Annotated in this window: 57 protein-coding genes (2 of these 57 only partly in view); 25 read left to right on the top strand and 32 right to left on the bottom strand. The window is 64.6% G+C overall.

The window, feature by feature from the left end:
* Positions 1–838 carry the 3' portion of a methyl-accepting chemotaxis protein gene (locus ACNJYD_RS06340; RefSeq protein WP_439365686.1) on the top strand. 1,256 nt of this gene lie to the left of the window's left edge, so only the last 838 of its 2,094 coding nucleotides appear in the window; its start codon lies off the left edge, out of view; it ends in the stop codon at positions 836–838.
* Between the two features lie 31 nt (positions 839–869).
* Here ACNJYD_RS06340 and ACNJYD_RS06335 read toward each other — a convergent pair whose 3' ends face one another.
* Positions 870–1,520, bottom strand: a complete 651-nt coding sequence (locus ACNJYD_RS06335; RefSeq protein WP_439365685.1) for a DUF2865 domain-containing protein — start codon at positions 1,518–1,520, stop codon at positions 870–872.
* Between the two features lie 16 nt (positions 1,521–1,536).
* Entirely contained in the window at positions 1,537–2,331 is a 795-nt protein-coding gene (locus tag ACNJYD_RS06330) for a L,D-transpeptidase (RefSeq protein WP_439365684.1), read from the bottom strand.
* A 206-nt stretch (positions 2,332–2,537) separates the two neighbouring features.
* Between ACNJYD_RS06330 and ACNJYD_RS06325 the strand changes: the two genes are divergently transcribed.
* From ACNJYD_RS06325 to ACNJYD_RS06305, 5 genes are all read left to right on the top strand, one after another.
* Entirely contained in the window at positions 2,538–3,650 is a 1,113-nt protein-coding gene (locus tag ACNJYD_RS06325) for an AI-2E family transporter (RefSeq protein WP_172784889.1), read from the top strand.
* Positions 3,651–3,728: 78 nt separating this feature from the next.
* Complete coding sequence (locus ACNJYD_RS06320; protein WP_172784890.1) at positions 3,729–4,100, top strand: DUF883 family protein; 372 nt, start codon at positions 3,729–3,731, stop codon at positions 4,098–4,100.
* Between the two features lie 88 nt (positions 4,101–4,188).
* Positions 4,189–4,644, top strand: coding sequence for a hypothetical protein (locus ACNJYD_RS06315; RefSeq protein WP_172784891.1), 456 nt, complete (start codon positions 4,189–4,191; stop codon positions 4,642–4,644).
* 182 nt (positions 4,645–4,826) lie between these two features.
* A complete protein-coding gene (locus ACNJYD_RS06310; protein WP_212254176.1) occupies positions 4,827–5,969 on the top strand; it encodes an OpgC domain-containing protein in 1,143 nt (380 codons plus the stop codon).
* Between the two features lie 84 nt (positions 5,970–6,053).
* Positions 6,054–6,662, top strand: a complete 609-nt coding sequence (locus ACNJYD_RS06305; RefSeq protein ID WP_271510076.1) for a TetR/AcrR family transcriptional regulator — start codon at positions 6,054–6,056, stop codon at positions 6,660–6,662.
* On the opposite strand, the gene ACNJYD_RS06300 is transcribed toward ACNJYD_RS06305, so the two are convergent.
* From ACNJYD_RS06300 to urtA, 16 genes are all read right to left on the bottom strand, one after another.
* Positions 6,659–8,320 (bottom strand): CHASE domain-containing protein, encoded by a 1,662-nt coding sequence (locus ACNJYD_RS06300; RefSeq protein WP_172784893.1) that lies wholly within the window; start codon positions 8,318–8,320, stop codon positions 6,659–6,661. The two genes, ACNJYD_RS06305 and ACNJYD_RS06300, sit on opposite strands and share 4 nt — an antisense overlap.
* A 300-nt stretch (positions 8,321–8,620) precedes the next feature.
* On the bottom strand, positions 8,621–9,244 hold the full coding sequence (ureG, locus tag ACNJYD_RS06295; RefSeq protein WP_439365683.1) for an urease accessory protein UreG: 624 nt from the start codon (positions 9,242–9,244) through the stop codon (positions 8,621–8,623).
* Between the two features lie 39 nt (positions 9,245–9,283).
* Positions 9,284–10,012 (bottom strand): urease accessory protein UreF, encoded by a 729-nt coding sequence (locus ACNJYD_RS06290; protein ID WP_439367417.1) that lies wholly within the window; start codon positions 10,010–10,012, stop codon positions 9,284–9,286.
* Positions 9,993–10,604 (bottom strand): urease accessory protein UreE, encoded by a 612-nt coding sequence (locus ACNJYD_RS06285; protein ID WP_172784895.1) that lies wholly within the window; start codon positions 10,602–10,604, stop codon positions 9,993–9,995. Before ACNJYD_RS06285 ends, ACNJYD_RS06290 begins: the two co-directional genes overlap by 20 nt.
* A gap of 13 nt (positions 10,605–10,617) precedes the next feature.
* Positions 10,618–10,917: a putative quinol monooxygenase gene (locus ACNJYD_RS06280; protein WP_035998129.1), complete on the bottom strand. Its 300-nt coding sequence runs from the start codon at positions 10,915–10,917 to the stop codon at positions 10,618–10,620.
* A 130-nt stretch (positions 10,918–11,047) separates the two neighbouring features.
* Positions 11,048–12,763, bottom strand: coding sequence for an urease subunit alpha (ureC, locus tag ACNJYD_RS06275; protein WP_212254174.1), 1,716 nt, complete (start codon positions 12,761–12,763; stop codon positions 11,048–11,050).
* A 34-nt stretch (positions 12,764–12,797) separates the two neighbouring features.
* Positions 12,798–13,337, bottom strand: a complete 540-nt coding sequence (locus tag ACNJYD_RS06270) for an HD domain-containing protein (protein WP_439365682.1) — start codon at positions 13,335–13,337, stop codon at positions 12,798–12,800.
* Positions 13,338–13,350: 13 nt separating this feature from the next.
* On the bottom strand, positions 13,351–14,478 hold the full coding sequence (locus tag ACNJYD_RS06265) for a patatin-like phospholipase family protein (protein ID WP_439365681.1): 1,128 nt from the start codon (positions 14,476–14,478) through the stop codon (positions 13,351–13,353).
* 12 nt (positions 14,479–14,490) lie between these two features.
* Entirely contained in the window at positions 14,491–14,796 is a 306-nt protein-coding gene (locus tag ACNJYD_RS06260; protein ID WP_026202067.1) for an urease subunit beta, read from the bottom strand.
* A gap of 108 nt (positions 14,797–14,904) precedes the next feature.
* The gene (locus ACNJYD_RS06255) at positions 14,905–15,207 is read right to left on the bottom strand and encodes an urease subunit gamma (protein WP_007605424.1); all 303 of its coding nucleotides are present in this window, start codon (positions 15,205–15,207) and stop codon (positions 14,905–14,907) included.
* A 38-nt stretch (positions 15,208–15,245) separates the two neighbouring features.
* Positions 15,246–16,076, bottom strand: a complete 831-nt coding sequence (locus ACNJYD_RS06250; protein WP_439365680.1) for an urease accessory protein UreD — start codon at positions 16,074–16,076, stop codon at positions 15,246–15,248.
* 38 nt (positions 16,077–16,114) lie between these two features.
* A complete protein-coding gene (urtE, locus tag ACNJYD_RS06245) occupies positions 16,115–16,810 on the bottom strand; it encodes an urea ABC transporter ATP-binding subunit UrtE (RefSeq protein WP_035998115.1) in 696 nt (231 codons plus the stop codon).
* A 3-nt stretch (positions 16,811–16,813) separates the two neighbouring features.
* A complete protein-coding gene (gene urtD, locus ACNJYD_RS06240; RefSeq protein ID WP_212254171.1) occupies positions 16,814–17,575 on the bottom strand; it encodes an urea ABC transporter ATP-binding protein UrtD in 762 nt (253 codons plus the stop codon).
* A 6-nt stretch (positions 17,576–17,581) separates the two neighbouring features.
* A complete protein-coding gene (urtC, locus tag ACNJYD_RS06235) occupies positions 17,582–18,751 on the bottom strand; it encodes an urea ABC transporter permease subunit UrtC (RefSeq protein ID WP_439365679.1) in 1,170 nt (389 codons plus the stop codon).
* Positions 18,748–20,355, bottom strand: coding sequence for an urea ABC transporter permease subunit UrtB (gene urtB, locus ACNJYD_RS06230; protein WP_260382041.1), 1,608 nt, complete (start codon positions 20,353–20,355; stop codon positions 18,748–18,750). Before urtB ends, urtC begins: the two co-directional genes overlap by 4 nt.
* An 84-nt stretch (positions 20,356–20,439) precedes the next feature.
* Positions 20,440–21,762: an urea ABC transporter substrate-binding protein gene (gene urtA, locus ACNJYD_RS06225; RefSeq protein WP_439365678.1), complete on the bottom strand. Its 1,323-nt coding sequence runs from the start codon at positions 21,760–21,762 to the stop codon at positions 20,440–20,442.
* A 479-nt stretch (positions 21,763–22,241) separates the two neighbouring features.
* Here urtA and ACNJYD_RS06220 point away from each other — a divergent pair, with 479 nt between their 5' ends.
* The 3 genes from ACNJYD_RS06220 to ACNJYD_RS06210 all read left to right on the top strand — a co-directional run bounded on the left by ACNJYD_RS06220 (position 22,242) and on the right by ACNJYD_RS06210 (position 24,604).
* Positions 22,242–23,825: a DEAD/DEAH box helicase gene (locus ACNJYD_RS06220; protein ID WP_212254169.1), complete on the top strand. Its 1,584-nt coding sequence runs from the start codon at positions 22,242–22,244 to the stop codon at positions 23,823–23,825.
* A 23-nt stretch (positions 23,826–23,848) separates the two neighbouring features.
* A complete protein-coding gene (infA, locus tag ACNJYD_RS06215; protein WP_439365677.1) occupies positions 23,849–24,136 on the top strand; it encodes a translation initiation factor IF-1 in 288 nt (95 codons plus the stop codon).
* A 255-nt stretch (positions 24,137–24,391) separates the two neighbouring features.
* Positions 24,392–24,604: a cold-shock protein gene (locus tag ACNJYD_RS06210; RefSeq protein WP_014439634.1), complete on the top strand. Its 213-nt coding sequence runs from the start codon at positions 24,392–24,394 to the stop codon at positions 24,602–24,604.
* Positions 24,605–24,693: 89 nt separating this feature from the next.
* Here the strand turns inward: ACNJYD_RS06210 and ACNJYD_RS06205 are convergent, their stop codons facing one another.
* The 4 genes from ACNJYD_RS06205 to ACNJYD_RS06190 all read right to left on the bottom strand — a co-directional run bounded on the left by ACNJYD_RS06205 (position 24,694) and on the right by ACNJYD_RS06190 (position 27,603).
* Complete coding sequence (locus tag ACNJYD_RS06205; protein ID WP_246570574.1) at positions 24,694–25,308, bottom strand: TadE/TadG family type IV pilus assembly protein; 615 nt, start codon at positions 25,306–25,308, stop codon at positions 24,694–24,696.
* Positions 25,309–25,331: 23 nt separating this feature from the next.
* Positions 25,332–25,913 (bottom strand): TadE/TadG family type IV pilus assembly protein, encoded by a 582-nt coding sequence (locus ACNJYD_RS06200; protein WP_439365676.1) that lies wholly within the window; start codon positions 25,911–25,913, stop codon positions 25,332–25,334.
* Between the two features lie 208 nt (positions 25,914–26,121).
* On the bottom strand, positions 26,122–26,625 hold the full coding sequence (locus tag ACNJYD_RS06195) for a pilus assembly protein N-terminal domain-containing protein (protein ID WP_172784908.1): 504 nt from the start codon (positions 26,623–26,625) through the stop codon (positions 26,122–26,124).
* A gap of 150 nt (positions 26,626–26,775) precedes the next feature.
* On the bottom strand, positions 26,776–27,603 hold the full coding sequence (locus tag ACNJYD_RS06190) for a sterol desaturase family protein (protein ID WP_212254167.1): 828 nt from the start codon (positions 27,601–27,603) through the stop codon (positions 26,776–26,778).
* 271 nt (positions 27,604–27,874) lie between these two features.
* Here ACNJYD_RS06190 and ACNJYD_RS06185 point away from each other — a divergent pair, with 271 nt between their 5' ends.
* The 10 genes from ACNJYD_RS06185 to ACNJYD_RS06140 all read left to right on the top strand — a co-directional run bounded on the left by ACNJYD_RS06185 (position 27,875) and on the right by ACNJYD_RS06140 (position 36,806).
* Complete coding sequence (locus ACNJYD_RS06185; RefSeq protein WP_106941836.1) at positions 27,875–28,039, top strand: Flp family type IVb pilin; 165 nt, start codon at positions 27,875–27,877, stop codon at positions 28,037–28,039.
* A gap of 77 nt (positions 28,040–28,116) precedes the next feature.
* The gene (locus ACNJYD_RS06180) at positions 28,117–28,257 is read left to right on the top strand and encodes a hypothetical protein (RefSeq protein WP_172784654.1); all 141 of its coding nucleotides are present in this window, start codon (positions 28,117–28,119) and stop codon (positions 28,255–28,257) included.
* 121 nt (positions 28,258–28,378) lie between these two features.
* On the top strand, positions 28,379–28,903 hold the full coding sequence (locus ACNJYD_RS06175; protein ID WP_439365675.1) for an A24 family peptidase: 525 nt from the start codon (positions 28,379–28,381) through the stop codon (positions 28,901–28,903).
* A gap of 129 nt (positions 28,904–29,032) precedes the next feature.
* Entirely contained in the window at positions 29,033–29,830 is a 798-nt protein-coding gene (cpaB, locus tag ACNJYD_RS06170) for a Flp pilus assembly protein CpaB (protein WP_212254165.1), read from the top strand.
* Complete coding sequence (locus tag ACNJYD_RS06165; RefSeq protein ID WP_212254164.1) at positions 29,827–31,317, top strand: type II and III secretion system protein family protein; 1,491 nt, start codon at positions 29,827–29,829, stop codon at positions 31,315–31,317. The genes cpaB and ACNJYD_RS06165 overlap by 4 nt, the downstream gene beginning before the upstream one ends.
* 20 nt (positions 31,318–31,337) lie before the next feature.
* Positions 31,338–32,072: a CpaD family pilus assembly protein gene (locus tag ACNJYD_RS06160; protein ID WP_439365674.1), complete on the top strand. Its 735-nt coding sequence runs from the start codon at positions 31,338–31,340 to the stop codon at positions 32,070–32,072.
* The gene (locus ACNJYD_RS06155) at positions 32,069–33,337 is read left to right on the top strand and encodes an AAA family ATPase (RefSeq protein ID WP_172784914.1); all 1,269 of its coding nucleotides are present in this window, start codon (positions 32,069–32,071) and stop codon (positions 33,335–33,337) included. The genes ACNJYD_RS06160 and ACNJYD_RS06155 overlap by 4 nt, the downstream gene beginning before the upstream one ends.
* A gap of 21 nt (positions 33,338–33,358) precedes the next feature.
* Positions 33,359–34,828, top strand: coding sequence for a CpaF family protein (locus tag ACNJYD_RS06150; protein ID WP_172784915.1), 1,470 nt, complete (start codon positions 33,359–33,361; stop codon positions 34,826–34,828).
* 16 nt (positions 34,829–34,844) lie between these two features.
* The gene (locus tag ACNJYD_RS06145) at positions 34,845–35,822 is read left to right on the top strand and encodes a type II secretion system F family protein (protein WP_260382039.1); all 978 of its coding nucleotides are present in this window, start codon (positions 34,845–34,847) and stop codon (positions 35,820–35,822) included.
* Between the two features lie 9 nt (positions 35,823–35,831).
* Positions 35,832–36,806: a type II secretion system F family protein gene (locus ACNJYD_RS06140; RefSeq protein ID WP_172784917.1), complete on the top strand. Its 975-nt coding sequence runs from the start codon at positions 35,832–35,834 to the stop codon at positions 36,804–36,806.
* 49 nt (positions 36,807–36,855) lie between these two features.
* On the opposite strand, the gene ACNJYD_RS06135 is transcribed toward ACNJYD_RS06140, so the two are convergent.
* The 3 genes from ACNJYD_RS06135 to ACNJYD_RS06125 form a co-directional block, all read right to left on the bottom strand.
* Positions 36,856–37,683 carry a tetratricopeptide repeat protein gene (locus tag ACNJYD_RS06135; protein ID WP_172784918.1) on the bottom strand — a complete coding sequence of 276 codons (828 nt, stop codon included), beginning with the start codon at positions 37,681–37,683 and terminating at the stop codon, positions 36,856–36,858.
* Between the two features lie 80 nt (positions 37,684–37,763).
* Entirely contained in the window at positions 37,764–39,287 is a 1,524-nt protein-coding gene (locus tag ACNJYD_RS06130) for a metallophosphoesterase family protein (RefSeq protein WP_439365673.1), read from the bottom strand.
* Positions 39,288–39,555: 268 nt separating this feature from the next.
* A complete protein-coding gene (locus ACNJYD_RS06125) occupies positions 39,556–39,759 on the bottom strand; it encodes a hypothetical protein (protein WP_172784920.1) in 204 nt (67 codons plus the stop codon).
* A gap of 199 nt (positions 39,760–39,958) precedes the next feature.
* Between ACNJYD_RS06125 and ACNJYD_RS06120 the strand changes: the two genes are divergently transcribed.
* Together ACNJYD_RS06120 and ACNJYD_RS06115 are read left to right on the top strand one after the other, a co-directional pair.
* Complete coding sequence (locus ACNJYD_RS06120) at positions 39,959–41,332, top strand: leucyl aminopeptidase family protein (RefSeq protein ID WP_439365672.1); 1,374 nt, start codon at positions 39,959–39,961, stop codon at positions 41,330–41,332.
* Positions 41,325–42,167: a C40 family peptidase gene (locus ACNJYD_RS06115; RefSeq protein WP_439365671.1), complete on the top strand. Its 843-nt coding sequence runs from the start codon at positions 41,325–41,327 to the stop codon at positions 42,165–42,167. The genes ACNJYD_RS06120 and ACNJYD_RS06115 overlap by 8 nt, the downstream gene beginning before the upstream one ends.
* Positions 42,168–42,197: 30 nt before the next feature.
* Here the strand turns inward: ACNJYD_RS06115 and ACNJYD_RS06110 are convergent, their stop codons facing one another.
* The 6 genes from ACNJYD_RS06110 to ACNJYD_RS06085 form a co-directional block, all read right to left on the bottom strand.
* Complete coding sequence (locus tag ACNJYD_RS06110; protein WP_172784923.1) at positions 42,198–43,835, bottom strand: ABC transporter ATP-binding protein; 1,638 nt, start codon at positions 43,833–43,835, stop codon at positions 42,198–42,200.
* Between the two features lie 5 nt (positions 43,836–43,840).
* Complete coding sequence (locus ACNJYD_RS06105; protein ID WP_172784924.1) at positions 43,841–45,019, bottom strand: ABC transporter permease; 1,179 nt, start codon at positions 45,017–45,019, stop codon at positions 43,841–43,843.
* Positions 45,019–46,128 carry a microcin C ABC transporter permease YejB gene (locus ACNJYD_RS06100; RefSeq protein WP_172784925.1) on the bottom strand — a complete coding sequence of 370 codons (1,110 nt, stop codon included), beginning with the start codon at positions 46,126–46,128 and terminating at the stop codon, positions 45,019–45,021. The genes ACNJYD_RS06105 and ACNJYD_RS06100 overlap by 1 nt, the downstream gene beginning before the upstream one ends.
* Positions 46,129–46,130: 2 nt before the next feature.
* Positions 46,131–48,017 (bottom strand): extracellular solute-binding protein, encoded by a 1,887-nt coding sequence (locus ACNJYD_RS06095; RefSeq protein WP_439365670.1) that lies wholly within the window; start codon positions 48,015–48,017, stop codon positions 46,131–46,133.
* 14 nt (positions 48,018–48,031) lie between these two features.
* On the bottom strand, positions 48,032–49,948 hold the full coding sequence (locus ACNJYD_RS06090; protein ID WP_439365669.1) for an extracellular solute-binding protein: 1,917 nt from the start codon (positions 49,946–49,948) through the stop codon (positions 48,032–48,034).
* Positions 49,949–50,157: 209 nt separating this feature from the next.
* On the bottom strand, positions 50,158–50,712 hold the full coding sequence (locus ACNJYD_RS06085; RefSeq protein ID WP_439365668.1) for a c-type cytochrome: 555 nt from the start codon (positions 50,710–50,712) through the stop codon (positions 50,158–50,160).
* A gap of 233 nt (positions 50,713–50,945) precedes the next feature.
* On the opposite strand from ACNJYD_RS06085, the gene ACNJYD_RS06080 reads away from it, so the two are divergent.
* Together ACNJYD_RS06080 and ACNJYD_RS06075 are read left to right on the top strand one after the other, a co-directional pair.
* Complete coding sequence (locus ACNJYD_RS06080) at positions 50,946–51,686, top strand: 3-deoxy-manno-octulosonate cytidylyltransferase (protein WP_172784929.1); 741 nt, start codon at positions 50,946–50,948, stop codon at positions 51,684–51,686.
* Positions 51,687–51,707: 21 nt separating this feature from the next.
* On the top strand, positions 51,708–52,565 hold the full coding sequence (locus ACNJYD_RS06075; RefSeq protein ID WP_212254156.1) for a prephenate dehydratase: 858 nt from the start codon (positions 51,708–51,710) through the stop codon (positions 52,563–52,565).
* A gap of 154 nt (positions 52,566–52,719) precedes the next feature.
* On the opposite strand, the gene ACNJYD_RS06070 is transcribed toward ACNJYD_RS06075, so the two are convergent.
* Entirely contained in the window at positions 52,720–53,739 is a 1,020-nt protein-coding gene (locus ACNJYD_RS06070) for an LLM class flavin-dependent oxidoreductase (RefSeq protein WP_260382030.1), read from the bottom strand.
* A 373-nt stretch (positions 53,740–54,112) separates the two neighbouring features.
* Between ACNJYD_RS06070 and metF the strand changes: the two genes are divergently transcribed.
* Entirely contained in the window at positions 54,113–55,033 is a 921-nt protein-coding gene (gene metF / locus ACNJYD_RS06065; RefSeq protein ID WP_439365667.1) for a methylenetetrahydrofolate reductase [NAD(P)H], read from the top strand.
* Between the two features lie 6 nt (positions 55,034–55,039).
* Positions 55,040–55,792: the beginning of a methionine synthase gene (metH, locus tag ACNJYD_RS06060; protein WP_439365666.1), read on the top strand. It continues 3,090 nt past the right edge of the window; 753 of the gene's 3,843 nt are visible here — the first part of the coding sequence; its start codon is at positions 55,040–55,042; its stop codon lies off the right edge, out of view.

The following is a 55,792-nucleotide window of genomic DNA, read 5'->3' as shown; positions in this document are numbered from 1 at the left end:
GGTCGAGGCCCATGTCGGCGAGTTCGAGAGCGCCGTGCGCAAGTCGTTGGGCGAGCTGAGCGAGGCCTCCGGCGAGATGCGCAAGACCTCGGGCGACCTGTCGGCCGTCTCGCGCCAGAGCAATGAACGCGTCGAGATTGCCGGCAAGGCCTCGAACGAGGCCTCCACGAGTGTCGAGAGCGTCGCGGCAGCGGCCGAGGAGCTCTCGGCCTCCATCAACGACATCAGCCAGCAGGCCGCGCATGCCGCGGGCATCGCCAGCCGCGCCGTCACCCAGGCGCGCGAAACCGACGGCACCGTGCAGGGCTTGGCGCAGTCGGCGGGGCGCATCGGCGAGGTCGTCGGCCTCATCAACACCATCGCGGCGCAGACCAACCTGCTCGCGCTCAACGCCACGATCGAGGCGGCGCGCGCCGGTGATGCCGGCCGCGGCTTTGCCGTGGTCGCCTCCGAGGTGAAGTCACTCGCGAGTCAGACCGCGAAGGCGACCGAGGAGATTTCCGAGCAGATCGCCGACATCCAGAAGGTTGCGGGTGATGCCATCAACGCGATCCAGGCGATCGGCGGCATCATCAGCGAGGTCAACGAAGTCGCTACCGCCATCGCGGCCGCAGTGCAGGAGCAAGGCGCCGCTACGCAGGAGATCACCCGCAGCACGCAATACGCGGCGCAGGGAACCAAGAACGTTTCGGACAACATCACCGGCGTGAAGGCCGATGCCGACACCGCAGCCGGTGCCGCGGAGAACGTGAAGCAGGCCTCCGAGATGCTGGAGACGCAAAGCCGCCAGCTCGGTCAGCAAGTCAGCGATTTCCTGGGCAAGATCCGCGCGGCGTAGGGCTGGCGAGGACGGCGTTCGGAAGCCGAAGCTACTCCTTCGCCACCACGGGGACCTGGCGGAATCTGGCGCGCACCGATTCCGGCAGCGGCGAGAAATTCATCGCGACACCGCGGCGGTCATTGGCGTTGCGGCTGGCGACCACGAGGCCGCCGGCTCCGGCGACGATGTCGCCCTTGCGCAGGGTCGGATCGTCCTCGACCTTGACCGATGCGAGCCCGACCGGGTCCTTGCCGTTGCAGGTACAGCCCGCGACGATCTCGTTGCGAAAGCGGAACGCGTTCGGCAGGTCGGAATAGGACTTTCCGTTCTCCGTAGAGGCGTCGTCGATATTGCTGCCATAGACCAGCGAGGTTTCCGAGGCTGGGCAGAAGCTCTTGCAGGATTGCGCCTTGCTCTCGGAATCGCTGCCCTGCGCCGGGAAATAGCGGCCGTCACAGCCGCGCACGCAATAGGCCGCGCCGCCGCCATAGGAGGCCCGCTGACGCGGCCCATCGTAGCGCGGCCCATCGTCATTGGGGAACGGCATGCGGATTTCCGGCGGCGGCCGCATCCGGAAGCCGCCGAACAATGCCGAGAAGAAATCCTCCGCATGCGCCGACGGCGCCGATGCAAGACCGGCGGAGATCGCGATCAGGATCACCGTTCCGCCAGTCCATTTGCCAATCAGGCGTCTGCTCATATGACCTCGCTCACGCTTAATTCACGGCCGACGACGTGACGTTCAACGCCTGCCGACCCGAGGGCAGCGTCGTCACGGCCGGCCGCCTGCGCACGGGCTCGCCGGCCTTGTCGCCTCCTCTGGCCATCAAGGGCGCGTTCTTCGGCAGCACCACGACCTTGGCGCCGACATTAACGCGATTGAACAGGTCAATGACGTCCTCGTTGGTCATGCGGATGCAGCCGGAGGAGACGAACTTTCCGATGGTGGAGGGATCATTGGTACCGTGGATGCGGTATTGGCTCGAGCCGAGATACATCGCACGCGCACCGAGCGGGTTGCCGGGGCCGCCGGCGACGAAGCGCGGCAGATAGGGCTGGCGCGCGATCATCTCGGCCGGCGGATGCCAGTCCGGCCACTCGGCCTTGCGACTGACGCTCTGCACGCCCGACCAGGTAAAGCCCTCGCGGCCGACGCCGACGCCGTAGCGGATCGCGCGGCCGCCTCCGAGCACGTAGTAGAGATAGGTGCTGTTGGTATCGATGACGATGGTACCAGCCGCCTCGCTCCTGTCGAAGCTGACGATCTGCCTGCGCAGCCGGTCGGGCAACTGAGCATCCTCGTCGGCGACCTGCGGCGCCTCGTTGAGGTCATCCTGCGAGTATTGGCCCTGCGAGTACAGGTCCTGCGGGTACACCCGCTGCATCGGCGCATAGCCGAAGGTTTGCGCGCTCGCGGTGCCCATGGGCGCCATGAGCAGAGCGCTTGCGAAAGCGAATGCGCCGACGGCGCGCGGCGAGAAGCTGCGACGGACTGCAAACAACTTTGTCATGAGCTGCCCCGTTGGATGTGCATCAGGTAATGCGCTGCCCAACAAACTCCGCCGGCTGGATCGAAGTTCCGTTGCCGCGTGCGGCAGCGACGTCACAGTCAAGCGAGCCATCGTTCACGAAGCCGCGATGGAACCGGCATACCGCCCACGCGTTGTGAGGTCATCAATGGGCGCGCGGATCGCGGATTCCGTGCGGGAGAGATATTGTGCGCGTCCTACCCAGTGACCGTTTGATTTCCGGCAACGGCGAAGGCGAACCGCTCCCCGAGAGCCATGTCGAGCTGCCGCCGGTGATCCGCCGCACTGAATTCGTCGCGTTCGCGCTGGCCGGCCTGTTGCTGATTGCCATCGTCGCCGTGCTTTATGTCGGCAAGGCGTTCTTCCTGCCGGTCGTGATGGCGTTCGTCACCGGGACCATGCTGTCTCCGGCGGCCACCTTCCTGGAGCGAAGCAAGGTCCCACGCAGCCTCGGCGCCGTTCTGATCGTGGTCGCGGTGACCGCGGTGGTCGCCTTCGTCGTGGCGCTGATCGCTTCGCCGGTCATGGCATGGAGCACGCGCCTGCCGGAGCTCGGCGCGCAACTGCGGGACAAGCTGCACGTGTTCGATCGGCCGCTTGCGCTCTGGCGGGAGATGCAAGCCATGCTCGGCGGCTCGGAGGGATTGCCGAGCATCCACATGCCCAAGGTGGAGTGGGTGCAGCCGACGCTGGAATTCCTGTCACCGACCTTTACCGAATTTCTGCTGTTCTTCGTCACCCTGATCCTGTTCATCGCAAGCTGGCGCGACCTGCGGCGAGCCATGATCATGACCTTCAGCGATCGCGACGCGCGGCTGCGCACGCTCCGGATCCTCAACGAGATCGAGGTCCATCTCGGCAATTATCTGCTGACCGTCACCCTCATCAATGTCGGCGTCGGCGTCGCCACCGGCCTGATCTGCGCGCTCACCGGAATGCCCAATCCGGCCGGGCTCGGCGCGCTGGCGGCCACGCTCAACTTCATCCCCATCATCGGGCCCGTGGCGATGTTCGCCGTGCTGGTCGTGGTGGGGCTGATCGCCTTTCCGACCATCGGCGGCGGCCTGATGGCCGCGCTCGCCTTCGGCGGCCTCACCTTTCTGGAGGGGCACTTCATCACACCGACGATCATCGGCCGGCGGCTCGCCCTGAACGCGCTCGCCGTGCTGCTCGCGCTCGCGTTCTGGACCTGGCTGTGGGGGCCGATGGGCGCGTTCCTGTCGTCGCCGCTCCTGATCGTCGCGCTGATCCTGAAGGACCACCTGTTGCCGGAGAATTCGCCGCAGCTTCCGCAAGCCTGACCGGTTTCAGCGAACGGAACTTACCCGGCGACGAAACGTTCTCCGCCCATCTCAGCCGTCAACAGTTCGGAGCTCCCGATGTCCACGCCCAATGCCGAAACCGGGATGAGAGACTGGACCGACAAAGCCACCCGAGACCGCCTCGAAAAGGATGTAGCAGCCGTGAAAAGCGATATCGCCGCCCTCACCGACCAGATCACCGACGCGCTCAATACTTTCGCCAACTCCACCAGCAAGCAGGCTCGCCGCGGCTATCGCCAGGCGCGCGAGAACATGGATTCCGCGATGGACGACATGTCCGAGCGCGGCAGCGCGATGATGGAAGCCGCACAAGATGCCTACGGCTCGATCGAAGAGACGCTGGAAGATGCGATCACACAGCGGCCGCTGGCGACCGTCGGGCTGGCGCTCGGCATCGGCTTCCTGATCGGCGCCGCCTGGCGTCGCTAAGGATGCCGCCGTTCATTTGACACGGCAGCGACACGCGGCCGCTGTCGGCCCGTGACGATTCGGCTGGCGGGGATTGAGGAGCAAGGCCATGTTTCAGCGCATCATCGACAGCATCAGTGCATCCACCGGCACGACTGTTCGGCTGACCTCCCTGGCTGCGGGCGCTGCCTTCGCGCTGCTCGTGACGACAGGCTTCCTTTGTGCCGCCGTCTTCATCTGGGTGCTGCAGAAATATGGCCCGGTGCAGGCTTGTCTTGCCGGCGCCGGCATCTTCTTTCTGCTGACGCTGGCCGCGGCAGGCTCCTATTGGGGCTACAAGCGCGAGGTGCAGAAGCGCGCCCAGATCGCGGCCGAGCGCGCGGCGAAATCGGCCGCGCAGAGCATGCTTGCAGATCCGATGCTCCTCGCCACCGGGCTTCAGATCGTTCGCGCCATCGGGGTGAAACGATTGTTGCCGATCCTGGCCATCGGGGGCGTCGCCCTCGGCATCCTGGCGAGCCGCGCCGGCGTGGCCGACGAGGTGTCGGCGGAGCCTGCCGAGTAGCGATCGGCGCGGGTCAGAAAATTTCGTCGTAAGTCCTTTGGGCGCATCAATTCGATAGAGGGCGAGGGCCGCATTTCTGCGCGGTTCGGCGCGATTGCCTTGCCGCTCACGCAAACGCTACTCGGATGGGCAGGCGATTGCCGCTAAAAGCATCATCCTGATTCCCAAAGCTATTTTACTTAATGAAACCGTCCGTCAAGGCGAACCTCGCCGCATTCCAGCACGACGCCAGGCTCTATCTGACGCTCGGCATCGCCAATTGGTCCATCTTCGTCGACCATATTCCGAACAACGTCGTCAACCTGCTGACGCTCCGCAATTTCGGCTTCAGCGGCGCGGCGGACCTGTTCGTGTTCGTGGTGGGCTACGGCGTTGCCATCATCCACGGCAGGATGGCGCTGGAGCGCGGCTATGTGGTCGCAGCGACGCGCATCTTTCGTCGGGTCTGGCGGCTCTATGCCGCCTATGTCGTGCTGTTCGTGATCTATATCGACGCCATCGCCTATGTCGCCTCGCAATCGATGGCGCCGGAGATCATCCACGAATACAACATCTCCGGAATTCTCGAGCATCCGCTGCGCATCCTGGTCCGCGGTCTCGTGCTCCAGGAAGAGCCGCTGAATCTCGACCTGCTGCAGCTGATGATCCCGCTGATGGCGCTCTTTCCGCTCGTGCTGTGGGGCCTGTTGCGGGGGCCGAACCTGACGCTGGCGGCATCGGTCGCGCTGTATCTTGCCGCGCGCTGGTTCGGCTGGAATTTTCGGATCTATCCGGACGGGGAATGGACCTTCAATCCGCTGTGCTGGCAGCTGCTGATGGTGCTGGGCGGCTGGTTCGCCGTGACCGGTGCGCCGGGGCGGGCGCTGCGCGGCATGTCCTGGCTGCGGATCCTCGCAGGCGCCTATTTGATCTTCGCAATGGCCGTCACCTTGATGCGCCATTCGCCGACGCTATCCGCTTACCTGCCGGATCTCCTCCTCAACAGCATCGCGCCGACCGACAAGGAAAACCTCGCGCCCTATCGCGTGGTCCATTTCCTGGCCCTCGCGTTCATTGCGACCCATCTCATTCCGGCCGATCACCCCGGCCTGAGATGGAGACCGCTGCAAGCGGTGATCGCATGCGGTGAGGAATGGCTCGCGGTATTCTGTGTCGCCGTGTTCCTGTCCTTCGCCGGCCACCTCATCCTGATCACCGGGCCGAACTTGGTGGTGATGCAGGTGGCGGTGAGCATCACCGGCTTCGCCGCGATGACCGGGCTCGCCTACTACATCGCCTGGTCGAAACGGCAGGATCTGCCGGCAGCCCTGCGGCGGCAGGCGTAGAGCCAAAAAAGCGTGCGATTCTGCTAGGCCGAAAGGCGCCCCTGCGCTATGCCGGGACTCTGCGTGAGGAGACCGGGCGTGGCGATGGCGAAAGACGGGCGTGAAGAGGCGGAGAGCGCGCCCCGGCGCGGCCGGCCAAGGTCGATCGAGACCACCAACGCCATCCTCGAAAGCGCCTATGCACTGATGGCGACCACCGGCCTTGCCGCCACCACCATCGATGCGATCGCGCGCCACTCCAGCGTGTCGAAGATGACGATCTACAAATGGTGGCCGTCGCGGGAAGCGCTGCTGATCGACGCATTCCTCCACCATGCCGCGCAGATGCTGCCGCTGCCGCCTGCGAGCGCCGGCACGCCCGCGGCGCGCGCGCGGCGCCACGCCACCGCCTATGCCGAGGCGCTCCAGGGCGAATTCGGCAAGGTGCAGCTCGCCGTGATCTCAGAATGCATTTCCAAGACCGGCTCGGCCGAGCTGTTCTACGCCCGCTACTTGCAATTCCGCCGCGACGCGCTGGTGGACATGATCGCCGCCGGCCAGAAGGACGGCAGCATTCAGGCCGAGGGTCCCCCTGAGAATCTCTACGACGCGATCTATGGCAGCCTGTTCTACCGCTACATCTTCGGCATCGCGCCGATCACACCTGGCTACGCGCGCAGCCTCGTCGATCTGGTGTTGCGGCCAAAGAGTTAGCTTCGCGCCGGCCTGACCGGCGCCGAGATCTTGTCCGTGCGGTCGCGCTCGGTCATGTCGACCACCGTCTCCATCGGCGCGGTCAATTCATAGACGTAGGAGACGTCCGTGAAGAAGCGCTTGGCGGTCCCCCCCAGCGCCTCGGGCGCGACGCGGTCGAGCAGGATCAGGCCGAAATCGGAATCGGGCCGGCGCGTCGCCTCGCTGGTGTTGAACTCCTCCCATCGAAAATGGAAGACCTCGTGGCCATCTTCGCCCGTCACCGTCCAATTGGCTGTGATGTGGGGGTGCTTGCCGACCAATGACAGGCCCTCGTCGGAATGCGAGGCGAGCTCGAAGAACAGCAGCGAGAGGCTCTGCGCCGCACGCGCGCTGACCGCGATATCGGGGCCGGTGACAGCGATGCGATCGGCATGCGGAATCGCGCGCGCCTCGAACAGGCCCTTCAACTTGACGCCCTGCCACTGGCTCTCGCTGAGCAGCGACACCACGTTGGACATGGCGTGGATGCGTCCGATCAGGAGCTCGCGCGCGCTGTCGATGTCCGAGCCGTGGCGCAAGGTGCGCGTCACGATCGACTGGATCACCGCCAGGATGTTCTTGACGCGGTGGTTGAGCTCGTCGATGACCGCGGTCAGCCGGCGCTCGAAGCCGATCCTGACCTGGATCTCCCGGCTAAGCCGCAGATTGTTGTAGGCGACATAACCGAACAGGCCGCACACCATTGCAGTGATGGCAAAGCCGATCGCCGCCACGATGATCGCGGTCTGCTCGGCGCGGCGCACCGAATTGGTCTTCGCGTAATAGCCGAGCTGCCAATCGCGGCCGCCGAAGCTCACCGTGCGCGTCGCCGACGGCGCCGGCCCGTCCGCCGCCGCCATCCGCGTCGAGACCACGCCCTGATCGTTGGCGATCAGCTCGCCGCCGTCCTTGCGCGGATCCCTGAGCGCCACCGCGAACAGCGACATGTCGTCATTGGCCAGCATCAGCGAGGCGAGCTCGTAGGAAAACGTCACGAACCCGGCCGGCTCGGTCGCTCCCTCGGGAATGACGGGCGCAGCCACGATGATGCCGATCGCTCCGTTTCCGCGGATCAACGGCACCGGGTCCGAGGCAACCGACCTCTTCTCGGTGCGCGCGCGCGTCAGCATCGCGCTGCGAACCGGATCCTGATCGTAGCTGCGGCCGGGCAACATCCTGGTCTCGTTGCTGCGCGGCTCGAGATCCAACAGTACGTCGATCGGCTGGGTGACATCGGCAGGGTTGATCGGCTTGTCGTCATACGAGCGGATCTGCGGAGTCGGGAAGCCGGCGCCAGCGAGGGCGGCCTGCGCCGCCGCAAGCTCGTCCGGCTTCAGCCGGGCGACCCACCCAGCCACCACGAAGTCGGTCTTGAAGGCGTAGATCGCCGAGCGCAGCGGCTCCAGCATGTTCGGCTTGATCACCGACGGCGCGCGGAACAGGCCCGAGGCGACACGCGCGAGCAGCTCCCGCTCGGTCAGGCGGTCCTGGACCAGGCTCGCATGCACATCGATCGCACGCGCCAGCGCGATCCGGTCCAGCGCCAGCTCCTGGTCGTGGACGCGATAAGCCGCAAGCCCGGAGAGCAGGGCCCCGAGCAGAGCGATGAAGCCGATGATGAAACCCAGCCTGACCACGCGATTACTCAGGCGAAAGCAGGAGGTCGGCAATGAACACGGAGCACATGAACGCCGCTCGAACGGCCATGGGCCGAAGCAGGGTAAACCCCAGTGGCGGAGATAATGAAGGAGGAGACATCAGTACGCAACTTGGGTCGCCTGAAAAGCTTAATCCGTCCGGCCGATGGTCTGGCCGGGATGAATTCGCCCCGGGCGCCGGAGGTAGTTAATCCCCGTGTCCCAAATTTGTTCCGCGGGTTGCGGCGTGGCCCAGCTCGTTAACGGCTAAAAACACCTGCGCCAACTGGTCGCGTCCGGTCAGCCCGCCCGTTTCAGGCCGCCTTTGGCCTCGATGAAGCCGACGATGCGGTCGAGCCCCTCGCTTTTCTTGAGGTTGGTCATGACGAAGGGCCGCTCGCCGCGCATGCGCCTGGCGTCCCTCTCCATCTTCTCCAGGGAGGCGCCGACATGGGGCGCGAGGTCGGTCTTGTTGATGACCAGGAGGTCGGACCGGGTGATGCCGGGGCCGCCCTTGGACGGGATCTTGTCGCCGGCGGCGACGTCGATGACGTAGATGGTGAGGTCCGCCAGCTCCGGGGAAAAAGTGGCAGCAAGATTATCGCCACCGGATTCGATCAGCACGAGGTCAAGTCCGGGAAACTTGGCGCGCATGTCCGCGACCGCAGCGAGATTCATCGAGGCATCCTCGCGGATCGCCGTGTGCGGGCAGCCGCCGGTCTCGACGCCCGCGATGCGATCCGGCGTCAACGATCCCGAACGCACCAGGAACTCCGCATCCCATTTGGTGTAGATGTCGTTGGTGATCGCCGCAATGTCATAGCGCTCGCGCATGGTCTTGCAGAGCAGGTCCATCAGCGCGGTCTTGCCCGATCCGACCGGACCGCCGACGCCGACACGCAAGGGACCGTGAGATTTCGCCATGTGACTTGCTCTCTCCTGATGACTTGAAGGCCGCGCCTCTCACGACCGAAACAACCGGGTATATTGCGTCTCGTGCCGCAAGCTGGCGAGGTCGGCCCGGAACGTCGCGCTGCCGAGATCGTCCAAGGTTGCAGCCAGCGCGCGATTGGCGGTGGCGGCGACGGTGGCTTCCAGCTTCACGAGCACACGCTGGCTATCGGTCTGGCCGAGCGGAATGAGCCGGCTGGCCGCGGAAATCCAGTTCGAGACCAGCGCATGCAGGAAGGCGTGCAGCGTCGGCGCCAACGGCACGGCGTGCATCGCGGCAACGACGCCGACCGCGACCGGATAGATCAGTGGCGCGCTGCATGCCGCGACCGTGGCATCCAGTCCGTCGGCATCCCACGCGGCGCGGGCAATGTCGATGAAGGCGCGGCCCTGCGAGGTCGTCTCCAGCTGCCGCTCGCGCGACGGCACGAAGGCGCTCGCAAGCTCGGCGATCTCGTTCAAAGCGGCCGTCTCGCCCGATTCCGTGGCGCGATAGGCGTGGACCAGAAACGTCGCGTCACAGAAGCCCGAGCCGTCGGCGAGCATCGCATCGAGCCAATCCGCCAGCGTCGTCGTGTCGGTGACGTCGCCGGCCTCGACCGCCCATTCGATGCCGCTGGAATAGGAGAAACCGCCGACCGGGAACGCCGGCGAGAGCCAGGTCATCAGCCGGTACAGCGCCGCCGCCTCGCCCTCGGCAAGACCACCGGCGCCGACCGGCTCATTTGTGGTCATGAGCATGCTTGTGGCCGTGGTGATGATCGGGATGATCGCAATGCTCGTCGTGGTGATGGTGGTGCTCATGGCCATGGTCGTGCGCGGCATGATCATGGTGGTGGCCATGGTCATGGTGATGATGGCCGTGATCGTGATGCGCATGGTCGTGTCCATGCGCATGGCCGGCATCGGCATAGGCGCCGCCTTCGGGATCGAACGGCGCTTCGATCTCGATCACACGCGCGCCGAGGCCCTTCACCATCGCCTCGATGACGTGATCGCGGCGGATGCGCAGGGCCTTGGCCAATATCTGCGTCGGCAGGTGACGGTTGCCGAGATGCCAGCCGACGCGGACGAGGTGGTGCGGATCGCGGCCGCGGATTTCCAGCAGCGGCTCGGGCGCCGCGACCACCTCGATCAGCCTTCCATCCTCAAGCACCAGCGCATCGCCGCCGCGCAGCGCGACGGCATGCTCCAGGTCGAGCAGGAATTCGAGGCCCCGCGTTCCCGTCATCGCCATGCGACGACGGTGCCGGTCGTCGAAATCGAGCACGACCGTGTCCACTGGTGCTTCCGTGAAGCGGTGCTGTCCCCTGACCTGCGTCGCCCGGATCATGCGTCGTCCCTCTTTACCGTGTCTCGACCTTCTCGGGCGTGATGTATTCGATCTTCGGCGGCGCCGTGAAGCATTTCACCGCAACGCGGCCGAACGTCTTCATGTGCTCGGCAGCACGATGCGGCCCCAGCGCCTCCATATTCTCCCACTGCTCGACGAACACCATCTTGGCAGGGTCCGTGACGCTCTCATGCAGATCATAGGCGATATTGCCGGGCTCCTTCCGCGTCTCCTTGATGCAGGCGGTGGCGGCCGCGATGAACTCGGCGCGCGTCTCGGGCTTGATGGTCAGGGTGGCAACGACGTAGATCACGAGAAATCCTCCCGGCTTTTCTTCTAAAGGGTTACGATACCGGGCGGGACATTAGACCAGGCGGGACCGAACGCAAAACCGCAAAAAGCCGTCCCCGGACACCGCCGGGGACATGCGTTGAGGCGCTATTTCAGTACATGAAATATCGCTGCGCCATCGGCAGCACCTCCGCCGGGGCGCAGGTCAGCAATTCGCCATCGGCCCGCACTTCATAGGTCTCCGGATCGACCTCGATCTTGGGCGTCGCGTCGTTGTGGATCATGCTCTTCTTGGAGATCCTGCCCCGGGTATTCTGGACGGCATAGAGCTTCTTCTCGATGCCGAGCTTTCGCGCGAGGCCACCAGTGATCGCGGCCTTGGAGGTGAACACCACCGAGGATGCCGTACGCGCCTTACCGAACGCGCCGAACATCGGCTGGTAGTGCACCGGCTGCGGCGTCGGGATCGAGGCGTTGGGATCACCCATCGGCGCCGCGACGATGGTGCCGCCCTTGACGATGCAGTCCGGCTTGACGCCGAAGAAGGCCGGCGACCACAGCACGAGATCGGCGAGCTTGCCCTTCTCCACCGAGCCGATCAGCTTCGACACGCCATGCGCGATCGCGGGGTTGATGGTGTATTTGGCGATGTAGCGCTTGACGCGGAAATTGTCGTTGTCCTTGCCGTTGTCCTGCGGCAAGGCTCCGCGCTGCTTCTTCATCTTGTCGGCGGTCTGCCAGGTCCGGATGATGACCTCGCCGAGCCGGCCCATGGCCTGCGAGTCCGAGGACATCATCGAGAGCGCGCCGAGATCGTGCAGGATGTCTTCGGCCGCGATGGTCTCCTTGCGGATGCGGCTTTCGGCGAACGCCAGATCTTCCGCGATCGAGGGATCGAGGTGGTGGCACACCATCAGCATGTCCAGATGCTCGTCGATGGTGTTGCGGGTGAAGGGGCGCGTCGGATTGGTCGAGGACGGCAGCACGTTCTTCAGGCCGGCGACCTTGATGATGTCAGGAGCGTGGCCGCCGCCGGCGCCTTCGGTGTGGAAGGCGTGGATGGTGCGGCCCTTGAAGGCCTTGATCGTGTCCTCGACGAAGCCGGATTCGTTCAGCGTGTCGGTGTGGATCATCACCTGGATATCGTGATCGTCCGCCACCGACAGGCAATTGTCGATCGCGGCCGGCGTGGTGCCCCAATCCTCGTGCAGCTTCAGCGCACAGGCACCGGCCCTGATCATCTCAACCAGCGCCGCGGGGCGCGAGGCGTTGCCCTTGCCGGAAATGCCGAGATTGACCGGGAAGGCGTCGAACGACTGGATCATCCGCGCGATGTGCCAGGGCCCCGGCGTGCAGGTGGTCGCGAACGTCCCGTGCGAGGGGCCGGTGCCGCCGCCCAGCATCGAGGTGACGCCTGACATCAGCGCGTGCTCGATCTGCTGTGGGCAGATGAAATGGATGTGGCTGTCGAAGCCGCCGGCCGTGAGGATCTTGCCTTCGCCCGCGATCACGTCGGTGCCGGGTCCGATGATGATGGTGACGCCGGGCTGGATGTCGGGATTGCCGGCCTTGCCTATGCCTGCGATCAGGCCGTCCTTGATGGCAACGTCGGCCTTCACGATGCCCCAATGGTCGACGATCAGCGCGTTGGTGATGACCGTGTCGGCCGCGCCCTGCTTGTTGGTGACCTGCGACTGCCCCATGCCGTCGCGGATCACCTTGCCGCCGCCGAACTTCACCTCCTCGCCATAGGTGGTGAAATCCTTCTCGACCTCGATGACGAGGTCGGTGTCGGCCAGCCGCACCTTGTCGCCGGTGGTCGGGCCGAACATGTCGGCATAGACGGAACGCTTCATCTTGACGGACATCACAAGCCCCGTTTGCGATTGAATGTCTGGTTGGTCACAGCAAGGCCTTTGCTGCCTTCACGGCATCGTCGAATTTTTCGTCGAGCCATGCATTGCCGCCGCGGCACCCCGCCACGACCTGCGTGGCCCAGCCGATATAGTCGGCGAGTTCCTCGCGCTCCTCGGCGCTCGGATCGGTTTGAATGCGCGCGCCCGTATTGCTGATCTTGTCGGCGATCTTGATCAGCTTGGCGCCCGGCGATTTGTGGGGCGCGTCGTCGATCTGCTTCTGCCGCCGCTTTGCCTTCGGCAAGCTCATGTCGTCGGTGCACTCGGCAACCAGCGAGGCGACACGCTCGGAAAATCTCTGCGCGAGCTCCTCGCGCGTGGTGTCGGTGTCCTCGATCGTGTCGTGCAGCCAGCCGGCGGCGACCAGCTCTGCATCGGCGCCGTCGGTCGCGGTCGCGAGCAGGTTCGCGACCTCGGCGAGATGATTGATATAGGGCTCATTGCCGCGGCCCTTGCGCGCCATGCCGTTATGACGATGCGCAGCGAGCTCGGCAGCTTCTGAGACGAGGCGGATCGGGGAAATCACTGGAGCCTCCTGGTCAATGAAGCACCGGCAGCAGACCGCGCGTCCTGAATACGTCCTGCAGCTTCAATCGCGCAAGCTTGTATCCGGCCTCGCGACGCCGCTGAATTCCCGCGGCCGAAAAATCGCGAAAAGCGCCGGAGTCCCGGGACTCCGCGGAAAGACCGGCTTCCTTCATGAGACCCGCATCGGCCAGGTCGATGTTGGTGATGGCGCCCAGGGTCTTGAAACGCTGCGCACGCGAGACCTTGTCAACGAGCTGCGGATCCCGCGCCTCTACGGGAACGGCGGCGTAGAGCGCCTCCACGGTCTGCAACAATTCATTGATGACCGCTGCGTTCGCACCGTCCTGGCGCAGGCGGTTGCCATAACGCAGCTCGCTCAAGCGATCATTGACCTCGATCATGTTCTTTGGCGCCGCACGCTTGCTTCGAAACAAGTTCATCACGACCAGGATGCGATCGACGTCGTCCGATCCGGAAAACGCATCAATCGCATCGCCGAGCGGCGTGTTGTCGACGATGCCGCCGTCCCAGAAATTCGCGTCGCCGATTGGCGTCGCCGGAAATCCGGGCGGAAGGCTGCCGCTTGCCAGCACATGGCGAGGACCGATCTCGGTCCGCTTCTCGCCCTTGTGCGGATGGTTGCAGAAACGCACCAACTCGCCGGACGACACGTCGACTGCGGTGACGACGAAGGTGGTCGGGCTGTTGTTCAGCGCCGTGAAATTCACGTGTCTCGCCAACGTCCCGAGCATGGGCTCGGTGTTGTAGAAATTGGTCCAGCGGAAGACATTCCAGTAGTCATAACGAGGCTTGTAGAAACCGTGCACGCCGAACAAAGCGAAATCCTGGCTGGCGATACCCCACCAATAATTCCGCGACTCCAGCGAAAGCTCCGACCACAGCAATTGCAGGCGCCTTTTGGCATCGGCCCGATCGGTCGCGCCAACCACGCAGGCCGCATTTATCGCGCCAATGGAAACTCCGGTGACCGCGGCCAGCGTAACGGTCCTGCCCTCGGCATGGATGGCATCCATCAATTCCAGAAGCGCCTCGATCGCGCCGAACTCATAGGCCCCAAGCGCACCGCCGCCCTGGAGCACGAGTCCAATCTCGACCTTGTCCTTGAGGACGGTATTCATGGCAGGCCTGCCCTACAGCTTCCCCATCACATCCCCGCGGAAACCGTAGATCGTCTTCTTCCCCGCCATGGCGACGAGTTGCACGTCGCGGGTCTGGCCGGGCTCGAAGCGGACGGCGGTCCCGGCGGCGATGTCGAGGCGCATGCCGCGGGCCTTCTTGCGGTCGAACTTCAGCGCCGGGTTGGTCTCGAAGAAATGATAGTGCGAGCCGACCTGAATCGGGCGGTCGCCGGTATTGGCCACAGTCAACGTCACGGTCTTGCGGCCGGCATTGAGCTCGATCTCGCCGTCCTGGATGAAGAGTTCACCGGGGATCATGTTTTGCATTCCTCTGTCGTTCCGGGGCGGCCCGAAGGGCCGAACCCGGAATCTCGGTCAACAATCTCTGGATTCCGGGTTCGCCCTGCGGGCGCCCCGGAATGACACTTAGCGGATCGGCTCGTGCACCGTGACGAGCTTGGTGCCGTCAGGAAAGGTCGCCTCGACCTGGATGTCGTGGATCATCTCGGGGATGCCTGGCATCACCTGGTCGCGGGTCAGCACCTGCGCGCCCGACTGCATCAGCTCGGCGACGGTGCGGCCGTCGCGGGCGCCTTCGAGGATGAAATCGGAGATGATCGCGATCGCCTCGGGATGGTTGAGCTTGACGCCGCGGTCCAGCCGGCGCCGGGCCACGATTGCCGCCATCGAGATCAAAAGCTTGTCCTTTTCGCGGGGAGACAGGTTCATGCGACATCTCTTCCGTTCAGCACGTCAATTCAACCAGTCTAGTTCAACCAGAGCCGCGGCAGGGCCGCACCGGTGCGTGCCAGCACCGTCATCATGTCGGCGCGCAAGCGCGCCTCATCTTGGGCACAGAACCGCGCCATTGCAAAGCCATTCCAGGCCGAGATTCCGACCTCGCCGGAGAACGATTCCGACGCCTCCCGGATGCGCTCGACCAGGGCCTCGTCGCCGGGCACGATCAGGGCTGTGCCGATCGCCGCGCCACCCTTGGCGACCGCGGGCCGTGCAAGCTTGCCGCCGATGTCGCCGTCGAGCCGGACCGTCTCTGCGAACACCAGCCGGCCGCCACGGCGCAGCCGCCAACGGTCGATGAACTCGCCCTGCTCCATCCGCTCGCCCATGGCGGTGCGGCCGAACACCACGATTTCGCAGAGCAGGAGCGAGGCTGCCTCGTCGAGATCGATGTCGAAGCGGCGCTGCACGCGGGCGCGGTCGAACAGAATCGTCTCCTGAGGCAGCCAGGCAAGATGCGCGCCCGCGCCGACCTTCAGGGCGATGTTGAGCTGCGCCGCAGCTCCGGGCGTGCGATAGACCTTTTCGGCGGCCGCTGTGGTCAGCGTCAGCCGCGCTCCATCCGCCGCCGCTATCTCGACATCGAAGCGATCGCCACCAGCAACTCCGCCGGCCGTATTGACGAACACGCCGGACAGACCCTGATCTTCCGGCGAGGGAAAGCGGACGCGGAGCGAACCGGATTCATGCAAGGCGCCGCGACGCGTCACGCCGGCGCGCGCATGCACGTCGAAGCGCACCGCGCCACGGGCGCGGTTGGCCTCGAACAGCGTGGATGTGGCTGACAATTCGCTGCGCATCCGTCTCCCCCAGCCGGTCGCGGCAGGTCTTTGCCGGCTTACAGCGCCATCTGGCGGCTGATCTCGCCCGGATCGAGATTGGAGCGGTCGCAGGTGAACTTCACCGCACCGCGATCCATCACCGCGAAACTGTCGCCGAGTTCGCAGGCAAAGTCGAGATATTGTTCGACCAGCACGATGGCGATGTTGCCGAGATTGCGCAAGTAAGAGATGGCGCGGCCGATGTCCTTGATGATCGAGGGCTGGATGCCTTCGGTGGGCTCGTCGAGCAAGAGCAGTTTTGGCCGCATCACCAGCGCGCGGCCGATCGCGAGCTGCTGCTGCTGGCCGCCGGAGAGGTCGCCGCCACGCCGGCCGAGCATGGATTGCAGCACGGGAAACAGCGAGAACACGTCGTCCGGAATGTGCTTGTCCTCGCGCTTGAGCGGACCGAAGCCGGTCTTGAGGTTCTCCTCGACCGTCAGCAGCGGAAATATCTCGCGGCCCTGCGGCACGAAGCCAATACCCTTGCGCGCCCGCTCATACGGCCTGAGGCCGGTGATATCGCTGCCGTCGAACACGATTGCGCCCGAGGAGATCGGATATTGCCCGACCATGGCGCGCAAGAGCGAGGTCTTGCCGACGCCGTTGCGCCCGAGCACGCACGTGACCTTGCCGGGCTCGGCCGAGATCGATACGCCGCGCAGCGCCTGCGCCGCGCCGTAGAACAGGTTGATGTCCTTGACCTCAAGCATCGCTCAGCGTCCCAGATAGACTTCGATGACCCGCTCGTTGGACGAGACCTGGTCGATGGTCCCTTCCGCGAGCACCGTGCCTTCGTGCAGGCAGGTGACCTTGACGCCGAGCTCGCGCACGAAGGTCATGTCGTGCTCGACCACCATGACGGTGTGGGTCTTGTTGATTTCCTTCAGCAGCTCGGCGGTGAGGTGCGTCTCGACGTCGGTCATCCCCGCGACGGGCTCGTCGACCAGCAGCAGTTTCGGATCCTGCGCCAGCAGCATGCCGATCTCGAGCCATTGCTTCTGGCCATGGCTGAGGCTGCCGGCGAGGCGGTTGCGCGCCTCGGTGAGACGGATCGTCTCCAGCACCTTGTCGATGCGCTCGGACTCCGCCTTGCTGCCGCGCCAGAACAGCGTGCCGCGGACCGAGTGATCGACATTGAGCGCCAGCAGCAGATTGTCCTGCACGGTCTGGCTCTCGAACACCGTCGGCTTCTGGAATTTGCGGCCGATGCCGAGCTCGGCGATACGGGTCTCGTCGAGGCGCGTCAGGTCGGTGATGCCGTCGAACAGCACGGTACCTTCGTCCGGCTTGGTCTTGCCGGTGATGATGTCCATCATCGTTGTCTTGCCGGCGCCGTTCGGGCCGATGATGGCGCGCATCTCGCCGGGCTCGAGCGTCAGCGACAGATTGTTGATGGCGTGGAAGCCGTCGAAGGAGACGTGCACGCCGTCCAGATAGAGCATCGCGGAGGTCGCGCGGGTGTCCATGACGTTCATGACCGCTTACTCCGCCATCTTGGGTTCGGTGACGCCGTCTTCGGCCGCGGCGCTCGCGGTGGTAGCGGCGGTGCGTTTTTCCTTCGACTGATCCCACCAGGCGTTGAAGGTGCCGACGATGCCCTTGGGCAGCAGCAGCGTCACCAGGATGAACAAAGCGCCCAGCATGAACAGCCAGTACGGCGCCAGCACGCCGGAGGTGAAGAACGTCTTGGCGTAGTTGACGACGACGGCGCCGAGCGCGGCGCCGACCAGCGTGCCGCGGCCGCCGACCGCGACCCAGATCACCGCCTCGATCGAATTGCCCGGCGCGAATTCGCTGGGGTTGATGATGCCGACCTGCGGCACATAGAGCGCGCCGGCGACGCCGGCCATGCAGGCCGACACCGTGAACACGAACAGCTTGTAGGATTCGACGCGGTAGCCGAGGAAGCGCGTGCGCGATTCCGCGTCACGCACCGCGATCAAGACCTTGCCGAGCTTGGAGGAGACGATGGCACGGCAGATCAGGAAACCGACGATCAGTGCCAGGCAGCTCAGCGCGAACAGCGCGGCGCGCGTTCCCTCCGCCTGCACGTTGAAGCCCAGGATGTCCTTGAAGTCGGTCAGGCCGTTGTTGCCGCCGAAGCCGAAATCGTTGCGGAAGAAGGCGAGCAGCAGCGCATAGGTCATCGCCTGCGTGATGATCGACAGATAGACGCCGGTGACGCGGGAGCGGAAGGCGAGCCAGCCGAAGCAGAAGGCGAGCAGGCCTGGCACGACCAGCACCATCAGCGCGGCGAACCAGAACATGTCGAAGCCGTACCAGTACCAGGGCAGCTTCTGCCAGTTCAGGAACACCATGAAGTCGGGCAGGATCGGGTTGCCGTAGACGCCGCGGGTGCCGATCTGCCGCATCAGGTACATGCCCATGGCGTAGCCGCCGAGCGCGAAGAAGGCGCCGTGGCCGAGCGAGAGGATGCCGCAATAGCCCCAGATCAAATCGATCGACAGCGCCAGGATCGCGTAGCAGACATACTTGCCCCAGAGCGCGACGAGATAGGTCGGCACCTGCAGGAACGAGCCCGCAGGCAGCAGCAGGTTGGACAGCGGGATCAGCACGCCGAGCGCGGCGACAACCAGCATGAAGATCGTCGCGCCGCGGTCCAGCGATCGCGTCAGCATGTGAGGGGTCATGCTTCCACCGCACGGCCCTTGAGCGCGAACAGGCCGCGCGGCCGCTTTTGAATGAACAGGATGATGAGAACCAGTATCGCGATCTTGCCGAGCACGGCACCGGCGACCGGCTCCAGGAACTTGTTGGCGATGCCGAGCGTGAAGGCGCCGACGAGCGTGCCCCAGAGATTACCGACGCCGCCGAACACCACGACCATGAAGCTGTCGATGATGTAGCTCTGGCCGAGATTGGGGCTGACATTGTCGATCTGCGACAGCGCCACGCCGGCGATGCCGGCAATGCCCGAGCCGAGGCCGAAGGTCAGCGCGTCGACGCGCGAGGTGGCGATGCCCATCGAGGCCGCCATGCGGCGGTTCTGCGTCACCGCACGCATTTCGAGGCCGATCGCGCTGTAGCGCAGCATCGCGAGCAGGATCGCGAACACGGCAAGCGTGAAGACAAGGATCCAGAGCCGGTTGTAGGTGATGGTGATCTGGCCAAGCTCGAACGCGCCGCTCATCCAGGAGGGGTTGCCGACCTCGCGGTTGGTCGGGCCGAACATGGTGCGCACCGCCTGCTGCAGCACCAGCGACAGGCCCCAGGTCGCCAGCAGCGTCTCGAGCGGGCGGCCGTAGAGGAAGCGGATGATGCTGCGCTCGATCAAGACGCCGATCGCGCCTGCGACGAGGAAGGCAAGCGGCACGGCGATCAAGAGCGAATAGTCGAACAGGCCGGGATAGCGGGTGCGGATCACCTCCTGCACCACGAAGGTGGTGTAGGCCCCGATCATCACCATCTCGCCATGCGCCATGTTGATGACGCCCATCACGCCGAAGGTGATGGCGAGCCCGATCGCGGCGAGCAGCAAGACCGAGCCGAGCGAGAGGCCGTACCAGGCATTCTGCACCATCGACCAGACTGCGAGCGAATTCTGGATCGAGCCGATCGCGCTCGCGGCGGCCTTGGTCACCGAGGCGGGCTGCTCGCCCATGCCGGTGAGCAGCGCCAGCGCATCCTGGTCGCCACGCGCCTTGATGGTTGCGACCGCTTCGAGCTTCTCGACCTCGGTGGCGTCGGACTTGAACAGCAGGATCGCAGCGCGGGCCTCGCCGAGCGCCGCCTTGACGGATTTGTTGGTTTCCTTGGCAAGCGCGGCATCGACCGCCTCAAGCGCGGTCTCCTCGTGCGACTTGAAGACGGACTGCGCGGCCTGCAGGCGCGCTCCCAGATCCGGCGACTGCAGCGTCAGGCTGCCGAGCGCGGCATCGACGCTGCGGCGCAGGCGGTTGTTGAGGCGAACCGCGCTCGCACTGTCGGGAACGCTGGCGACGGCCTCGCCGGTCGCAGCGTCGATCGACTTGCCGTCGGCACCGGTGACGTAGACCTTCTTGCTGTCGGGATCGGCCATGAGACGGCCGTCCTGGAGCGCACTGATGATCGGAAAAGCCAGCTTGCTGCCGCTGCCCGCGATCGCACCGATCGCCTCTTCCGTGTCGGAAAAATCATCATTGGCGAATTTGGCGACCGCGTCCTCGAACGGACCGGCGAAGGCCGGCAGCGCGAACGCAATCAGAAACAACGAGAGTGCAAGCGAACAGAGACGGGCGGACAAATGGGCTGGCACTGTGAATGACCCCGGCAGAAATGAGTGGAGAAGGCGGCGGGATCGCCGCCCTCTCCGGTCTTGTAATGGAGCGTCAGATCGGGATCAGGAGCCCGAGCCGAGGCACTTGTTGGTCTTGGTGTTGAAGTTGCCGCACTTCTTGCCGACCCAATCGCCGATCAGGTCCTTGGAGCCGTCGAGCTCCTTCGACCAGGCATCGCCGGGGACGAGGCTCGGGGTCTTCCAGACCACGTCGAACTGGCCGTTGCCCTTGATCTCGCCGATGAACACCGGCTTGGTGATATGGTGGTTCGGGAGCATCTTGGAGGTGCCGCCGGTCAGGTTCTTGGCTTCGATGCCCGGGAGAGCGTCGATCACCTTGTCGGGATCGGTCGACTTCGCCTTCTCGACCGCCTTGACCCACATGTCGAAGCCGATCACGTGCGCTTCCATCGGATCGTTGGTCACGCGCTTCGGATTCTTGGTGTAGGTCTGCCACGCCTTGATGAACTTCTCGTTCTCCGGCGACTTGATCGACTGGAAGTAGTTCCAGGCGGCGAGGTGACCGACCAGCGGCTTGGTGTCGATGCCGGCGAGCTCCTCCTCACCCACCGAGAACGCGACCACCGGGATGTCCTTCGCCTTGATGCCCTGGTTGCCGAGCTCCTTGTAGAAGGGAACGTTGGCGTCGCCGTTGATGGTCGAGACCACCGCGGTCTTCTTGCCGGCCGAGCCGAACTTCTTGATGTCGGCCACGATCGTCTGCCAGTCGGAATGACCGAACGGCGTGTAGTTGATCATGATGTCTTCCTGGGCGACACCCTTCGACTTCAGATAGGCTTCCAGGATCTTGTTGGTGGTGCGCGGATAGACGTAGTCGGTGCCCGCGAGCACCCAGCGCTTCACCTTCTCTTCCTTCATCAGATAGTCGACGGCGGGGATCGCCTGCTGGTTCGGCGCAGCACCCGTGTAGAAGACGTTGCGCTCGCTCTCCTCACCCTCGTACTGCACGGGGTAGAACAGGATGCTGTTCAGCTCCTTGAAGACGGGGAGCACCGACTTGCGCGACACCGAGGTCCAGCAGCCGAACACGACCGAGACCTTGTCCTTGGTGATCAGCTCGCGCGCCTTTTCGGCGAACAGCGGCCAGTTCGAAGCGGGGTCGACGACGACGGCTTCCAGCTTCTTGCCGAGCACGCCGCCCTTCTTGTTCTGCTCGTCGATCAGGAAGAGGATGGTGTCCTTCAGCGTGGTTTCGCTGATCGCCATGGTGCCGGACAGGGAGTGCAGCACACCGACCTTGATGGTGCCGTCCGCGGCCTTCGCGCCAGTCAATGAAGCCAGACCGAGCATCAGTCCGGCGGTCGCGGCGAGCACGCCGCGGCGGCTAAATGACGCCGCTATATCGTGAGTGGATTTGCTAAACATGAGTGCCTCATCTCCCTGACGCAGACGTGAAAACGCTGCGAAACGGCCCCACGGCCGCCTGCGATTAACGGAATCGCAAGAACCATGCCATGGGCTGAGCACCCATCAACTTATTGAATCTATTGACTTAATCGTCAGAAATCAAAGTTTCGCCGCAGGCAGACAGCCCAAATCCTAGGCAATATAAATGTATGCGAAAGCGGCAGTCGGACTATTTTCTGAGCAAATCGCCAGTTCTGGCTAAATTTCCGGCAGTAGTATTTTTGCACCGCACCCGCTGTTTCGGGCGCACCTGCCTTGAAAGCGCCCCGTCGATGTTCCATATGAACGTCCGAGACCTCTTGCGAATCAAGGGGTCGTTGCGAGCCGCGTGTTCTTAAGCCCTCTACGGGCCTCTGGCTTGCCCCATATCATCCAAGCCATCCGACACCCCAAACACGCAGGTGTCTTCTCGACACCCTTTTGCGCGCGCCGCGCTGATGCGCCGGGCGTTCGCTTTTGACATGGAAAGAACCCCTCTTTTGACTTCGTTTCAGGACTTCGGCCTCGCCGAACCCATCGCGCGCGCTCTTCGTGAAGAGAATTACGTCACCCCAACCCCGATCCAGGCCCAAACCATCCCGCTGGCATTGACCGGCCGCGACGTCGTCGGCATCGCCCAGACCGGTACCGGCAAGACCGCGTCCTTCGCGCTGCCGATCCTGCATCGTCTGCTCGATAACCGCATCAAGCCGCAGCCCAAGACCGCCCGCGTGCTGGTGCTGTCGCCGACCCGCGAGCTGTCCGGCCAGATCCTCGACAGCTTCAACGCCTATGGCCGCCACATCCGCCTGTCCTCGACGCTTGCGATCGGCGGCGTGCCGATGGGCCGTCAGGTCCGCGCGCTGATGCCGGGCGTCGACGTGCTCGTCGCCACCCCCGGCCGCCTGCTCGACCTCGTGCAGAGCAACGGCTTGAAGCTTTCAAGCGTCGAGTTCCTCGTGCTCGACGAAGCCGACCGCATGCTCGACATGGGCTTCATCAACGACATCCGCAAAATCGTCGCCAAGCTGCCGATCAAGCGGCAGACGCTGTTCTTCTCGGCCACCATGCCGAAGGACATCGCCGAGCTCGCCGATTCCATGCTGCGCGACCCCGCCCGCGTCGCGGTGACGCCGGTGTCCTCGACCGCCGAGCGGATCAACCAGCGCATCCTCCAGGTCGATTTCGCGGCCAAGCCCGCCTTCCTGACCAAGCTGCTGCAGGACGAGGCGATCAACCGCGCGCTGGTCTTCACCCGCACCAAGCACGGCGCCGACAAGGTGGTGAAGACGCTGGCCAAGGCCGGCATCGCCGCCAACGCCATCCACGGCAACAAGTCGCAGAACCATCGCGAGCGCACGCTCGCCCAGTTCCGCTCGGGCGAGATCCGCACACTGGTCGCCACCGACATCGCCGCCCGCGGCATCGACGTCGATGGCATCAGTCACGTCATCAATTTCGACCTGCCGAATGTGCCGGAAACCTACGTCCATCGCATCGGCCGCACCGCGCGTGCCGGCGCCGACGGCACCGCGATCTCGCTGGTCGCGGGCGGCGAGGAACTCGGCTATCTGCGCGACATCGAGCGGCTGATTCGCGTCGCCCTGGCGCGGGAGGACCACCGCACCGACGCCGGCCGCCGCGATCCCGGTCCCGCTCCGTCGCAGCAACGACAGGGCCGGCCAGGCGGCCGCCCCGGCCAGCGCCCGCAAGGCGCACGGCACGGTGACGGCCGTCGTGCCGACGAACGGCATGCCGACGGGCGCCACCATGGTGCCGGCAAGCACGGCGACGGAAGGCACGGTGAAGGACGGCATGCGGAGGCAAGGCATGCCGACGGACGGCCCGGCAGTGGGCAGAATGCCTCCAAGGGTTCTCGCCGCCGCCGCTCCGGTGGTAAGATGCATTCATCGCCTGTCGACCGTCCGGAACAGCGTTCCGCGCATAGCGCCGGGACCCCTGATGGGATACAAGGCGTTGCCTTTTTGCGCCGCCAGAGTCGGCCAAACAGCCAACCGAACCGCAAACCCTATTCGCACTAGCCGTCCACGACCTGGAGACATTCATGGCTAAGGAAGAGCTGATCCAGTTCGAAGGACTGGTCACCGAAATCCTCCCCGATGCCCGCTACCGCGTGCAGCTCGACGCCGGACACGAGATCGTTGCCTATACCGCCGGCAAGATGAAGAAGAACCGCATCAAGACGCTCGCGGGCGACCGCGTGACGGTGGAGATGTCGCCCTATGACCTCGAGAAGGGCCGGCTGATTTTCCGCCACAAGGACGAACGTCCCAGCGCGCCGGGCGGACCGCCCCGTCCCGGACAGCGCGGCGGCCAGTTCCGCCGCCGCTAGTCGGCTGCGTCGAGTTCGAATTCCGATCTGTAGATTGATCCGCCGTTGGCATCACGGCGGATCAAAAATCGTGCACGTCCGGATTGTTTCGGACCCTCGTTTCCGATAAAATGAATTAATCGATTTTCGGCCGGACGACATTGGCATCCACCGGTACAGCCGGTTCAGACACGCTGACGACCCTTCCAGAAATTCGATCTAACCCTGCCCGCGCGAGCGGGCTCCGACATTGTGTTATCTGAGAAGGACTACCCCATGAGCATGGGAACCGTGAAGTGGTTTAACGCGACCAAGGGTTTCGGCTTCATTCAGCCCGACGACGGCGGCCAGGACGTGTTCGTTCACATCAGCGCCGTCGAGCGCGCCGGCCTCGGCTCGCTGCGCGAGGGCCAGAAGATCTCCTACGAGATCGTGGCCGACCGCCGTTCCGGCAAGTCGGCAGCCGACAACCTGCGCGCTGCGGGCTGAGCCCACCGGGCCGGTGGCCCGATCGAGCCAAAGCAAAAAGGCCGTGCGTGACGCACGGCCTTTTTCATTTCACGGGCGGCTGGCAAGTCTCAACAGGTCGAGGGCACGTTGTTGTAGGGCACGCAGACGACCTGACGCGGCCGCGTGTAGGAGAGATCGCTCAGCGTCACGCTCGACTTCAACACGTAACCGATGGTCGGCGTGTAAGTGTACTTGACCTCGCTCAGAATGAGATAACTCGACGGAATCAGGAGCGTCGGGGGAATCATCGTGGTGACCGTGTCGCCGGCGGTCCGAGTCGAGGTCGCAAGCGTAGCCTGCGTCGCGCCGCTCGCAATCGTGCCGGCCTTGCTCCACTGGACCTTGGCGACGCTGTTGGCGTCGATGTAGATCTGCGAGATCGTGCCCTTCACAAGCGTCGCGTCGTAGGGCATGACGACCGAGATGCTTGCCGTGAACGAATCCTTCATGCTGGCATCGTCGAGCGTCGTCGACTGCGACGTCAGATCGGACAATGTCCGCGCGATCAACGTGATTTTGCGGTCGATCGCCACGGCCGACGAAAATTCGACGGTGCCGAAGAACATCACCAGCATCAGCGGTACGATGATCGCGAATTCGGTCGCCGCCAGCGCGCGCTTGTCGGCGACGAAGCCGCGCACGGAGCCGCCTGCATTCCTCCAGATGTTCGCAATCGCCCGCATCGGTCCGCCCAGATCCATCCGCCTCAGAAGGGTTCGTTCTTGAACGCCGCCGTTGCCACCATCAGCCGCTTGTTGTTGCATCCCATGTTGTAGCCGAGACCGGTGACGATGAGCGGCCACTGATAGAACAGGCGCACCACGACGACCTGTCCGGAGGTTCCGGCACTGTACTGCATGCCGGAGGGATTGAAGGTGCAGGAAGTGCCGAAGTTGGTGAGGCTGAGCGTCCCGAAGGAGCTGGTGCTGACAACGTCGACATAAAGCTTGCTGCAATCGAACAGCGCCGGGATCTTGGTGCAGACAAAGGCCTTGAACGTCGTCTGATCGCACGCGGAGACGGTGTTGGGCGCGGTCTGACAGGCCGCCACCGAGCCGCCTTGTGCCTGGGCCTGGCCGGTCAGAATCGCGCGCGCGGAGTCCTGCGCGATGGTTTCGAGCACCTGGCTCGAGAAGAACATGAGCGCCGTCTCGATGATGGCGAACAGCAGCGCGAAGAACATCGGTGCGACCAGCGCAAACTCGACGGCTGCGGAGCCGCGGCGGTTGCCGCGAAACCGGAGCAGCGCCTTCCGCAGCGTGAACCTCGTAGGTGCAGGCGATGGCATCTCGTCAAATTCCCCAGCGACCGGCGATCATCTGCCCGTTCAATAGCGGAAACTGATTGTCTAAGTGTTTCAGACGATCCGCAGCCGGCGGACCGCGCCGTTAAGACTGCGTTAACCAGGCGCGTCCCGAAGCGCGCTGAAATACGGCGCGCGGAGAGCCGCCGGCGAAGCGGCGAGCGGCCTGGCGGGGTGCAGGCCGGCCGGTCGGCTAGTTTGGCTTGGCAGCCGCGCCGGCACCCGCACCGCCGCTGGCGCTGCTGCTCAGCGTACCGGCCTGGCTCATCGCGTTGTTGAAGTAGGCATCGCTGTCGCCGAGCGTCACGCGGCGCTGGCAAAGCGGTACGCAGCTGTAGGACTCGCGCTCGATGCCGCGATAGACGGTGACGAGCCGGTCGCTCGGACCTTCGACCTGGATCTGGCGGTCCACCAGAATCTCGCCGCCGCGGTCGAGCGCGATGAAGTTGGTGGCCCCGTAGCCCTTTCCGGTCACGACGATCATGCCGCCGGGCTGGAGCGTGACGTCGGCGATCAGGGGATTGCCGACCACGATGGTCGCCACCTTGCCGGGCAGCCGCACCAGCTTGGCCTGGTCGACATTGACCGCGATGGTATCGGCGACGGGCTCGGCGAGGCCTGCGGCCGGCGTTGCCAGCATCGCAGCGGCAACCAGAAGACAGACGCGCACATGACGGCGCAGCATTTCTTTACGCATACTCTTACCCCCGGGACGTCACAAACCGGCAGAAACGACCGAATACAGCGGAGCCGGTGCCCGACCCGGCTAACCTGCCTTTAATTCGTGAACGTTCCGCAAACTCGCCGCGTATTGTTTGAACGGACGGACATTTGCGGGGCCCGCCCCCTAGTGCCGAAACGGATAGGCGAGCTGGCCTCCGATCTCCTTGGGCATGCTCGCTTCGTCCTTGCCGTAATCCTGCGGCAGCCTGCCCTCCGGCATGCGGAAGGTGCCGAACAGCACGTCCCAGATCGGGAACGTTCCGGCGAAATTGGTGTCCCCGCCCTCTTCGAGCGAGGTGTGGTGCCAGCGGTGGAAGACCGGCGTCGCCAGCACGTATTTGAACGGTCCGAAGGTCCAGTTCAGGTTGGCGTGCACGAAGGCCGAATGGAAGGTGGTGAACGGGCCGACCCAGACCATGACGTTCGGGGAGATGCCTGCCATCAGCAGCAGGACGTCGACGCTGATCGTCCCGAGCAAGAGATTGACCGGATGAAAACGGGCCGCGGAGATCCAGCCGATCTCCTCCGACGAATGATGGACCGCGTGATATTTCCAGAAGCCGCCGTCGTGGAATAGCCGGTGCAGCCAGTACAGCATGAAATCGGACAGCACCAGGAACAACAGGGCCTGCAGCCACAGCGGCAGCTGCGCCAGCGGACCGTGGCCGTTGTCGTAGAAGGCGATGAGCTCGTCGGCATCGTGGATGTTGAAGACGACGCTGGCGCCGACGACCAGCAGCCCGATCCGCATGGTGCGGGCGAACACCGGGACGAAGAACCAGTAGCAGATGTCGGTGACGATCTCCCGCTTGCGCCACCACGGCGCGCCGGGATTGCAGGCCCAGAAATGCTCCAGCACGGTGAAGACCGCCGCGAGCAGGAAGGTGACCGGGATCACCTTCACGATGGTCTCGCCGAGCATCAAGGCGACTTGCATGGGCAGGCTCGACATCGTCGCCTCTCTCCGCGAATTCCGCTGTAGCCTTACGCCTACTCCGCGAAATTTAAGGGAGGGTGAAGCAGGCGCCGCGTTGGCGAGGCATCCGGAACCGGAACGAATTGCAGAGGCCGTCTTAAGGCGAAATTCACTCTGGGCAAAAGCATCGCGCCGAAGCTGGGTTTACCCGATCGAATTAACTCCCCCGAAAGAGCTCGGCTCTCATGGTCGTCACGTCAACGACAGCGCCGAACGAGGCGGTCCCCACCCAGACGGAGTTTTGTTCATGAAGAACTTGATTGCGCGTTTCGCGAAGGATGAATCCGGCGCCACCGCCATCGAATACGGCCTGATCGCCGCCGGCATCGCGCTGGCCATCATCACCGTCGTCAACAATCTCGGCACCACGCTGAACGCCAAGTTCACCTCGATCAGCACCTCGCTGAAGTAAGCGGGTCCACGAACGACGACAAAAGCCCCGGACCTCCGGGGCGTTTGTTTTTCTGAAGACGGCGAGTTCCAGTGGCGTTGCACAAGGTAAGAACCGATGCCGCGGTTGCGGCGCGCGAGGCGGAAGCGGCGCAGGCCGGCTCGCCGGTCTATTGGATCTGCCTTGCGCTGCTGGTTGCGACGGTCGCGCTCGCCGCACGCATCGCCAGCTTCTGGTGAAGGCGCGTTCGGCGGCCGAGGGCCCGCGCGCCCGTGCCGCCGTTGTCGGTTTGTTTAGCATCGCGCGCTAGCATCGCCCGACGCCAGCTCCCGCGACAACCCAGGCCCCAAGACGCAGCCCATGATCCTCGACCTTGCGCGCCTTCTGCTCTTCCCGGCCCTGATGGCGTTCGCCGCGGCGAGCGATCTCTTCACGATGACGATCTCGAACCGCGTGTCGCTGGCGCTGGTGGCAGGCTTCTTCGTGCTCGCCCTCGCCGGTGGCATGGCACCTTACGAGATGCTGAGCCATCTCGGCGCCGGTGCGCTTCTCCTGGTCGTGGCCTTCACCTGCTTCGCCATGGGCTGGGTGGGCGGCGGCGACGCCAAGGTCGCGGCTTCCGTCGCGCTCTGGTTCGGCTTCCCACATCTGATGAACTTCCTGCTCTACGCCTCGCTGTTCGGCGGCGCGCTGACGCTGCTTCTGCTCCAGTTCCGGCAGTGGCCGCTGCCGTACGGGCTGGCAGGACAGGCCTGGCTCGCACGGCTGCACGCCAAGGAGAGCGGCATTCCCTACGGCATCGCGCTCGCGCTGAGCGCGCTGATGGTCTACCCGGAGACCGAATGGGTGAAGGCGATCGACCTCGCTCACCTCGCACTGCGCTGAACGCCCAGGGTAAACCCGGCGTTAAGGCGATTTAGATACGCCTCATTAACCATGCTTTGACGAATAGCTGGTCAACTGCCGATGACGGCGGCGGCAGCGTCGCGGCGTATTGTTGGAAAGTTGAAGCGTATGAATAGGGCACGCATTGTCGTCCTGACGGTCGCGATCTGCGCCGGCGGCGTCGCCGCGTACCTGGCGAGCGGCACCGACAATTCTGCGCCGCCTCCGGTTCCGGTTGCGCAGCTGCCGACGGTCGACGTCCTCGTCGCCAAGAACGACATCGGCCTCGGCCAGACCGTGAAGCCCGAAGACGTGCAATGGCAGACCTGGCCGACCGCGACCGCCAGCGCCACCTTCATCCGACGCAACGAGCGCCCCGATGGCGCGACCCAGGTGACCGGCTCGATCGCGCGCGCGCCCTTCATTCAGGGTGAGCCGATCCGCGACCAGAAGCTCGTCAAGGCCGAAGGTTCCGGCTTCATGGCGGCAATCCTGCCCACCGGCATGCGGGCGATCTCGACCGAGATCTCGCCGGAGACCGGCGCAGGCGGCTTCATCCTGCCCAACGACCGCGTCGACGTCCTGCTCACGCGCCGGCTCAAGAACCCGGACCAGAGCAGCGGCGCTCCCGACATCGTCACCTCCGAGATCATCCTGGCCAATATCCGCGTCCTCGCCATCGACCAGGCGCCCAAGGAAAAGGACGGGCAGAACGCGGTGGTCGGCAAGACCGTCACCCTCGAGCTCAATCCCGCGCAGACCGCAACGCTCTCCGCGGCGCGTCAGAGCGGCACGCTGTCGCTGGCGCTGCGCAGCATCGTCGACGTCAAGATGAGCGAGATCACGCTCGATGACTCCGCGCAGAAGCGCGAGGGGGTCTCGATCATTCGCTACGGCATTCCAAGTCAGACGGCTAAGGCACGATGAAGACAGTCGACATCAAATGCAGGCCAGATTCGGCGACAATGCGGACCTCACTGGTCCGCGCCCTGTCGTTTTCGGCCGCCCTCGCGCTGGCGCTCCATCCGGCGATCGCCCCGGCGGTCGCAGCCGATTACCGCCCCGTGGCGCCGGCCGCGGCGGACGGCCAGATCAATGCGCGTTTCCTTTCGCTCGGCGTCGGCAAGTCCATCGTCATCGACCTGCCGCGCGACATCAAGGACGTGCTGGTCGCCGATCCCAAGATCGCCAACGCGGTGGTCCGCTCGGCGCAGCGCGCCTATATCATCGGCGCCGCGGTCGGCCAGACCAACATCGTGTTCTTCGATTCCGCCGGGCAGCAGATTGCGGCCTATGACATCGCGGTGAAGCGCGACCTCAACGGCGTGCGGGCCGCGCTGAAGCAGGTCCTGCCCAATTCGGACATCCAGATCGACGGCCTCGGCGACGGCATCGTCCTGACCGGCACCGCTGCCAATCCGCTGGAAGCGCAGCAGGCCAACGACCTCGCCGCGCGCCTGGCTGGCGGCGCCGACAAGGTGGTGAACTCGATCGTGGTACGCGGCCGCGACCAGATCATGCTCAAGGTGACGGTGGCCGAGGTCCAGCGCAACATCGTCAAGCAGCTCGGCATCGACCTCACCGCCAACCTGAACTACGGCACGTCGGTGGTGAGCTTCACCAATTCGAACCCGTTCACGGCGCTCGGCAAGAACCTCGTGGACGGCAACAACCTGACCACGAAGTTCGGCGCCGCCCCGTCGGTGCAGGCCACGCTGCGCGCGATGGAAACCGCCGGCGTGATCCGCACGCTGGCCGAACCGAATTTGACTGCGATCTCCGGTGAATCGGCGACGTTCATCGCCGGCGGTGAATTCCCGGTTCCGGCAGGCTATGCCTGCGATCCCACCACGCATGTCTGTACCACCCAGATCAGCTTCAAGAAGTTCGGCATCTCGCTGAACTTCACCCCCGTCGTGCTGAGCGAGGGCAAGATCAGCCTGCGGGTGATGACCGAGGTCTCGGAGCTGTCGAACGAGAATGCGATCACGCTGTCGCAGGCGGTGACCACGAACACGGTGAACTCGCTGACGGTCCCCTCGATCAGGACCCGCCGCGCCGAGACCTCGCTGGAAATTCCCTCCGGCGGCGCGATGGCGATGGCCGGCCTGATCCAGCAGCAGACCAAGCAGGCAATCAGCGGATTGCCGGGGCTGATGCAGCTGCCGATCCTGGGCACGCTGTTCCGCAGCCGCGACTTCGTCAACAACGCGACCGAGCTGGTCGTGATCGTGACGCCCTATGTCGTCCGCGCGGTGGCGCCGAAGGACCTGTCGCGGCCGGATGACGGCTTCGCCCCGCCTGCCGATCCGCAAGCCCAGCTGATCGGCAACATCAACCGGCTCTACGGCGTGCCCGGACGCACCGAACCGGCCAAGAACTACCGCGGCACCTACGGCTTCATCACCGACTGAGGCGGAACGGGGACTCTACGATGACCACAAGACCACCCCAGCTTCGCAAACGCGCCGTCCGCCTCGGCGGCGCGCTCGTCGGCCTGACGCTCGCGCTCGGCGGCTGCCAGCACAACGAGGTCGTTACCGCCTCCATTCCCGACGACTACAAGCAGCGCCATCCGATCGCGATCGAGGAGCAGAACCGCTCGATCGTCGTCTTCGTCGGTCATGCCCGCGGCGGATTGACCGCCGCCCAACGCGCGGACGTGATGGGCGTCGCATCGGCATGGTTGCACGAAGGTACCGGTGCCATTCGCATCGACGTGCCGTCCGGCACGCCCAATGCGCGTCCGGTCGCGGATACGATGCGCGAGATCCAGGCCATGCTGGCAGGGGCAGGCGTTCCGCCGCGCGGCGTCACCATTCGTCCCTATCAGCCCGAGGACAAGCGGTTCCTGCCGCCGATCCGGCTCACTTATTCCAAGATCGCCGCGGTCGCCGGTCCCTGCGGCCTGTGGCCGGACGACATCGGGCCTTCGATGAAGAACAAGAGCTGGTTCGAGAACAAGGACTATTACAATTACGGCTGCGCCTATCAGCGCAACCTCGCGGCCATGGTCGACAATCCATCCGACCTCGAGCAGCCGCGGCCCGAGACACCTTCCTACACGATACGGCGCACCGCCGCCTTCGAGAAGTATCGTAAGGGAATGCCGACGGGTGTCGCCTATCCCGATGCCGACAAGGCCAAACTCAGCGACACAGGCAAATGATCAGTTACGCGCGCCAGACACACGAAGAGCAGCCGGCAGCAGCTCCTCCGCCGGTCGAGGAGCATATTGCGCCCGCGCCGCGCGTCTCGGTCCAGGCCTTCTGCGAAACCGTGGAGACGGCCGCCGCGGTACAGTCGGCCGGCGAGGATCGCCGTCTCGGCAAGGCTCACCTGAAGATCCAGATGGGCGGCATGGCGGCCGCGATCGAAGCCTACCGCTCGGCACCCACGCCGAACGTGATCGTGCTCGAGAGCGACGGCCGCAACGACCTGCTGGGCGGGCTCGACCAGCTCGCCACCGTCTGCGATGCCGGCACCCGCGTGGTCGTGATCGGCCGCATCAACGACGTCACGCTCTACCGCGAGCTGGTGCGCCGCGGCGTCAGCGATTACGTGCTCGCGCCGGTCGGCGCGATCGACGTCGTGCGCTCGATCTGCAACCTGTTCTCGGCGCCGGAAGCCAAGGCGGTCGGCCGCATCATCGCCGTGGTCGGCGCCAAGGGGGGCGTCGGCGCCTCCACCATCTCCCATAACGTCGCCTGGGCGATCGCGCGCGACCTCGCAATGGATGCCGTCGTCGCCGACCTCGATCTCGCCTTCGGCACCGCTGGCCTCGACTACAACCAGGATCCGCCGCAGGGCATCGCCGACGCCGTGTTCTCGCCCGACCGCGTCGACACCGCCTTCATCGACCGCCTGCTGTCGAAGTGCACCGACCATCTCAGCCTGCTGGCGGCGCCTGCGACGCTCGACCGGGTCTATGATTTCGGCACCGACGCCTTCGATGCCGTGTTCGACACGCTGCGCTCCACCATGCCCTGCATCGTGCTCGACATTCCGCATCAATGGTCGGGCTGGACCAAGCGCGCCCTGATCGGTGCGGACGACATCCTGATCGTGGCCGCCCCGGACCTCGCCAATCTGCGCAATACCAAGAACCTGTTCGACCTGTTGAAGGCCGCCCGTCCCAACGACCGGCCGCCGCTGTACTGCCTGAACCAGGTCGGCGTGCCGAAACGGCCCGAAATCGCCGCCGCGGAGTTCGCCAAGGCGATCGAGAGCCAGCCGGTCGTCTCGATCCCGTTCGAGCCGCAGATCTTCGGCTCGGCCGCCAACAACGGCCAGATGATCGCGGAGATCTCCGCCAACCACAGGTCGATCGAGATGTTCCTGCAGATCGCCCAGCGCCTGACCGGCCGCAGCGAGACCAAGAAGCAAAAGTCGTCCCTGCTTTCACCTCTGATTGAGAAGTTGCGGGGAAGATAAGCCGCCGCATGGAGTTGTTAAGTGTTCGGTAAGCGTAGCGGAACAGACACCGACTTTCGGGCGCCCAAGCCCGGCGCCGTGTCGCTCGAGCCTGCCCCGGCTCAGGCGCCGACGGTGTCGCGCGCCCCGCCTCCGCCGGCCGTCGCCTCGCCGCCGCTTGCGCCCGCCAAAGCTCCGCCGCCTCCGGCCATGGAGAGCCGGCGTTCGGACAATTATTACGAGGTCAAGGCGACCATCTTCGGCGCGCTGATCGAGGCCATCGACCTCGCCCAGCTCGCCAAGCTCGATTCGGAGTCCGCGCGCGAGGAAATCCGCGACATCGTCAACGAGATCATTGCGATCAAGAACATCGTGATGTCGATCGCCGAGCAGGAGGAGCTGCTCGACGACATCTGCAACGACGTCCTCGGCTACGGCCCGCTCGAGCCGCTGCTATCGCGCGACGACATCGCCGACATCATGGTCAACGGCGCCAACACCGTCTACATCGAGGTCGGCGGCAAGATCCAGCGCACCGGCATCCGCTTCCGCGACAACCAACAGCTTCTCAACATCTGCCAGCGCATCGTCAGCCAGGTCGGCCGGCGCGTCGACGAATCCTCGCCGATCTGCGACGCGCGCCTCGCCGATGGCTCCCGCGTCAACGCCATCGTGCCGCCGCTGTCGATCGACGGTCCCGCGCTCACCATCCGCAAATTCAAGAAGGACAAGCTGACGCTTGATCAGCTCGTCAAGTTCGGCGCGATCACGCCGGAAGGCGCCGAGATCCTCCAGATCATCGGTCGCGTCCGCTGCAACGTGCTGATTTCCGGCGGTACCGGCTCGGGCAAGACCACCCTGCTCAACTGCCTCACCAACTACATCGAGCACGACGAGCGCGTCATCACCTGCGAGGACGCCGCCGAGCTCCAGCTGCAGCAGCCCCACGTGGTGCGGCTGGAAACCCGCCCGCCCAACATCGAGGGCGAGGGCCAGGTCACGATGCGCGAACTGGTGCGCAACTGCCTGCGTATGCGCCCCGAACGCATCATCGTCGGCGAGGTCCGCGGACCCGAAGCCTTCGACCTGCTGCAGGCCATGAACACCGGCCACGACGGCTCGATGGGCACGCTGCACGCCAACAACCCGCGCGAGGCACTGTCGCGCTGCGAATCCATGATCACGATGGGCGGGTTCTCGCTGCCCTCGCGTACCATCCGCGAGATGATCTGCGCCTCGATCGACGTCATCATCCAGGCCGCGCGCCTGCGCGACGGTTCCCGCCGCATCACCCACATCACGGAGGTGATGGGCATGGAAGGCGACACCATCATCACCCAGGACATCTTCCTCTACGACATGGTCGGCGAGGATGCCAACGGCAAGATCATCGGCCAGCACCGCTCGACCGGCATTGGCCGTCCGAAGTTCTGGGAGCGCGCCCGCTACTACGGCGAAGAGAAGCGCCTCGCTGCGGCGCTCGACGCGGCGGAAGTCGCGCCGAAGACGTGAGCAGGTCAGCAGCGCCATGAACATTCAGGTCCTCGCCCTCGCCTTCCTCGCCACCGCAGCGGTCGGTGGCATCGCCTGGGTCTTTCTCTATCCGCTGCTGTCCGGGGAGCGAAAGGCGGAAAGCCGCCGCGCCTCGGTCGCGCGCGCCGAGGCGCCCACGGCCCGTCAGGCCGAGAAGACCCAGCGCTCGCGCCGCGAGCAGGTCGAGACCACGCTCAAGGACCTCGAGGCGCGGCGCGCCCAGGAGAAGAGCGTCCCGCTCAGCGTCCGCCTGTCGCAGGCCGGGCTCGACTGGACGCCCCAGAAATTCTGGATCGTGTCCGCCGTCGTGGCGGGCGTATTTTTCGCGGCCGCTGTGTTCGCGGGCGGCGGACTGATCGGCGCCGCCGGTCTTGCCTTTGCCGGCGGCTTCGGCCTGCCGCGCTGGGCACTCGGCTTCCTCAAGAAACGCCGCGAAACCAAGTTCCTGGCTGCACTGCCCGATGCGGTCGACGTGATCGTCCGCGGCATCAAGGCGGGCCTGCCCTTGTTCGAATCGATCAAGGTCGTGGCCGCCGATGCGCCCGAGCCGCTGCGCAGCGAGTTCCTGGCCATCATCGAGACGCAGGCGATCGGCATGCCGCTGGGCGAGGCCTGCGCGCGGCTCTACGAGCGCATGCCGCTGCCGGAGGCCAATTTCTTCGGCATCGTGGTGTCGATCCAGCAGAAGTCGGGCGGCAACCTCTCCGAAGCGCTCGGTAACCTCTCCAAGGTGCTGCGCGACCGCAAGAAGATGAAGGAAAAGATCCAGGCGATGTCGATGGAAGCCAAGGCCTCGGCCGGCATCATCGGATCGCTGCCGCCGATCGTGATGTTCCTGGTCTATCTCACGACGCCGCAATACATCTCGGTGCTTTGGACTCATCCCACCGGCCAGCTGATGCTGGTCGGCTGCGTCGTCTGGATGTCGATCGGCATCCTGGTGATGAAGAAGATGATCAACTTCGATTTCTGACGGTGGCGTATGGTCGAATTCCTCGTCTCGAAACTGCACGACGTCCGTTTCATGACCATGCTGCTCGCGGCCATCGCCGCGAGTGCCACCGTCTATACGCTGGTGATGCCGTTGTTCGCCGGCGAGGGCCTCTCCAAGCGCATGAAGGCGGTGGCGAGCGAGCGTGAGCGCATCCGGCAGCGCGAGCGTGAGCGTCTCAACAAGAGCGAGAAGGTTTCGCTGCGCCAGACACCGAAGCAACTCGTCTCCAGGGTGGTCGAGGACTTCAACCTGACGAAATGGCTCGCGCAGGAAGCTGCGCGGGACAAGCTCATCATGGCAGGTTACCGCGGCCAGGCACCCTATATCACCTTCCTGTTTGCCCGCATGGTCGCCCCGATCGTGTTCCTGATCGGCTCGGCCCTCTACGTGTTCGTGATCGGAAACATGCAACAGGCGCTGCCGATCAAGATCGGCATCTGCCTCGGCGCCGCCTATCTCGGCCTCCAGGCGCCGATGCTGTTCCTCAGGAATGCGATCTCCAAGCGCCAACTCTCGATCAAGCGTGCGTTTCCCGACGCGCTCGACCTGCTCCTGATCTGCATCGAATCCGGCATGTCGGTCGAGATGGCATTCCGGAAGGTTGCGAACGAAATCGTGGGCCAGTCGATCGCGCTGTCGGAGGAGTTCACCCTGACCACCGCCGAGCTGTCCTATTTGCAGGATCGCAAGGTCGCCTACGAGAACCTGGCACGGCGTACCGGGCTCGAGGGCGTCAAGTCGGTGTGTCTGGCGCTGCAGCAGGCGGAACGTTACGGCACCCCGCTCGGCCATTCCTTGCGCGTCATGGCGCAGGAGAACCGCGACATGCGCATGAACGAGGCCGAGAAGAAGGCGGCCGCGCTGCCGCCGAAGCTCACGGTGCCGATGATCCTGTTCTTCCTGCCGGTGCTGTTCGTGGTCATTCTCGGACCCACCGCCATCAAGGTCACCGAGATGCAGTGAGCCGGGCTGGGCCCATACGCTCTGCCACCAAGGCCAGGAAGTCAGATGATCAGTCGGGCTGGCTCAGCGAAGCGATCGGCGTCCGCTTCGGCGCGCCGCGCGGGGCGTCGCTGCGGCTCAGCATTTCCTTAAGATAGGCGACATTGGCCGCAGCCTGGTCCGGCGGCAGGTCCGCCTTGACGATGGCCTCCGCTTCCGCGAAGCGGCCCTGCAGACCGACGACCAAGCCGAGGTTCTGCCGCACCCGGGCGCCGGCACGCGGCGAGGCATGGGCCTGCCGTAGCGCCTCTTCCGCCTTCGGCAGCTCTTTCGACAGCATGTAGGACAGGCCGAGGTTTGAGAGCACGCCGGGATCACCCGGTGCGATCTTCAGCGCGCTCGCGTAATAGGATCGCGCCTCCTCATGACGGCCCATCTGGTCCAGCGCGGTGCCCTGCACAGAGAGCAGGCGCCAGTCCGGATTGTCGGGCGAATGCGCCTTCGACAGCACGTCGAAGGCCTGCTGGAAATTGCCGTTGTCGGCGAGTGCGCGGCCGTATTGAGCGAGCAGCGCCTTGTTGCCGGGGTTGGCGATGGTCGCCTGCTCGAGCACGGCGGCCGCCTGGGCGCGTTGGCCGTTGGCGCGCAAGGCCTGTCCATAGGCGAGTGCGGCGTCGGCATCCCGGGGATTGGCGCGGTAGCGCTCGCCATAGGCTTCGACCGCACGCGCCGGATCGGTCGGCGCGCGATCGGCGGAGGCCGCATCCGCCCGGGGGCCGACCGAGCCCGTCACCTCGGAGAGCTTCGACATGGCCGTGCAGCCGCCGAGGCCCATCGCAACCGTCGCGACCAGCGACGTGGAAGCAAGTAGCCGGGTAAGCCTGATCCGTTGACGCATGACGCTTTGACTCTCGAGCTGCTCGATCGAGCCGAACGCGTCAGCAATAGAATGTTAACCCTAACGGCCGGTTAACGGCGCTATCCGACGTGCTCCTCTCGCGCCGGCGGTTGTTGCGGAGGCGCGCCTCCGCCGAGGCCGAGATCGGGGCCGAGCGCCTTCACCTGCTGGTCCAGCTCCCGCAGCAATTGCAGTCTCTGCCGCGCCCGCCGTCGAACGTCGATCCCCTCGCGAGGCAGCCGCGGCACCTGGCGCAGGAAGTCGTGACGGTTGATCAGGCCTCTCCCGTAGAGCTCATCGAGCTGAGCGCGATCGATGCCGAGCACGTCGGCGGATTGCTCGATCAATCGACCGAGCAGCGTTCTCACCGCGGCGAGCACGTCGACATCGAATCCCGGCCCGGATCTCGCGGCCTTGCGCTCGAGCTCCGCCCAGGCATGGGCCGAGACGACGTAGGCGTAGAGCGCATTCGCCCAGTTCGGCTCCGCCTCATCGTAGAAGCTGCCATGCATGAACAGCCGGCGGACGATCGCCGCGACCTGGTCGCGTGTCAGCGCGCCGGATGAGGCGGCCGTGATCGCCGACTGGAGGGCCGGATCACGGGAAAAGTCGCGTCCCGCGGGCAGCCTGATGACGCCGCCCGGCAGGTTGGAATCGAGTGGCCTGAAGGCCGCATCGTTGCGGAGCCTCGAATAGCGGGTGATCGCGAAGCGGTGCTCCGTGCGGCCGGCATGGGACGCGGGGCCGAAATGGACGAGGTTGAAGCCGGCATCGTCACCGGCCTGCCCGGTCGAGGACGGACAGGAGAGCACGTAGATCGTGCGCCAGAACGCCTCACCGCTGTCGCTCGACGTCGCACGCGGATCGGGGATGGAATAACGGGTCAGCCCCTCGACATGGCGATGACCGTGCAGAACCAGATCGACGTTGAGCGAGGTGGCGGCCTCGAGGAAGGTCGCGGGTGCGGCGAGATACATCAGCGGCTCGTCGGGCACGCCGAGAAAGCGCTTTCCTTCGCCGGTCGCCTGCGGCAGCGGATGATGGTGCAGGGCCAGCACGCGGACCAGGTTGTCCACGGGCTCGGCATAGTCGGCGCGCCCGGCAGAACCGATGCTCCCAGCGAGCTCGGCGCTCAGCCGGGCGGAATCAGCGACTATCGCCTTGTAGGCGCTCTCGCCGATCTTGCCGCTCGCGAGCGCCATGAGGCTTGCGCGATTGGAATCGAGCAGCACCAGGTCGAGGCCGGCCTGACGGTAATAGACGCTCTTCGCGCTCCGCGGCAGGTGCAGGTAATCGTAGGCGTCGTGACGGCCCGCACGCTGGCTCGGCCGCTTGACGTCGTGATTGCCGGCCACGGCCTGGATGTCGGTGAACAGCCCGGTCTGCCGGAAGGATGCGATGACGGCGAGCGCCTCGTCGAGTGCGCGCGGCGTCGGATCGTCCACCAGGTCGCCCGTGATCAGCAGGATGCGATCGGGAACATTCGTGGCACCCGCCATCTTCTCGCAAATCGCGGCCCTGAGCGTCTCGATGGCCGGAAGCAGCCGGCCCGACCCGTCCAGATGCAGGTCGGAAATCTGCGCAACAACGAACGATCTATCCATTTTGCGCCGCTCATCTGCAATGCTGCGCCGCCCAAACAGTAAGAAAAATGCTTCGACGAACGGATTCGGCCGTATCGACCTAACCTGGGCAGGCACCGTGCTGCTGCGGTCTGCGTTCGGGTCACGCAGAGCGAGCGGCACAATCTAGAATATTCTCAGATAATGCCACAACCAAAACGCTAGTAAAGCCCTGCGGCCGCGGCGTCGCGAACGGCAGCTCTCGGCGTCAGATGCGAGATTTGTCCGAGGAGGGTTTCGTCTCGTCCGCTCAATATTCGATGGCAATCCGCTTGCGGATCTCGTCGACGCGCCTGTCGAGCGCATCGAAGCGCGCGTGGACGGAGCGGTCGTGGAGATAGAAGAGGTAGCCGCCGGCAAGGAACGCGAAGATCCAATGGTGGTGCTCGACATAACCGAAGATCACCTCGATAGCCTGGCCGATGAACGTAACCACGCTCCACACAAACTCCATTGCATGTCCTCCCGGCGCGTTTGTCGTCGGTCGCCCCCGATTTCATTCTGGCGACCGTTGCCGGAACCTACCATGGCCCCCTTGAGGCGAGTAGCGGCTCGCCGAACGGTGACGGCAAAGCCGATTGCAGCGGCGGCCAAACTCTGCGAAGTCTCGTCCGTTCGCATGATCCGCCTGAACTGACGATCCGGACCCGCCAATGCCTTCTGTCTTCGAGACGTCATCTACCGCCACACCGATCACCTTCGTCACCAAATCGAGCTGGGATCAGGTCGCCGAGACGCTGCCGCCGGCGCAACACCAGTTCGCGAGCGCCAGCGCCTTTGCCGCAAAGCCGGGCGGCTATCTTGCCCTGCCCGCGACCGACGGCGCCATTGCACAGGTGCTGTTCGGGCTTGAGGAGGAGAGCGCAAGATCGCGCGACCTGTTTCGGCCCGGCGCCCTGCCCGGCCTTTTGCCGCCGGGCACCTATCGGTTTGCCAATGCACCGCACGACGCACGGCTCGCGGCGCTCGCGTTCGCGCTGGGATGCTATCGCTTCGCCCGCTACCGTAAGGCTGATCGCCCCGAGGTCCGGCTGGTGCCGCCTGACGGTGTCGATGCGGCCGAGATCGAGCGGATTGCCGATGCCGCAATGCTCGCGCGCGACCTCATCAACACGCCCTCCAACGACATGGGCCCGGACGAGCTCGCCGCAGCCGCGCAAGCGCTCGCCGCCGAGTTCGGCGCGAGCTTCGCCTGCACCATCGGCGAAGAGCTGGCGAAGAGCTTTCCGCTTATCCACGCCGTCGGCATGGCCTCCAGCCGCGCGCCGCGGCTGATCGACATCGTCTGGGGCGATCCTGATCATCCCAAGGTGACGCTGGTCGGCAAAGGCGTGTGCTTCGACACCGGCGGCCTGGACCTGAAGCCGTCGAGCGGCATGCTGATCATGAAGAAGGACATGGGCGGCGCCGCCAACGTGCTGGCGCTGGCGCGCATGGTGATGGATGCGAAGCTGAAGGTGCGGCTGCGCGTGCTGATCCCGGCGGTCGAGAACGCCGTCGCCGGCAATGCCTTCCGCCCGCTCGATATCTTCACCTCGCGCAAAGGGATCACGGTCGAGATCGGAAACACCGACGCCGAAGGCCGCCTCGTGCTCGCCGACGCGCTGGCACTGGCCGACGAGGAGACGCCCGATCTGCTGATCGACCTGGGTACGCTGACCGGCGCGGCGCGCGTCGCGCTGGGACCGGATCTGCCGCCCTTCTACACCAATGATGAGACGCTGGCCTCCGACGTCGCGCGCTGCGCGATGAAGGAGAACGATCCGTTGTGGCGCATGCCGCTATGGCCGCCTTACGATGCCTGGCTGGACTCCAAGACCGCCACCATCACCAATGCGCCGTCGGGCGGTTTTGCCGGCTCGATCACCTGCGCCCTGTTCCTGCAACGCTTCGTCGAGCGCGCCAAGAGCTGGCTGCATGTCGATATCTTTGGCTGGACGCCGTCGGCGAAGCCGGCACGGCCCGAAGGCGGCGAGTGCCAGGCCGCGCGCGCCATCTACGCACTGCTGAGCGAGCGCTATGCATGACCCGCGGCTGACACCGGCGCGCGGCGACCTCGCCGCCAAATATCTCGAAGGCAAGGTGCAGGCGGATCGCTACGTCGCCGGCGAGGAATTCGAGGTGGTCGAAGCGATTGCGCCGGTGCGCGAGCAGCCGTCTTCGAACGCGATGCTGATGACGGAGGCCCTGCGCGGCGAACGTGTCACGGTCTACGACCGCAACGGCGAGGGTTGGGCGTGGGGCCAGCTCAATGGCGATGGCTATGTCGGCTGGCTGCCGGATGCGGCGCTCGCAAAGCCGGCGGCCGCCCCAACTCACTTGGTCAGCGCGCTGCGGACGTTTGCGTTCCCCGGACCCTCGATCAAGCTGCCACCGGCCGACACGCTCGTGATGGGATCGAGGCTCGCCGTGGCGCGCCAGGACGGCGGCTTCGCCGTGACGCACGACGGCAGATATCTGCCGAGATCGCATCTCGCTCCGCTCGATCACCGCGAAGCGGATTTCGTCGCGGTCGCCGAGCGCTTCCTCGGCACGCCCTATCTCTGGGGCGGCAAGAGCAGCTTTGGCATCGATTGCTCCGGCCTCGTCCAGGTCTCGCTGGCATCGACCGGGATCGGCTGCCCGCGCGACAGCGACATGCAGCTCGCCGGTCTCGGCCGTGCGCTGGAGCCGCATGAATGGAGCAGCTTGCAGCGCGGCGATCTGATCTTCTGGAAAGGTCATGTCGCGATCGTGCGCGATGCCGCCACCATGGTTCACGCCAATGCGCATCACATGGCAACGGTGATCGAGCCGATCGAGCCGGCGATCGCGCGGATCAAGGCGGCCGGCAGCGAGGTCGTTGCGATCAAGCGGCTGTAGCCGCGCACCTTGTAGATGGGTAGAGCGCAGCTACGTCGCCACCGCCCCATTCCCGGCCGTTTCCAGCCGGAACGCGGCCGCAAACAGCGCGCGCGTGTAATCCGTCTTGGGATTCCTGAACAGCTCGGCCGCCTGACCTTCCTCGACCACCTTGCCGCCGCGCATCACGATGAGGTGGCTGGCGAGCGAGGCGACGACGCGCAAATCGTGCGAGATGAACATGTAGGTGAGCTCGCGCTTGCGCTGGAGCTCGCGCAACAGGTCGACCATCTGCGCCTGGAACAGCATGTCGAGTGCGCTGGTCGGCTCGTCGAGCACGACAAAATCCGGCTCCAGCACGATCGCGCGCGCGATCGAGATGCGCTGACGCTGGCCGCCGGAGAATTCATGCGGATAGCGGAAGCGCGTCTCCGGATTGAGCCCGACATCCTCGAGCGCCTTGACGACGCGCGCCTCGCGTTCTTCGCGCGAGAGCTTCGGCTGATGCACGGACAGGCCTTCGGCGATGATGTCGGCGACCGACATACGCGGTGAGAGCGAGCCGAACGGATCCTGGAACACGATCTGCATGTCGCGCCGGAAGGGACGCATCTCCTGGAAACGCAGGCCCTGGATGTCTTTCCCTAAGAACACGATGCGCCCGTTCGAGGAGATCAGCCGCAGCAGCGCAAGCCCCAGCGTGGTCTTGCCCGAGCCGGATTCGCCGACCACGCCGAGCGTCTCGCCCTTGCGTACGGCGACACTGACGCCGTCGACCGCCTTGATGTGGCCGACCGTCTTGCGCATCAGGCCGCGCTTGATCGGGAACCAGACTTTGAGATCATTGGCCGACATCACCACCGGCGCATCCGGCTGCGGCGGCGCCGGATCGGGCTTGGGCTCGGCCGCGAGCAGGTCGCGCGTATAGGGATGTTTCGGGCTCTTGAAGACCTGCTCGACCGGCCCCTGCTCGACGATCGCGCCGCCCTTCATGACGCAGACGGTGTCGGCGATGCGGCGCACGATGCCGAGATCGTGGGTGATGAACAACAGGCTCATGCCCAGCCGCGAGCGGATCTCGGCGAGCAGCGCCAGGATCTGCGCCTGCACGGTAACGTCGAGCGCGGTGGTCGGCTCGTCCGCGATCAGAAGGTCCGGCTCGTTGGCGAGCGCCATCGCGATCATCACGCGCTGGCGCTGGCCGCCGGAGAGCTGGTGCGGATAGCTGTTCAGCCGGGTCTCCGGATCGGGAATACCGACCTGGGTCAGCAGCTCCAGCGTCCGCTTGCGCGCCTGCGCATTGCTGGTCGGATTGTGCAGCTGGATGATCTCGCCGATCTGCGCCTCGATCGTGTGCAGCGGATTGAGCGAGGTCATCGGCTCCTGGAAGATGATGGAGATGTCGCTGCCCCTGAGCTCGCGCATCTGCTGCTCGGATTGGTCGATCAGCTCCTGCCCCTTGAAGCGGATGCTGCCGGAGGGGTGGGAGGCGTTCGGATAGGGCAGCAGCTTCAGGATCGAGAGCGCGCTGACCGACTTGCCGGAACCGGATTCGCCGACCAGCGCGACGCATTCGCCGCGCTTGATCTGGAACGAGACCTTATCGACCGCGAGCGTGGTGGCGCCCCCCTGGTGGAAGGCCACCGAAAGATCGCGCACGCTGAGCAGAGGCTGGTTGATCGCGTCCATGTGCCTTACCTGAACGTCTTGCGCGGATCGAAGGCGTCGCGCACGGCTTCGCCGATGAAGATCAGGAGCGACAGCATGATCGCGACCGAGAAGAAGCCGGAGAAGCCGAGCCACGGCGCCTGCACATTGGCCTTGGCCTGCGACAGCAGCTCGCCAAGGGAAGGCGACCCCGGTGGCAGGCCGAAGCCGAGGAAATCGAGCGCCGTCAGCGTCATCACCGAGCTCGACACGATGAACGGCAGGAACGTCATGGTCGCGACCATCGCGTTCGGCAGCAGGTGACGGAACATGATCACGGGATTGGAGACGCCGAGCGCCCGCGCCGCCTGGATGTATTCGAAATTGCGCCCGCGCAGGAACTCGGCTCGCACGAGACCGACCAGCGAGACCCAGGAGAACAGCAGCAGGATGCCGAGCAGCACGAAGAAGCCGGGTACGAGCACCGAGGACAGGATCAGGAGTAGATAGAGCGATGGAATCGCGGTCCAGATCTCGATGAAGCGCTGGAAGATCAGATCGACCCACCCGCCGAAATAGCCCTGCACCGCGCCCGCCGCGATGCCGATGACGGACGAGACGATGGTGAGACAAAGGCCGAACAGCACGGAGATGCGGAAGCCGTAGATCAGCCGCGCCACCACGTCGCGACCCTGATCGTCGGTCCCGAGCCAGTTGTATTCGAGATCGCGGCAGCTCTTCAGCCCCTTCTTCTCGACCACCGGCTTGCACTGCTTCTCCGTCAGCATCCAGGTCGGCGGCGACGGCGCCGGCGTCGGCAAATCGAGATTATGGGTGTCGTAGGAGTAGCGGATCAGCGGCCAGACGATGCTGCCGCCCTTTTCCTTGATCAGCTTCTGCAAGTACGGGTCGCGATAATCGGCCGCCGTCTCGAAATCGCCGCCGAACGTCGTCTCCGAATAGGTGACGAAGGCCGGCCAATAGAGACGGCCATCGAACTTGATCAGGAAGGGCCGATCATTGGCAATCAGCTCGGCGAACAGCGAAATCACGAACAGGCCGATGAAGATCCAGAAGGACCAGTAGCCGCGGCGGTTCGCCTTGAAGTTCTGCCAGCGCCGCCGGTTGAGCGGCGACGGAGCGAACGGCTTGCGCGTGATCGGAACGACATCGCCGAGCGGCGACTTCGCTGTGGTCTCGATCGGCGTCGGCGCGGTGATCGTCATCAGACCTCCCGCGCTTCGAAATCGATCCGGGGGTCGATCCACATATAGGTCAGGTCGGAGATCAGGTTGATGACGAGGCCGACCAGCGAAAAGATGTAGAGCGTGCCGAACACCACGGGGTAGTCGCGGTTGAGCACGCTCTCGAAGCTGAGCAGCCCGAGCCCGTCCAGCGAGAAGATGGTCTCGATCAGCAGCGAGCCGGAAAAGAAGGCGTGGATGAAAGTGCCGGGGAAGCCGGCGATCACGATCAGCATCGCGTTGCGGAAGACGTGGCCGTAGAGCACCCGGTTCTCGCTGCAGCCCTTGGCGCGGGCGGTCATGACGTATTGCTTGCGAATCTCGTCCAGGAACGAGTTCTTGGTCAGGAACGTCATGGTGGTGAAGGCACCCAGCCCCATGGCGATCAGCGGCAGCGTCAGATGCCAGAAATAATCGATGATCTTCCAATACCAGGGAAACTGCGACCAGCCGTCCGAGGTGAGTCCGCGCAACGGGAACCAGTTGAAGAAGGAGCCGCCGGCAAACAGGATGATGAGGAGGATGGCGAACAGAAAACCGGGGATGGCGTAGCCGAGCACGAGTACCGTCGAGGTCCAGGTGTCGAAGCGCGCCCCGTCGTTCACGGCCTTGCGAATGCCGAGCGGGATCGAGATCAGATACGTCACAAGCGTCAGCCAGAGGCCAAGCGAGATCGAGACGGGCAGCTTCTCCTTGATGAGCTGGAGCACGCTGACGTCGCGAAAATAGCTCTTGCCGAAATCGAAGCGGGCGAAGTTCCACACCATCAGCAGGAAGCGTTCCGGCGCGGGCTTGTCGAAGCCGAACTGCACCTCCAGCTTCTTGATGAAATCAGGGTCGAGGCCCTGCGCGCCGCGATATTTCGAGTTGATGGCATCGCCGCCAGCACCGACCTGTCCCGGCGCGCGCTGCGCAAAATCGCTGCCGCCGGAAATACGCGAGGTCCCGCCGGTATCGGCACCCGAGAGCTGCGCGATTACGCGCTCGACCGGGCCGCCCGGCGCGAACTGCACGACGACAAAGGACACGAAGAGGATTCCGAGCAGCGTCGGAATCATCAGCAGGATGCGGCGGGCGATATAGGCGCTCATGGCTATTTTGCCTGCTCGAGCTTGGCCGCCTTGGCGGGCTCATACCACCAGATCTCCGGCGCGCCGACGCCATTGGCATAGCGCGGCAGCTTCTGCGGATGGCCGAACTGATCCCAATAGGCCAGCCGGTGCGTCTTGTTGTACCATTGCGGTATCCAATAGCGACCGGCGCGGAACAGGCGATCGAACGCGCGGCAAGCGACGGTCAGCTCTTCGCGGCTGTCGGCCGCCATGATCTTCTCGATCATGGCATCGATCGCCGGACTGGCGACGCCGGCGAGATTGTACGAGCCCTTGGTGTTTGCGACCTGCGAGGAAAAGAATGCGCGCATGGCATCGCCTGGTGTCGCCGACATGCTGAAGCGCTGGATCGTCAGGTCGAAATCAAAATCTTCCTGCCGGGCTTTGTGCTGTACGGCATCGACGAGGCGCACGCTCGCTTCGATGCCGAGCGTCGCGAGATTCTTGATGTAAGGCGCGTGGTGCGGCTGGAACGAGGGCTCATCCAGCAGGAACTCGATCTTGAATACCTCGCCGTTCGGCAGTACCCGCTTGCCGTCCTTGATGGGCACGCCGGCCTCGGTCAGCAATTGCTGCGCCTTGCGGAGAAGGCTGCGATCCTGACCGGAGCCGCCAGAGGTCGGCGGCGTGAACGGCGCCGCAAACACCTCGTCGGGAACCTGGCCGCGAAACGGCTCCAGCAGCTTCAGCTCTTCCGGCGAAGGCGGCGCATTGCCCGCCATGAGGTCCGAATTCTGGAACGGCGACACCGTACGGGCATAAGCGCCGTACATGATGGTCTTGTTGGTCCATTCGAAATCGAAAGCGTTGATCAGCGCCTCGCGCACGCGGGGGTCTTTGAATTTGTCGCGCCGCGTATTGATGAACCAACCTTGCGCACCGGAGGGCGTATCGTCGGGCACGACCTCCATCTTGACACGGCCGTCCTTGACCGCGGGGAAGTCATAGCGCGTCGCCCAGATGCGCGAAGTGAACTCCTCGCGGTAGAGATAGCTCTTGCCGGTAAAGCCCTCGAAGGCGACGTCGCGGTCGCGGTAGAATTCGTAGCGGACGACATCGAAGTTGTAGCTGCCGCGGCAGGGCGGGAGATCAGCGGCCCACCAGTCCTTCACGCGCTCGAACTCGATGTAGCGATTGACCTCGAACCTGCCGACCCTGTACGGGCCCGAGCCGAGCGGAATCTCCAGCGACGATTCATCGAACGGGCGGGACGCGTAGTACGCCTTCGAGAAGATCGGCAGGCTGGCGACATAGAGCGGCACGTCGCGCGCACGCCCCTTGGCAAAGGTGACCACGAGCGTCGCATCGTCGAGGGCTTCCGCGCTGACCATGTCGCGCATCTGCACGATGATCAGCGGATGCCCCTTGGTCTTCAGCGTCGTCAGCGAAAAAGCTGCATCGTGGGCCGTGAGCCTGGTCCCGTCGTGGAACTTCGCTTCCGGCCGCATCATGAAGCGATAGACCAGCTTGTCCGGCGATATTTGCACGGATTTGGCGGCCAGCCCGTACATTGCGTCAGGCTCGTCACTTGCCCGGACCATCAGCGGCGAAAACGTCATGTCCATACCTTGTGCGCCGTCGCCTTTCAGGATGAAGGCGTTGAGCGAGTTGAAGGTCTGGTAGGACTGATTGTAGGCGCGCACCGACGGGATCAGCGAGAACGTGCCGCCTTTCGGCGCATCGACATTGACATAGTCGAAATGATGGAAGTCGGCGGGATATTTGAGATCGCCGAACGCCGACATGCCGTGCGCCTCGATCGCCGCTTCCGATGCTCGTGCGCCGCGCAACGGCTGCGCACCCAGCGACGCCCCGAGGGCGCCGCCAACACCCAAGACCAGCACATGGCGGCGTGACATCTGCGTCATGCGGGAATTGTCCTTCACGACTTCTTTGCGATCCGCGCCGCCTTGTCTGCGTCGTACCACCAGATGAACGGGAAGCCCGACTGACCGTATTTGGGCAGTTCCGCCGGCCGGCCAAAGCGATCCCAGCGTGCGGTGCGGACCTTGTTGTAGGTCCATTGCGGAACGACGTAGTGATTCCACAACAGCACGCGGTCGAGTGCCTTGGTGGCCGCGACGAGATCGTCGCGATCAGTGGCGTAGATCACCCGCTCGATCAGCTTGTCGACGGCCGGATTCTTGATGCCGGCGATGTTGCGCGAGCCGGCGATGTCGGCCGACTTGGACGACCAGAACTCGCGCTGCTCGTTGCCCGGCGATTGCGATTCGCCCCACGAGTTCGTGACGATGTCGAAGTCCCACTCGCGCGTCCTGTTCTCATATTGAGTCGGATCGACCGTCCGCACGCTCACGGCAATGCCGAGCCGCTCCAGCGACGGCTTGTAGAACAGCGTAATTCGTTCGAAGCTGGGATCCGAGTTGAGCAGTTCCAGCGAGAACTGGGCGCCGGTCTTGACGTCGATCAGCTTGCGGTCGCGCACCTCGTAGCCGGCCTCCTTGAACAGGCGCAGCGCCTCACGCAGATTGTCACGCACCGCTTCCGGGTTGCCTCCTACCGGATTGGTATAGGCCGTCGTGAAGACTTCGGGCGGCACCTCGGCGCGAATCGTCTCGAGGATCTCCAGCTCTTTTCCCTGCGGCAATCCGGTTGCCATCAGCTCGTCGATGCCGTCGAAATAGCTGCTGATGCGCTTGTACTGACCGAAGAAGATCTGCTTGTTCATCTCCTCGAAGTCGAACGCGTAGTTGAGCGCACGACGAACACGCGGATCGCTGAACTTGGCGCGGCGCAGGTTCGGCACGAAGGCCTGCATCACGCCCGAGCTGCGATTGGCGAACTCCTCGAGGATTACCCGCTTTTCGGTCACGGCCGGGAAATCGTAGGCGGTCGCCCAGCTCTTCGCGCTGTTCTCGGTACGCCAATCCACCTGGTCGGCCTTGAAGGCCTCGATCGCAACGGTGCCGTCGCGAAAATATTCGTAGCGCAGCTCGTCGAAATTGTTGCGGCCCACATTTATGGGAAGATCGCGACCCCAATAGTCCTTGACGCGCTCCAGCGCGATCGACCGTCCTGCAACGAAATCCTTGATCTTGTAGGGACCGGACCCGAGCGGCACTTCGAGCGTGGTGGTGGACACATCGCGCTTGCGGCCCTGCGCATCGGTCCCCTCCCACCAATGCTTCGGCAGCACGATGAGCTGCCCGACGATCTGCGGCAGTTCGCGATTGCCGGGCGCGTCGAACACGAACTTCACCTCGCGCTCGCCGACCTTCTCGGCCTTCACCACATGGCTGTAATAGGCCGAGTACATCGGATGGTGCTTCTTGAAGGAATCGAGCGAGAAGATCACGTCCTCCGGCGTGACGGGCTTGCCGTCGTGCCATTTGGCTTGCGGCCGCAGGCGATAGCTGACGAAGGAAAAATCGTCGGGATGGCTGACCGCTTCGGCCAGCGCGCCGTATTCGGTCGAGACCTCGTCAAGAGACTGCGTCAGGAGCGATTCGTAGATGAATGCGACAGCGCCGGCGACCTGGCCCTTCACGCCCGAGACGACGATGTTGAAATTGTCGAACGTGCCGACGGCGATCTGGCGCGCCACGCCGCCTTTGGGCGCGTCCGGATTGACGTAGTCGAAGCGCTTGAAGTCGGCGGGATACTTGACCTTTCCGAACAGGGACAGCGCGTGGCGCCAAGGCAACCCATTAGAAGGCAGCTCGCTTGCCGATTGCGCCTGTGCCGTGCCGGCGACAGGAACGCCCGCGACGGAACCAAGGGCTGGAAGCGCTGCCGCAGCAGTGCCGGTGAGCAGGAGATCGCGTCGGGTAATGGCCAAATCAACATCCCTGTCTTGAAGGAGGCTACTCCTTTAAGTTCCCAATATAGGCGAGGTTTCGACGGAATATGTTGCTTTTTCCTCATCTTGGAAGTCCGGCCGGCCTAACGGATGCGGCCAAACGCCCCGATAACGTCGTTGCGAGGCCCGGATAAGAAAACGGCCAGGCTTTTCAGCCTGGCCGCATTCCGAAGAATGCTCTGGAAGCCTTACTTAGACGCGGTCGGCAGCGGCTGCGGATGCTCCGACAGCGAGTTCAGATAGGCAATGACGTCGGCGCGCTCGGAATCCTTCGGAATGCCGGCGAAGCCCATGGCAGTGCCCGGGATGAAGCCCTTCGGGTTGGCAATGAACTTGTTGAGGTCGTCGAAGGTCCAGGTGCCGCCCTTTGCCTTCATGGCAGCCGAGAAGTTGAAGCCGCCACGGCCCTCACCCCGCTTCTCGCCGACCACGCCATAGAGGTTCGGACCGACGCGATTGGGGCCACCCTTCTCGAAGGTGTGACAGGCGCCGCACTTCTTGGCGGCGGCAGCGCCCTTCTCGATGGAGGCAGTCTGGAGCAGCTTTTCGATCGGCTCGGAGGAGGCTGCGGCGGCGCCACCTTCCTTGCCATGGCCAGCGTCTTCCTTCACCGCGATCTCGAAGCCCGGCTTTTCCGGCATCTTGGGGGAGAACAGTGCACTCGCGGTGAAGCTCGTCACCAGCAGGAAGAGACAGGTGCCGAGCACGGCACCGAGAATCTTATTGAGTTCGAAAGAGTCCATTTCCGGCCAGGCCCCACCGCAAGAAGGAAACAGCGGCCCAAGCGGCCGCCAGGACGAGCCTCGGGAGAATCAAACGTTCCTTATTGTTTCCCCGAGTTTTGCCATTGAGATATCGGTTTGCCCGGGGTCTGGCAACCCGTATAAGCGAGCCGGCTTCAGGCCCGTCCCCATCCCATTTCCCGGTGCGGAAAACGCTCCGTTTTCAGGCTCTTGACCCCAGACCTTTGAACCCAATGATCGACCCCCGCATCCTGGTTCTGATCCCGGCCCGCATGGCGGCCACCCGCCTGCCCGGCAAGCCGCTCGCCGATATCGCGGGACTGCCGATGATCGTGCATGTGCTGCGCCGCGCAGAGGCCGCTGCAATCGGCCGGGTTGCGGTCGCGACCGACACCGACGAAATCGCCTCGGTCGTGACCGCCCATGGCGGTGAGGCAGTGATGACCCGCGCCGACCACCCCTCCGGCTCCGACCGCATCCACGAAGCCATGCAGAAGCTCGATCCCGAGGGCAAGGCCGAGATCGTGATCAATCTCCAGGGCGATTTCCCGACCATCACGCCGCAGACCATCCGCGAGGTGCTGCCCCCCTTCGACGATCCCGCGGTCGACATCGTCACATTGGCCTCGCAGATCCACACCGAGGAGGAGGACCTCGCGCCGAGCGTGGTGAAGGCGATCGGTTCGCCGATCGGGCCGAAGCGGTTGCGGGCACTTTATTTCACCCGGGCCACAGCCCCTTACGGCAACGGACCGCGATACCATCACATCGGGCTTTATGCCTATCGCCGCGCGGCGCTGGAGCGGTTCGTATCGCTGCCGCCGTCGCCCCTGGAACGTCAGGAGAGCCTGGAGCAGCTCCGGGCGGTGGAGGCCGGCATGCGGATCGACATCATGATCGTCGATAGCGTGCCTCGCGGCGTCGACACGCCGCCCGATCTCGAAACCGCGCGCAGCATCCTTTCCAAATCCTGAGCCGCTGCTACAAGGCCGAGCATGAGCAAGATGAAGATCGCATTTCAGGGCGAACCCGGAGCCAATTCCCACATCGCCATCGTCGAGGCCTATCCCGACGCCGAGCCGATGCCCTGCGCCACGTTTGAAGACGCGCTGTCGGCGATCTCGTCGGGCGAGGCCGATCTCGGCATGATCCCGATCGAGAATTCGGTCGCCGGCCGCGTCGCCGACATCCATCATTTGCTGCCGGCGTCCGGCCTCTTCATCGTCGGCGAATGGTTTCTGCCGGTGCGGCATCAGCTGATGGCGGTGAAGGGGACCAAGCTCGAGGACATCAAGAGCGTCGAGAGCCACGTGCACGCGCTCGGCCAGTGCCGGCGCATCATCCGCAAGCTCGGCATCAAGCCGATCGTGCACGCCGACACCGCCGGCAGCGCCCGCGACATCTCGGAGCGCAAGGACAAGACGGTGGCCGCGATCGCCTCGCGCCTGGCGGCAAAGATCTACGGCCTAGACATCCTCGCCGAGGACATCGAGGACGAGGCCCACAACACCACGCGCTTCGTGGTGCTGGCGCGCGAACCGAAATGGGCGCCCCAAGGCACCGCGCCGCTCGTCACGACTTTTGTTTTCCGCGTGCGCAATTTGCCGGCGGCGCTCTACAAGGCGCTCGGCGGCTTCGCCACCAACGGCGTCAACATGACCAAGCTCGAGAGCTACATGGTGGACGGCAATTTCTTCGCCACGCAGTTTTATGCCGATGTCGACGGCCACCCCGATGATAAGGGCCTCGCCTTCGCCATCGAGGAGCTGAAATTCTTCTCGCGCGAGTTCCGCATCGTCGGGGTGTATCCGGGCCATCCGTTCCGCGCGACATTCAGCGAAGCGCAGGATTGATGGCGTGTCCCGGACGCGCGAAGCGCGAGCCGGGATCCAGGGACAGGATACCCAGTCGCGAGATGGGCCCCGGCTCTGCAGCGCACCGCTGCACCGGACGATGCTTCGCATCGCCGGGGAAGCGCTGCGCTGCGTCCGGGGCACGAGAGCGGGTTTACGCGCTTTCTCTTTTCGCCAGCCCGAACGCCTCCGCCAGCAACGAATACGACTTCTTTCGGGCCTCGTGGTCATACACCGCCGTGATCACCATCAGCTCGTCCGGTTTGCTCGCGTAGATCAAGGGCTGCAGCTTCTTCTGCACCGTCGCGGGGCTGCCGACGAACAGGCGCGACCGGTTGCGCAGAATCGAGGTGCGCTCGGCATCCGTATACGGATAGGCCATGGCCTCCTCGACGCTCGGCAGCGGCAGATATTGACCACGGTCGCGGCGAAGGCGGTTGAGGTCGAAGGACGAGGCGAGCCTTTCGGCCTCCTCGTCGGTATCGGCCGCAATGACGGCAACCGCGAGAATGGCGTGCGGGCTCGCGCGCCACGCCGAGGGCTGAAATCGATTGCGGTAATGCACCATCGCATCGATCGCGTCGTGGGATGCGAAATGATGGGCGAAGGCGAAGCCCATGCCGACCTGGGCGGCCAATTCCGAGGAATAATCGCTGGAGCCAAGCAGCCAGATCGGCGGTAGCCTGGTGTCGTCGGGCATGGCGACGACGTTGTTGTATGGGTGCCCTGCGGGGAATTCGCGCGTCTCCCACAGGATCAATTCGTGCAGGCGCTCCAGGAAATCGTCGCCCTCGCGACGGTCGAGCCGGCTTCTGAGCGCGTAGGCCGTGGCGCCGTCGGTGCCCGGCGCGCGGCCGAGACCGAGATCGATCCGGCCGGGAAACAGCGCCTCCAGCATCTTGAAGCGCTCGGCGACGACGAGCGGCGCGTGGTTGGGCAGCATCACGCCGCCGGAGCCGACGCGGAGATGCTTCGTCACCGCCGCGATCTGCCCGATCATGACATCGGGCGCCGGGCTCGCGACAGAGGCGAGGTTGTGATGCTCGGCGAGCCAGTAGCGGACATAGCCGAGGCCATCCACGTGACGCGCCAGATCGATGCTGTTGCGTAGCGCCGCGGCGGGCTTGGTGCCTGTTGTGACGACGGAGAGGTCGAGGACGGAGAGCGGGATCATGGCGGCTTAACCTAATGGAGGCCGTCGCGGCGGCAATGGGCAGGCTGCGCAGGCCTGACGTGTACGGACGGGCGGGCCCGTCAGCGGCTCAGGTTGGGCCAATTGCTGCTCGTTTGTAGACGGTTTTATCCTGCCCACCACGAAATCAGGCCCGCGAAACGAAGCCAAAGAACAATAATTCTTTTAAAATCAGTATATTATGCCGGCCGCCCTCTTTCCCACCAGACGCGCGATTCAAACGAAGAAACTGCACATTGGCGCCTAAATGGGCAACTTCCCATCAATGATGGGCTGTCGACCCGGGGGCCTTTGCCGTATTTTAGGTCTCCGAAGCTAGATCCGATCGCCGGCCTACATTGGAGTGAGTGGCGCCATGACTGACCTGACGACGCCTGCGACAGCCGACCGGCAAGATGGGCACCTGAAACGGCCTGCGATCTCCTTCGAGTTCTTTCCGCCCAAGACGGAAGAGATGGAGCGCAATCTCTGGGAGACGATCAACCGGCTCGCCCCACTCGAGCCGAAATTCGTCTCGGTGACCTATGGCGCCGGCGGCTCGACCCGCGAGCGCACGCATTCGACCATCGCGCGCATCCTGCAAGAGACCGCACTGCTGCCGGCGGCGCATCTGACCTGCGTCGGCGCTTCGCGCAGCGAGATCGACGAGATCGTCGACCGCTATCACGAGGTCGGCGTCCGCCACATCGTGGCCTTGCGCGGCGATCCCGTCGGCGGCATCGGCACGCCCTATTCGAGCCATCCCGAGGGTTATCAGAGCTCGGCCGGGCTCGTCGCCGGGATCAAGAAGCGGCACGGCGATATCGAGGTCTCGGTCTCGGCCTATCCCGAGAAGCACCCTGAATCGCGCGACTTCGATGCCGATATCGACACGCTCAAGGCCAAGGTCGATGCGGGTGCGACGCGCGCGATCACCCAGGTGTTCTTCGACAACGACCTCTACTTCCGCTATCTCGACCGCGTGCGTGCGCGCGGCATCGATATCCCGATCGTGCCCGGCATCATGCCCATGCACAATTTCAAGCAGGCGCGCAATTTCGTCACCCGGAACGGCACCTCCGTGCCCGACTGGCTCGCCGCGAAATTCGAGGGCCTCGATGACGATGCCGAAACGCGCAAGCTGGTGGCGGCGACCGTCGCCGCCGGCCAGGTGCAGAAGCTCGCCAAGCACGGCGTCGACACCTTCCATTTCTACACCATGAACCGCGCCGATCTCGTGTTCGCGATCAGCCATTTGCTCGGCATTCGCGCCAAGAGCGCGCAGAAGGCGGCATAAGAGAAAATGACCGTGACCGTCTCTCCGAAGCGAACTGCTCTCCTTGCCGCCGCGCGCGAGCGCATCCTCGTGCTCGACGGCGCCATGGGCACGATGATCCAGAACCTGCAGCTCGACGAGAAAGCCTTCCGCGGCGAACGCTTCAAGAACTTCCATCGCGACCTGCGCGGCAACAACGACCTGTTGATCCTGACGCAGCCGCAGGCGATCGAGGACATCCACGCGGCCTACTTGCGCGCCGGCGCCGACATCGTCGCGACCAACACCTTCTCGACGACCTCGATCGCGCAGGCCGATTACGACCTCACCGACATCGTCTACGAGATGGCGCGCGAGGGCGCCCGCCTAGCCGGCAATGCCGCCCGCCGCGTCGCGGCCGAGGACGGCAAGCCGCGCTTCGTCGCCGGTGCCATCGGACCGACCAACCGCACGGCCTCGATCTCGCCCGATGTTTCCAATCCCGGCTATCGCGCCGTCACCTTCGACGATCTGCGCAAGTCCTATGGCGAGCAGATCCGCGGCCTGATCGACGGCGGCGTCGATCTCTTGCTGGTCGAGACCATCTTCGACACGCTCAACGCCAAGGCGGCGCTCTATGCGATCGCGGAGATCACCGAAGAGCGCGGCATCGACATGCCCGTGATGGTGTCAGGCACCATTACCGACAAGTCCGGCCGCCTGCTGTCGGGGCAGATGCCGGAAGCGTTCTGGAATTCGGTGCGGCATGCAAAGCCTGTGACCATCGGCTTCAACTGTGCG

This window comes from Bradyrhizobium sp. SPXBL-02 (genome assembly GCF_051853065.1).
Lineage (GTDB): Bacteria > Pseudomonadota > Alphaproteobacteria > Rhizobiales > Xanthobacteraceae > Bradyrhizobium.
The sequence above is the reverse complement of the archived record's forward strand: the minus strand, read 5'-3'. Positions and strand labels throughout refer to the sequence as shown.

Bases quoted from the DNA above. Each gene is read 5' to 3' on its own strand.
- ACNJYD_RS06335 (WP_439365685.1), bottom strand. From the start codon at position 1,520: ATGAGCAGACGCCTGATTGGCAAATGGACTGGCGGAACGGTGATCCTG.
- ACNJYD_RS06330 (WP_439365684.1), bottom strand. From the start codon at position 2,331: ATGACAAAGTTGTTTGCAGTCCGTCGCAGCTTCTCGCCGCGCGCCGTC.
- ACNJYD_RS06320 (WP_172784890.1), top strand. From the start codon at position 3,729: ATGTCCACGCCCAATGCCGAAACCGGGATGAGAGACTGGACCGACAAA.
- ACNJYD_RS06315 (WP_172784891.1), top strand. From the start codon at position 4,189: ATGTTTCAGCGCATCATCGACAGCATCAGTGCATCCACCGGCACGACT.
- ACNJYD_RS06310 (WP_212254176.1), top strand. From the start codon at position 4,827: ATGAAACCGTCCGTCAAGGCGAACCTCGCCGCATTCCAGCACGACGCC.
- ACNJYD_RS06305 (WP_271510076.1), top strand. From the start codon at position 6,054: ATGGCGAAAGACGGGCGTGAAGAGGCGGAGAGCGCGCCCCGGCGCGGC.
- ureG (WP_439365683.1), bottom strand. From the start codon at position 9,244: ATGGCGAAATCTCACGGTCCCTTGCGTGTCGGCGTCGGCGGTCCGGTC.
- ACNJYD_RS06290 (WP_439367417.1), bottom strand. From the start codon at position 10,012: ATGCTCATGACCACAAATGAGCCGGTCGGCGCCGGTGGTCTTGCCGAG.
- ACNJYD_RS06285 (WP_172784895.1), bottom strand. From the start codon at position 10,604: ATGATCCGGGCGACGCAGGTCAGGGGACAGCACCGCTTCACGGAAGCA.
- ureC (WP_212254174.1), bottom strand. From the start codon at position 12,763: ATGTCCGTCAAGATGAAGCGTTCCGTCTATGCCGACATGTTCGGCCCG.
- ACNJYD_RS06265 (WP_439365681.1), bottom strand. From the start codon at position 14,478: ATGAATACCGTCCTCAAGGACAAGGTCGAGATTGGACTCGTGCTCCAG.
- ACNJYD_RS06260 (WP_026202067.1), bottom strand. From the start codon at position 14,796: ATGATCCCCGGTGAACTCTTCATCCAGGACGGCGAGATCGAGCTCAAT.
- ACNJYD_RS06255 (WP_007605424.1), bottom strand. From the start codon at position 15,207: ATGAACCTGTCTCCCCGCGAAAAGGACAAGCTTTTGATCTCGATGGCG.
- ACNJYD_RS06250 (WP_439365680.1), bottom strand. From the start codon at position 16,076: ATGCGCAGCGAATTGTCAGCCACATCCACGCTGTTCGAGGCCAACCGC.
- urtE (WP_035998115.1), bottom strand. From the start codon at position 16,810: ATGCTTGAGGTCAAGGACATCAACCTGTTCTACGGCGCGGCGCAGGCG.
- urtD (WP_212254171.1), bottom strand. From the start codon at position 17,575: ATGAACGTCATGGACACCCGCGCGACCTCCGCGATGCTCTATCTGGAC.
- urtC (WP_439365679.1), bottom strand. From the start codon at position 18,751: ATGACCCCTCACATGCTGACGCGATCGCTGGACCGCGGCGCGACGATC.
- urtA (WP_439365678.1), bottom strand. From the start codon at position 21,762: ATGTTTAGCAAATCCACTCACGATATAGCGGCGTCATTTAGCCGCCGC.
- ACNJYD_RS06220 (WP_212254169.1), top strand. From the start codon at position 22,242: ATGCGCCGGGCGTTCGCTTTTGACATGGAAAGAACCCCTCTTTTGACT.
- infA (WP_439365677.1), top strand. From the start codon at position 23,849: ATGGCTAAGGAAGAGCTGATCCAGTTCGAAGGACTGGTCACCGAAATC.
- ACNJYD_RS06210 (WP_014439634.1), top strand. From the start codon at position 24,392: ATGAGCATGGGAACCGTGAAGTGGTTTAACGCGACCAAGGGTTTCGGC.
- ACNJYD_RS06205 (WP_246570574.1), bottom strand. From the start codon at position 25,308: ATGCGGGCGATTGCGAACATCTGGAGGAATGCAGGCGGCTCCGTGCGC.
- ACNJYD_RS06200 (WP_439365676.1), bottom strand. From the start codon at position 25,913: ATGCCATCGCCTGCACCTACGAGGTTCACGCTGCGGAAGGCGCTGCTC.
- ACNJYD_RS06195 (WP_172784908.1), bottom strand. From the start codon at position 26,625: ATGCGTAAAGAAATGCTGCGCCGTCATGTGCGCGTCTGTCTTCTGGTT.
- ACNJYD_RS06190 (WP_212254167.1), bottom strand. From the start codon at position 27,603: ATGTCGAGCCTGCCCATGCAAGTCGCCTTGATGCTCGGCGAGACCATC.
- ACNJYD_RS06185 (WP_106941836.1), top strand. From the start codon at position 27,875: ATGAAGAACTTGATTGCGCGTTTCGCGAAGGATGAATCCGGCGCCACC.
- ACNJYD_RS06175 (WP_439365675.1), top strand. From the start codon at position 28,379: ATGATCCTCGACCTTGCGCGCCTTCTGCTCTTCCCGGCCCTGATGGCG.
- cpaB (WP_212254165.1), top strand. From the start codon at position 29,033: ATGAATAGGGCACGCATTGTCGTCCTGACGGTCGCGATCTGCGCCGGC.
- ACNJYD_RS06165 (WP_212254164.1), top strand. From the start codon at position 29,827: ATGAAGACAGTCGACATCAAATGCAGGCCAGATTCGGCGACAATGCGG.
- ACNJYD_RS06160 (WP_439365674.1), top strand. From the start codon at position 31,338: ATGACCACAAGACCACCCCAGCTTCGCAAACGCGCCGTCCGCCTCGGC.
- ACNJYD_RS06155 (WP_172784914.1), top strand. From the start codon at position 32,069: ATGATCAGTTACGCGCGCCAGACACACGAAGAGCAGCCGGCAGCAGCT.
- ACNJYD_RS06145 (WP_260382039.1), top strand. From the start codon at position 34,845: ATGAACATTCAGGTCCTCGCCCTCGCCTTCCTCGCCACCGCAGCGGTC.
- ACNJYD_RS06140 (WP_172784917.1), top strand. From the start codon at position 35,832: ATGGTCGAATTCCTCGTCTCGAAACTGCACGACGTCCGTTTCATGACC.
- ACNJYD_RS06135 (WP_172784918.1), bottom strand. From the start codon at position 37,683: ATGCGTCAACGGATCAGGCTTACCCGGCTACTTGCTTCCACGTCGCTG.
- ACNJYD_RS06130 (WP_439365673.1), bottom strand. From the start codon at position 39,287: ATGGATAGATCGTTCGTTGTTGCGCAGATTTCCGACCTGCATCTGGAC.
- ACNJYD_RS06125 (WP_172784920.1), bottom strand. From the start codon at position 39,759: ATGGAGTTTGTGTGGAGCGTGGTTACGTTCATCGGCCAGGCTATCGAG.
- ACNJYD_RS06120 (WP_439365672.1), top strand. From the start codon at position 39,959: ATGCCTTCTGTCTTCGAGACGTCATCTACCGCCACACCGATCACCTTC.
- ACNJYD_RS06115 (WP_439365671.1), top strand. From the start codon at position 41,325: ATGCATGACCCGCGGCTGACACCGGCGCGCGGCGACCTCGCCGCCAAA.
- ACNJYD_RS06110 (WP_172784923.1), bottom strand. From the start codon at position 43,835: ATGGACGCGATCAACCAGCCTCTGCTCAGCGTGCGCGATCTTTCGGTG.
- ACNJYD_RS06105 (WP_172784924.1), bottom strand. From the start codon at position 45,019: ATGACGATCACCGCGCCGACGCCGATCGAGACCACAGCGAAGTCGCCG.
- ACNJYD_RS06100 (WP_172784925.1), bottom strand. From the start codon at position 46,128: ATGAGCGCCTATATCGCCCGCCGCATCCTGCTGATGATTCCGACGCTG.
- ACNJYD_RS06095 (WP_439365670.1), bottom strand. From the start codon at position 48,017: ATGACGCAGATGTCACGCCGCCATGTGCTGGTCTTGGGTGTTGGCGGC.
- ACNJYD_RS06085 (WP_439365668.1), bottom strand. From the start codon at position 50,712: ATGGACTCTTTCGAACTCAATAAGATTCTCGGTGCCGTGCTCGGCACC.
- ACNJYD_RS06080 (WP_172784929.1), top strand. From the start codon at position 50,946: ATGATCGACCCCCGCATCCTGGTTCTGATCCCGGCCCGCATGGCGGCC.
- ACNJYD_RS06075 (WP_212254156.1), top strand. From the start codon at position 51,708: ATGAGCAAGATGAAGATCGCATTTCAGGGCGAACCCGGAGCCAATTCC.
- ACNJYD_RS06070 (WP_260382030.1), bottom strand. From the start codon at position 53,739: ATGATCCCGCTCTCCGTCCTCGACCTCTCCGTCGTCACAACAGGCACC.
- metF (WP_439365667.1), top strand. From the start codon at position 54,113: ATGACTGACCTGACGACGCCTGCGACAGCCGACCGGCAAGATGGGCAC.